The 57,671-nt window shown below is 44.7% G+C and carries 50 protein-coding genes and 1 pseudogene (2 of these 51 running past the window's edge); 29 read left to right on the forward strand and 22 right to left on the reverse strand.

Annotated features, from left to right (window positions below):
* The 3 genes from R7Z78_RS01775 to R7Z78_RS01785 all read left to right on the forward strand — a co-directional run.
* Nucleotides 1-692, forward strand: partial view of a DMT family transporter gene (locus R7Z78_RS01775; protein ID WP_085569343.1) — the 3' portion only. It extends 214 nt beyond the left edge of the window; only the last 692 of its 906 coding nucleotides appear in the window; its start codon lies off the left edge, out of view; its stop codon occupies nucleotides 690-692.
* A 145-nt stretch (nucleotides 693-837) separates the two neighbouring features.
* Entirely contained in the window at nucleotides 838-1,323 is a 486-nt protein-coding gene (locus tag R7Z78_RS01780; protein ID WP_005375279.1) for an acyl-CoA thioesterase, read from the forward strand.
* A gap of 171 nt (nucleotides 1,324-1,494) precedes the next feature.
* Nucleotides 1,495-1,740, forward strand: coding sequence for a hypothetical protein (locus tag R7Z78_RS01785; RefSeq protein WP_005375277.1), 246 nt, complete (start codon nucleotides 1,495-1,497; stop codon nucleotides 1,738-1,740).
* Between the two features lie 367 nt (nucleotides 1,741-2,107).
* Here the strand turns inward: R7Z78_RS01785 and malG are convergent, their stop codons facing one another.
* The 3 genes from malG to malE form a co-directional block, all read right to left on the reverse strand.
* Nucleotides 2,108-2,998 (reverse strand): maltose ABC transporter permease MalG, encoded by an 891-nt coding sequence (gene malG, locus R7Z78_RS01790; protein WP_005375275.1) that lies wholly within the window; start codon nucleotides 2,996-2,998, stop codon nucleotides 2,108-2,110.
* 12 nt (nucleotides 2,999-3,010) lie between these two features.
* Nucleotides 3,011-4,585: a maltose ABC transporter permease MalF gene (malF, locus tag R7Z78_RS01795; RefSeq protein WP_005375273.1), complete on the reverse strand. Its 1,575-nt coding sequence runs from the start codon at nucleotides 4,583-4,585 to the stop codon at nucleotides 3,011-3,013.
* 79 nt (nucleotides 4,586-4,664) lie between these two features.
* Entirely contained in the window at nucleotides 4,665-5,843 is a 1,179-nt protein-coding gene (gene malE / locus R7Z78_RS01800; protein ID WP_005375272.1) for a maltose/maltodextrin ABC transporter substrate-binding protein MalE, read from the reverse strand.
* 672 nt (nucleotides 5,844-6,515) lie between these two features.
* Here malE and malK point away from each other — a divergent pair.
* The 17 genes from malK (at nucleotide 6,516) to R7Z78_RS01885 (ending at nucleotide 24,653) form a co-directional block, all read left to right on the forward strand.
* The gene (gene malK, locus R7Z78_RS01805) at nucleotides 6,516-7,634 is read left to right on the forward strand and encodes a maltose/maltodextrin ABC transporter ATP-binding protein MalK (RefSeq protein ID WP_005375271.1); all 1,119 of its coding nucleotides are present in this window, start codon (nucleotides 6,516-6,518) and stop codon (nucleotides 7,632-7,634) included.
* 422 nt (nucleotides 7,635-8,056) lie between these two features.
* Nucleotides 8,057-9,457, forward strand: a complete 1,401-nt coding sequence (locus tag R7Z78_RS01810; protein WP_033906767.1) for an undecaprenyl-phosphate glucose phosphotransferase — start codon at nucleotides 8,057-8,059, stop codon at nucleotides 9,455-9,457.
* 10 nt (nucleotides 9,458-9,467) lie between these two features.
* Nucleotides 9,468-10,673: an outer membrane beta-barrel protein gene (locus R7Z78_RS01815; protein ID WP_104976458.1), complete on the forward strand. Its 1,206-nt coding sequence runs from the start codon at nucleotides 9,468-9,470 to the stop codon at nucleotides 10,671-10,673.
* Between the two features lie 12 nt (nucleotides 10,674-10,685).
* Nucleotides 10,686-11,219: a polysaccharide biosynthesis/export family protein gene (locus R7Z78_RS01820; RefSeq protein ID WP_005375265.1), complete on the forward strand. Its 534-nt coding sequence runs from the start codon at nucleotides 10,686-10,688 to the stop codon at nucleotides 11,217-11,219.
* A gap of 15 nt (nucleotides 11,220-11,234) precedes the next feature.
* Nucleotides 11,235-13,415, forward strand: coding sequence for a GumC family protein (locus tag R7Z78_RS01825; RefSeq protein ID WP_169644575.1), 2,181 nt, complete (start codon nucleotides 11,235-11,237; stop codon nucleotides 13,413-13,415).
* On the forward strand, nucleotides 13,393-14,202 hold the full coding sequence (locus R7Z78_RS01830; protein WP_064369664.1) for a putative capsular polysaccharide synthesis family protein: 810 nt from the start codon (nucleotides 13,393-13,395) through the stop codon (nucleotides 14,200-14,202). Before R7Z78_RS01825 ends, R7Z78_RS01830 begins: the two co-directional genes overlap by 23 nt.
* A 2-nt stretch (nucleotides 14,203-14,204) precedes the next feature.
* Nucleotides 14,205-15,257, forward strand: a complete 1,053-nt coding sequence (locus R7Z78_RS01835; RefSeq protein ID WP_005375260.1) for a glycosyltransferase — start codon at nucleotides 14,205-14,207, stop codon at nucleotides 15,255-15,257.
* Entirely contained in the window at nucleotides 15,223-16,470 is a 1,248-nt protein-coding gene (locus R7Z78_RS01840) for an O-antigen ligase family protein (RefSeq protein WP_005375259.1), read from the forward strand. Before R7Z78_RS01835 ends, R7Z78_RS01840 begins: the two co-directional genes overlap by 35 nt.
* Nucleotides 16,471-16,490: 20 nt before the next feature.
* Nucleotides 16,491-17,324, forward strand: a complete 834-nt coding sequence (locus R7Z78_RS01845; RefSeq protein ID WP_104976456.1) for a putative capsular polysaccharide synthesis family protein — start codon at nucleotides 16,491-16,493, stop codon at nucleotides 17,322-17,324.
* Nucleotides 17,321-18,352, forward strand: coding sequence for a glycosyltransferase family 4 protein (locus tag R7Z78_RS01850; RefSeq protein WP_053303830.1), 1,032 nt, complete (start codon nucleotides 17,321-17,323; stop codon nucleotides 18,350-18,352). Before R7Z78_RS01845 ends, R7Z78_RS01850 begins: the two co-directional genes overlap by 4 nt.
* Before the next feature lie 8 nt (nucleotides 18,353-18,360).
* Nucleotides 18,361-19,668 carry an oligosaccharide flippase family protein gene (locus R7Z78_RS01855; protein ID WP_021707644.1) on the forward strand — a complete coding sequence of 436 codons (1,308 nt, stop codon included), beginning with the start codon at nucleotides 18,361-18,363 and terminating at the stop codon, nucleotides 19,666-19,668.
* Between the two features lie 2 nt (nucleotides 19,669-19,670).
* On the forward strand, nucleotides 19,671-20,066 hold the full coding sequence (locus R7Z78_RS01860; RefSeq protein ID WP_104976455.1) for a VanZ family protein: 396 nt from the start codon (nucleotides 19,671-19,673) through the stop codon (nucleotides 20,064-20,066).
* A 67-nt stretch (nucleotides 20,067-20,133) separates the two neighbouring features.
* Nucleotides 20,134-20,454: a N(4)-acetylcytidine aminohydrolase gene (yqfB, locus tag R7Z78_RS01865; protein ID WP_104976454.1), complete on the forward strand. Its 321-nt coding sequence runs from the start codon at nucleotides 20,134-20,136 to the stop codon at nucleotides 20,452-20,454.
* A gap of 50 nt (nucleotides 20,455-20,504) precedes the next feature.
* A complete protein-coding gene (locus R7Z78_RS01870) occupies nucleotides 20,505-21,104 on the forward strand; it encodes a TetR/AcrR family transcriptional regulator (RefSeq protein WP_005385858.1) in 600 nt (199 codons plus the stop codon).
* 151 nt (nucleotides 21,105-21,255) lie between these two features.
* Nucleotides 21,256-22,290 carry an NADP-dependent oxidoreductase gene (locus tag R7Z78_RS01875; RefSeq protein WP_104976453.1) on the forward strand — a complete coding sequence of 345 codons (1,035 nt, stop codon included), beginning with the start codon at nucleotides 21,256-21,258 and terminating at the stop codon, nucleotides 22,288-22,290.
* Between the two features lie 14 nt (nucleotides 22,291-22,304).
* Nucleotides 22,305-22,922 carry a glutathione S-transferase family protein gene (locus R7Z78_RS01880; RefSeq protein WP_005375238.1) on the forward strand — a complete coding sequence of 206 codons (618 nt, stop codon included), beginning with the start codon at nucleotides 22,305-22,307 and terminating at the stop codon, nucleotides 22,920-22,922.
* 291 nt (nucleotides 22,923-23,213) lie between these two features.
* Entirely contained in the window at nucleotides 23,214-24,653 is a 1,440-nt protein-coding gene (locus R7Z78_RS01885; protein ID WP_017821260.1) for a catalase, read from the forward strand.
* Nucleotides 24,654-24,848: 195 nt separating this feature from the next.
* On the opposite strand, the gene R7Z78_RS01890 is transcribed toward R7Z78_RS01885, so the two are convergent.
* The 4 genes from R7Z78_RS01890 to norV all read right to left on the reverse strand — a co-directional run bounded on the left by R7Z78_RS01890 (nucleotide 24,849) and on the right by norV (nucleotide 28,952).
* Entirely contained in the window at nucleotides 24,849-25,727 is an 879-nt protein-coding gene (locus R7Z78_RS01890; protein ID WP_017821261.1) for an NAD(P)-dependent oxidoreductase, read from the reverse strand.
* A gap of 184 nt (nucleotides 25,728-25,911) precedes the next feature.
* On the reverse strand, nucleotides 25,912-26,250 hold the full coding sequence (locus R7Z78_RS01895) for a DUF1971 domain-containing protein (protein ID WP_005375231.1): 339 nt from the start codon (nucleotides 26,248-26,250) through the stop codon (nucleotides 25,912-25,914).
* Nucleotides 26,251-26,292: 42 nt separating this feature from the next.
* Complete coding sequence (gene norW, locus R7Z78_RS01900) at nucleotides 26,293-27,441, reverse strand: NADH:flavorubredoxin reductase NorW (RefSeq protein WP_104976452.1); 1,149 nt, start codon at nucleotides 27,439-27,441, stop codon at nucleotides 26,293-26,295.
* Between the two features lie 8 nt (nucleotides 27,442-27,449).
* The gene (gene norV / locus R7Z78_RS01905; RefSeq protein ID WP_104976451.1) at nucleotides 27,450-28,952 is read right to left on the reverse strand and encodes an anaerobic nitric oxide reductase flavorubredoxin; all 1,503 of its coding nucleotides are present in this window, start codon (nucleotides 28,950-28,952) and stop codon (nucleotides 27,450-27,452) included.
* 190 nt (nucleotides 28,953-29,142) lie between these two features.
* Here norV and norR point away from each other — a divergent pair, with 190 nt between their 5' ends.
* The 4 genes from norR to azu all read left to right on the forward strand — a co-directional run bounded on the left by norR (nucleotide 29,143) and on the right by azu (nucleotide 33,298).
* Nucleotides 29,143-30,675 carry a nitric oxide reductase transcriptional regulator NorR gene (gene norR / locus R7Z78_RS01910; protein ID WP_017821264.1) on the forward strand — a complete coding sequence of 511 codons (1,533 nt, stop codon included), beginning with the start codon at nucleotides 29,143-29,145 and terminating at the stop codon, nucleotides 30,673-30,675.
* Between the two features lie 398 nt (nucleotides 30,676-31,073).
* The gene (locus R7Z78_RS01915) at nucleotides 31,074-31,592 is read left to right on the forward strand and encodes a hypothetical protein (protein ID WP_005375218.1); all 519 of its coding nucleotides are present in this window, start codon (nucleotides 31,074-31,076) and stop codon (nucleotides 31,590-31,592) included.
* A gap of 267 nt (nucleotides 31,593-31,859) precedes the next feature.
* Nucleotides 31,860-32,510, forward strand: a complete 651-nt coding sequence (locus R7Z78_RS01920) for an HAD family hydrolase (RefSeq protein ID WP_017821265.1) — start codon at nucleotides 31,860-31,862, stop codon at nucleotides 32,508-32,510.
* Between the two features lie 335 nt (nucleotides 32,511-32,845).
* A complete protein-coding gene (gene azu / locus R7Z78_RS01925; RefSeq protein WP_005375211.1) occupies nucleotides 32,846-33,298 on the forward strand; it encodes an azurin in 453 nt (150 codons plus the stop codon).
* A 225-nt stretch (nucleotides 33,299-33,523) separates the two neighbouring features.
* Here the strand turns inward: azu and R7Z78_RS01930 are convergent, their stop codons facing one another.
* The 6 genes and pseudogenes from R7Z78_RS01930 to R7Z78_RS01955 all read right to left on the reverse strand — a co-directional run bounded on the left by R7Z78_RS01930 (nucleotide 33,524) and on the right by R7Z78_RS01955 (nucleotide 39,401).
* Nucleotides 33,524-33,874, reverse strand: a complete 351-nt coding sequence (locus R7Z78_RS01930; RefSeq protein WP_005375208.1) for an ethanolamine utilization protein EutQ — start codon at nucleotides 33,872-33,874, stop codon at nucleotides 33,524-33,526.
* Nucleotides 33,871-35,187, reverse strand: coding sequence for an NAD(P)/FAD-dependent oxidoreductase (locus R7Z78_RS01935; RefSeq protein ID WP_017821266.1), 1,317 nt, complete (start codon nucleotides 35,185-35,187; stop codon nucleotides 33,871-33,873). The genes R7Z78_RS01930 and R7Z78_RS01935 overlap by 4 nt, the downstream gene beginning before the upstream one ends.
* Nucleotides 35,188-35,199: 12 nt before the next feature.
* Nucleotides 35,200-36,483, reverse strand: a complete 1,284-nt coding sequence (locus R7Z78_RS01940) for an NAD(P)/FAD-dependent oxidoreductase (protein WP_225452563.1) — start codon at nucleotides 36,481-36,483, stop codon at nucleotides 35,200-35,202.
* Nucleotides 36,472-36,633 (reverse strand): annotated as a pseudogene (locus R7Z78_RS01945) (rubredoxin); the annotation flags it as partial. The pseudogene R7Z78_RS01945 and the gene R7Z78_RS01940, both read right to left, overlap by 12 nt.
* A 142-nt stretch (nucleotides 36,634-36,775) precedes the next feature.
* A complete protein-coding gene (locus tag R7Z78_RS01950) occupies nucleotides 36,776-38,212 on the reverse strand; it encodes an aldehyde dehydrogenase family protein (RefSeq protein ID WP_005385881.1) in 1,437 nt (478 codons plus the stop codon).
* 1 nt (nucleotide 38,213) lies between these two features.
* Nucleotides 38,214-39,401, reverse strand: a complete 1,188-nt coding sequence (locus R7Z78_RS01955) for an aromatic ring-hydroxylating oxygenase subunit alpha (RefSeq protein ID WP_005385883.1) — start codon at nucleotides 39,399-39,401, stop codon at nucleotides 38,214-38,216.
* 319 nt (nucleotides 39,402-39,720) lie between these two features.
* Between R7Z78_RS01955 and R7Z78_RS01960 the strand changes: the two genes are divergently transcribed.
* Complete coding sequence (locus tag R7Z78_RS01960) at nucleotides 39,721-41,457, forward strand: BCCT family transporter (RefSeq protein WP_031781003.1); 1,737 nt, start codon at nucleotides 39,721-39,723, stop codon at nucleotides 41,455-41,457.
* A 94-nt stretch (nucleotides 41,458-41,551) separates the two neighbouring features.
* Here the strand turns inward: R7Z78_RS01960 and R7Z78_RS01965 are convergent, their stop codons facing one another.
* The 6 genes from R7Z78_RS01965 to R7Z78_RS01990 all read right to left on the reverse strand — a co-directional run bounded on the left by R7Z78_RS01965 (nucleotide 41,552) and on the right by R7Z78_RS01990 (nucleotide 48,717).
* Nucleotides 41,552-42,478 carry a LysR substrate-binding domain-containing protein gene (locus R7Z78_RS01965; RefSeq protein ID WP_005385892.1) on the reverse strand — a complete coding sequence of 309 codons (927 nt, stop codon included), beginning with the start codon at nucleotides 42,476-42,478 and terminating at the stop codon, nucleotides 41,552-41,554.
* 247 nt (nucleotides 42,479-42,725) lie between these two features.
* The gene (locus R7Z78_RS01970; RefSeq protein ID WP_005385895.1) at nucleotides 42,726-44,090 is read right to left on the reverse strand and encodes a TrkH family potassium uptake protein; all 1,365 of its coding nucleotides are present in this window, start codon (nucleotides 44,088-44,090) and stop codon (nucleotides 42,726-42,728) included.
* A gap of 1 nt (nucleotide 44,091) precedes the next feature.
* Nucleotides 44,092-44,745: a potassium channel family protein gene (locus tag R7Z78_RS01975; RefSeq protein ID WP_031781004.1), complete on the reverse strand. Its 654-nt coding sequence runs from the start codon at nucleotides 44,743-44,745 to the stop codon at nucleotides 44,092-44,094.
* A gap of 151 nt (nucleotides 44,746-44,896) precedes the next feature.
* Nucleotides 44,897-45,595, reverse strand: a complete 699-nt coding sequence (locus R7Z78_RS01980; RefSeq protein WP_054576620.1) for a response regulator transcription factor — start codon at nucleotides 45,593-45,595, stop codon at nucleotides 44,897-44,899.
* Nucleotides 45,592-46,626 carry a DUF4118 domain-containing protein gene (locus tag R7Z78_RS01985; RefSeq protein WP_054576626.1) on the reverse strand — a complete coding sequence of 345 codons (1,035 nt, stop codon included), beginning with the start codon at nucleotides 46,624-46,626 and terminating at the stop codon, nucleotides 45,592-45,594. The genes R7Z78_RS01980 and R7Z78_RS01985 overlap by 4 nt, the downstream gene beginning before the upstream one ends.
* Nucleotides 46,627-46,863: 237 nt before the next feature.
* Entirely contained in the window at nucleotides 46,864-48,717 is a 1,854-nt protein-coding gene (locus tag R7Z78_RS01990; RefSeq protein ID WP_042521744.1) for an ABC transporter ATP-binding protein, read from the reverse strand.
* A 145-nt stretch (nucleotides 48,718-48,862) separates the two neighbouring features.
* Here R7Z78_RS01990 and R7Z78_RS01995 point away from each other — a divergent pair, with 145 nt between their 5' ends.
* The 4 genes from R7Z78_RS01995 to fhuB are packed head-to-tail and all read left to right on the forward strand — an operon-like array spanning nucleotide 48,863 to nucleotide 54,686.
* On the forward strand, nucleotides 48,863-50,965 hold the full coding sequence (locus tag R7Z78_RS01995; protein WP_169644577.1) for a TonB-dependent siderophore receptor: 2,103 nt from the start codon (nucleotides 48,863-48,865) through the stop codon (nucleotides 50,963-50,965).
* 51 nt (nucleotides 50,966-51,016) lie between these two features.
* On the forward strand, nucleotides 51,017-51,802 hold the full coding sequence (locus tag R7Z78_RS02000) for an ABC transporter ATP-binding protein (protein ID WP_017635311.1): 786 nt from the start codon (nucleotides 51,017-51,019) through the stop codon (nucleotides 51,800-51,802).
* Nucleotides 51,793-52,722, forward strand: coding sequence for an iron-siderophore ABC transporter substrate-binding protein (locus tag R7Z78_RS02005; protein WP_005375173.1), 930 nt, complete (start codon nucleotides 51,793-51,795; stop codon nucleotides 52,720-52,722). The genes R7Z78_RS02000 and R7Z78_RS02005 overlap by 10 nt, the downstream gene beginning before the upstream one ends.
* Nucleotides 52,719-54,686: a Fe(3+)-hydroxamate ABC transporter permease FhuB gene (gene fhuB / locus R7Z78_RS02010; protein ID WP_047103935.1), complete on the forward strand. Its 1,968-nt coding sequence runs from the start codon at nucleotides 52,719-52,721 to the stop codon at nucleotides 54,684-54,686. Before R7Z78_RS02005 ends, fhuB begins: the two co-directional genes overlap by 4 nt.
* A 95-nt stretch (nucleotides 54,687-54,781) precedes the next feature.
* Here fhuB and R7Z78_RS02015 read toward each other — a convergent pair whose 3' ends face one another.
* The 3 genes from R7Z78_RS02015 to R7Z78_RS02025 form a co-directional block, all read right to left on the reverse strand.
* Entirely contained in the window at nucleotides 54,782-55,630 is an 849-nt protein-coding gene (locus R7Z78_RS02015; protein ID WP_005375171.1) for a mechanosensitive ion channel family protein, read from the reverse strand.
* A 95-nt stretch (nucleotides 55,631-55,725) separates the two neighbouring features.
* A complete protein-coding gene (locus R7Z78_RS02020) occupies nucleotides 55,726-57,066 on the reverse strand; it encodes an HlyD family type I secretion periplasmic adaptor subunit (RefSeq protein WP_005375170.1) in 1,341 nt (446 codons plus the stop codon).
* Nucleotides 57,041-57,671, reverse strand: partial view of a type I secretion system permease/ATPase gene (locus R7Z78_RS02025; protein ID WP_005375169.1) — the 3' end only. It continues 1,088 nt past the right edge of the window; 631 of the gene's 1,719 nt are visible here — the last part of the coding sequence; its start codon lies off the right edge, out of view; the stop codon is at nucleotides 57,041-57,043. Before R7Z78_RS02025 ends, R7Z78_RS02020 begins: the two co-directional genes overlap by 26 nt.

Raw genomic sequence — 57,671 nt, forward strand, 5'->3', positions numbered from 1 at the left:
TTGGTATGGTTCTCAACCAGTCACTTGGATACTATGCCGGTTTAACAACAACGGCCTCTAATATGGCCCTGATCACCTCTTTAGTTCCTTTGATCAGTGTGTTTTTAAGTGTCCCATTGCTCGGTAAATCTATATCAATGTTAAGTATCGTCGGTGGTGTCATTTCGCTCGGCGGCTTAGCATTTATGCTTGGTCACGGTGATATCACTTACTTTTTACATCAAGACTTAACGCAAGGTGACAGCTTAATGCTCGTTGCTGCCATGGTATACGCGGCTTATTGTGTTCTGCTAAAACGCTGGAAAATGCCATTCAGTAGTTTGACTCTGGTTTACATGCAGGGCTTCTTTTCTGTTTTGATGCTCACACCACTTTGGCTCTCTAGTGAGCAACTGTTACCAAGCCAAGACGCGCTACCATTAATCGCTTATGCTGGTATTGCTGCTTCCATTTTCGCGCCGCTGATGTGGGTCAAAGCGATTGATTCAATTGGTGCTGATTCAAGTGCTATGTTCATGAACCTAATGCCTGTGGTTTCCGTCATACTTGCTTCAACACTAATTGGTGAGAAAATTTACACTTACCACATTATTGGTGGGTTGTTAGTCATCTCTGGCGTTATCTTGTCGCAAATAAAAGTAAGACAGAGAAAACCATTGTCCAATTCTGAGATTGCCTCTACCGCCAATTAACATCTACACCCCAAGCCACAGAACTACGCTGTGGCTTGTCACTTCCAGCGTTCGAATAAAAGTTAATATTTTGTTTCATTCGCTATTCCCGAAAATTCATCTTGCTGCTAAATTGGGAAAACAATAACCCATCAAGGAAAGACAGATGAGCAGTGGTCAAAGAGACATTACCCTTCGCTTTTTAGCAGAACCCAGCGACGTAAATTTTGGCGGAAAAGTGCACGGCGGCGCCGTAATGAAATGGATCGACTTGGCAGCATACGCCTGCTCTGCAGCGTGGAGTGGTAAATATTGCATTACCGCATATGCTGGCGGCATTCGGTTTGTTGCGCCGATTCATGTCGGCAACTTAGTCGAAGTTAGCGCGAAAGTCATTTATACCGGACGAAGCTCAATGCACATTGCGATTGACGTGCAAGCTAGTGATCCAAAGCAAATGAAAAACAGACTCACCACTCACTGTATCGTTATCATGGTTGCTGTAGATGAAAACGGAAAACCAACCGATGTACCGAAATGGATTCCAGAGTCAGATGAAGACAAAGCCTTAGAGCAATCCGCTATCCGTCTTATGAACATGCGTAAAGAGATTGGGGAAGAAATGGAAGCACACGTTAAATATCTCAAGTAACTGGCATCCGTTAAGAACGCTATTAAGTACCTCAACGTTACCTAGACCCAGAGTGTGGAGCAACATCATGGTTTTGCCATTTGTTTCACGCTCGCCCTTCTCTGTCATAAATCCTTCACCTAGCTTTGCTTAAATCCATCCATTATTTTAGAGTTGGATAGAGTTTGGATCTTGAGACTAAAAGAAACGACCTTAAGTGAAGAGACGTTGACCAATTTAAAAGCGGTCGAGTACCAGTGGGTGAGAACCATGTACGTCGAGGGGTATAACGAAACAGAAATTAATCATTACATTCAAACTTGCTTTGGCGGTGACGTTACCTTTGCTAATCTATTTCGTCGCGTCGCACTGCAGCAAGAAAGTTTGTACACGCTGCTTCAATACGTTGGATGCGCACCTTCCAGCCGAGAGTTTTAATCTCTTCCTTCCCTACCTCAATTTAGCTTTTTACTAAGCTCTAGTTATTTATGTGAAGTGCTACGCAGGGCATTATTCAAGCCCTGTGTAATCCATTGCAAAGCCGCTAATCTCTATCTACTTATTGCACAATTGCCTTTAACAGGCATAAAAAAACCTGAGTCTAAACTCAGGTTATGGTTACAAAAACTGTTAGTGATTGAATCGTAAGGAACTAAGCTAACAGCCAGCTATGCGTAACGCCAATAAAAGCCAAGATATTACTGATCGGCGGCCAAACCAAAATTGTAATATCCGCGCTAAGTATAAGGGCGACCATGTGGTCGCCCTTTTCTAGTTATTCTTATCAATCTCAGACCACAAGAGATTATCCTTTCACACCACCAGCGGTTAGACCACCAACCAACCAGCGCTGCGCAAGTAAGAATACGGCAGTGATTGGCACTGCTGAAAGTACAGCAGCTGCGGCAAAGTCACCCCACAAGTAGTTTTGTGGATATAGGTATTGCTGCATACCCACTGCAAGTGTGTATGAGTCTACATCAGAAAGCAGTAGTGATGCTACAGGAACTTCACCAATTACCATGATGAACGACAAGATGAAGACTACCGCTAGGATTGGCACAGACAGTGGCAGCAATACCAAACGGAATGCTTGCCATGGTGTAGCACCATCAAGAGCCGCTGCTTCTTCTAGAGACGAGTCAATACTTTCGAAGTAGCCTTTAATGGTCCAAACGTGCAGTGCGATACCGCCTAAGTAAGCGAAGATCAGACCGCCATGCGTGTTCAGACCAAGGAAAGGAATGTACTGACCCAGTTTGTCGAACAACGCGTACAGAGCAACCAGTGCCAACACCGCAGGGAACATCTGGAAGATCATCATCGCTTTAAGAATGGTGTTCTTACCTTTGAACTTCATACGAGCAAACGCGTAAGCCGATGTGGTTGATAGCGCCACGATTAGGATTGCAGAAATACCACCCACTTTTACCGAGTTCCACAACCATGTCATTACTGGGAATGGTGGCGGTGTAACTGTACCGTCTGGATTAGTCACCGAGAAACCTAATGCCAATTTCCAGTGATCAAGTGTTGGGTTGTCTGGGATCAGGCTACCCGTTGCAAAGTTACCTTCACGGAATGAAATCGCGATGATCATCAGTAAAGGGAAAATAATCAGTGCCAAGAATGCCCACATTGCAATATGAGTAGCCCAAACACGATACTTTAATGACTTACCTTGTACCATTGCCATTGTAATTTCTCCTTAGTCCTGAGCTACTTTAGTTACACGTAGGTTGATAAGTGCCAATGCGCCAACCAATAGGAAGATAAGCGTTGCTACCGCACTTGCTAGACCGAAGTCTTGACCACCAGCACCTTCGAATGCGATTCGGTAGGTGTAACTTACTAGCAGGTCGGTGTAACCCGCAGGCTCTGATGTACCAATCATGTTTGGACCACCGCCAGTCAACAACTGGATAAGTACGAAGTTGTTGAAGTTAAATGCAAAACTCGCGATCAACAATGGTGTTAACGGCTTCAACATCATTGGTAGTGTGATACGTGTGAAGTTCGTGACAAAGTTCGCACCATCAATTGCTGATGCTTCATATAAATCGTCTGGAATCGCTTTTAGTAAGCCCATACACAAAATCATCATGTAAGGGAAACCAAGCCAAGTGTTAACAATTAAGATCATGGTTTTCGCCATGAACGGATCAGAGAACCAAGCCGGGCTAATGCCGAATAAGCCTTCCAACAACATGTTGATCTCACCAAAGCTTTGGTTAAACAAACCTTTAAAGATCAAGATAGAAATAAACGCCGGAACTGCATAAGGCAGGATTAGCAACAAACGGTAAACTGAGCGACCTTTAAGTGCTTCCCACTGAACCACACTGGCAAGGACAAGACCAATAACAAGCGTAAATAATACGGTTAGCGCAGAGAAAACAATGGTCCAGATAAAGATACTGATAAACGGCTCTTTGATACCATCATCTTTCCAAACACGCTCAAAGTTGTGGGTACCAATGTTCACCACGAAACCTGGTGACACTGTGCTACCAACAAATTGACCGTTTTCATCGACAGGCTGGTAGTAACCTACTTCCATATTTGGACGTAGCGTTTCTTCAGTCCGGTTGTTGTAAAGCGTTTCACCATCTTCTTGTAATGTGTACAAAGGTACAACTGCAGCAAATTTGCGCAGCCCACTCATGCGGATATCATCACCACTTGGCAAATGTAAATCGACACTGCTCAACGCACTGCGGTTCTTAACAATCGCCTTGATTGATTCTTTTTCACCCGTTACTTCTTCAATTGGTGAAAGATCAAACTCCGATGCTGAAAGGTTATCAAGCTGAAAAGTCGGGCTTGCAAGTAGCTCACCATCTTTTTCAACCACAAGTTGATGGCCTTGCTCCGTTTTATACAAAGTGAACGGGTAGCTATCACCACTTTGGTAAGTTCGGTCCAAAAGTACGTTCTGAGCGCGATCAAAAGAGAGTTGGTTTTTCGCGCTATAGTTGGTAAACGCCAAACCTATGGTGTACGCCAAAGGAAAAAGAATGAAAAGGATCATCCCTGCTATACCAGGGTAGATGTAACGGTGTGCGTACGTCTTTTTACTACCAAAGATGAACAACGCTAAAGCGGTAAGAATGAGCGTAAGTAGTGCAAACGCAATCTCACCGCGAGAATACATAAGGATTGTTGCGTAGCCATTGATGATGCCGACTGTGCCTAAAAGTGACCATTTCATGAACACTTTTTTGCTGCTCGGAAGGCTGGCTTCTGGTGCTGTCATAGCATTTGTACCTTGAACTGACTGCATAGGGAACCTGCTAGCGAATATAGAATAAATATAGAAAAGTAAGGAGGAGTTGCCTCCTCCTTAAAAAGGTCTTACTTAATTATTTAGTCATTTGTTTTTCTGCATCTGCAAGAGCTGCATCGACAGTTTGACGACCATCAACTACGTTGATGATTGCGTTCTTAGCCGCACCCCAGAATGCGTTCATTTGAGGGATATTTGGCATGATTTCGCCGTTCATCGCATTGTCCATTGTTGCTGCGATACGAGTATCTGAATCTAGCTCACGTTGGAACGAGTTAAGTGCTACCGCACCTAGAGGCTTATCGTTGTTAACCATACGTAGGCCATCGTTTGTTAGTAGGTAGTTCTCAATGAACTCAACTGCTAGATCTTTGTTTGGAGACGCAGTGCTGATACCAGCCGTTAGAACACCAACGAATGGCTTAGAAGATTGACCTTGGAACTTAGGTAGCGTAGTCACGCCGTAGTTAACGCCAGACTTCTCAATGTTGCCCCAAGACCATGGACCGTTGATCGTCATCGCTGTTTTGCCTTGGTTGAACGCAGACTCAGACACTGAGTAATCCATATCCGCAGAGATTACGCCTTTGTCAACTAAGCCTTTTACGAAGCTCATTGCGTCTTTAACGCCTTCTTTCGCGATACCTGCGTCTTTAACATCGTAACCTTCAGAAGTGTATTTAAACGCGTAGCCGCCATCAGCAGCCATTAGTGGCCAAGTGAAGTACGGTTCTTTTAGGTTCCACATGATTGCAGACTTGCCGTCTTTTTTAAGTTTTGCATCTAATGCTGCAACCTCTTCCCAAGACTTTGGTGGGTTTGGAACTAGGTCTTTGTTGTAGATTAGAGATAGAGACTCAACCGCAACTGGATAGCCGATCAATTTGCCGTCGTAACGTACTGCATCCCAAGCGAAATCAACGATACCTTCTTGAATATTCTTAGAAGGTTTAATTTCTGCTAGCAGGCCAGCTTCTGCGTAACCACCGAAACGGTCGTGAGCCCAGAATACGATATCAGGACCGTCGCCAGTCGCTGCAGTTTGAGGGAATTTGTCTTGAAGGCCATCTGGGTGAGCCACAGTCACTTTAATGCCTGTGTCTTCTTCAAATTTCTTACCAACTTCAGCAAGGCCGTTGTAGCCTTTATCACCGTTGATCCAGATAGTAAGTTGTCCTTCTTCGATGGCAGCATTAGCACCAAAAGAACCCAAAGCAACAAGAGTACCTAGTGCTACAGCGCTTAACTTTTTCATGTTCGTATCCTTTTTATATTTTTGATGTAGGGCTAGTCCATTGAGGTTCAGCCGTATTTCGACATATATCATCTGAAATAATCCAATATGTCTCATCCTCCTAATCCCTACGCCCTTACAATTATGACGTATTTTCGTGATCTAAATCGCCAAGGGTAAGAGACTCAAATCACAAAATGGACAGTTCCTGTGATCGGTTTCAACTTTAGGTGGTGCAATAATGTGATTTCCGACCAACTGCTTTCTTCCTCCTCCTTTTTTACTCCTCCCTTTCTACTCCCCCTACAATTATTTCTATTAGGAGGATGTCGCACTACGCACAATCTTAGAAACTGCAGTCATCCAAGAGTGGATGGTAAGAACCCTTTCCCAGCAGTGCCTACGTATTAGGAAAAAGATTTGCTGGTTTTGCATTGCCAGACGAGTGGAATGTCATTATTAGTGTTGTTTGTGGTAATTATTTCACGGGGGAGACAATACGAATAATGTGGGGGAGAGAAACTCGTACTTGGCTATGATGGGTAGCACTTCTATTCAGGACATTTTATTGAAGTGCTACCCTACTTTTCTTACCAACCGCAAGAACTTACCGATTCCTACTGTTACTGCTCGCTAGATAATTCATATAATGATGAGCGGTGAATAATAAAAAATTGATCGAGGACGAGCTACATGGCGAGTGTCACGTTAAAAAATGTTTGTAAAGCGTATGGCGACGTACTGATTTCTAAGAACGTAGACCTAACAATCAACGAAGGTGAATTTGTTGTTTTCGTAGGTCCATCAGGTTGTGGTAAATCTACCCTTTTACGTTGTATTGCCGGTCTTGAAGACATTACTTCAGGTGATTTGTATATTGGTGACCAGCGCATGAATGACGTCGAACCATCCAAACGTGGTGTTGGTATGGTATTCCAGTCTTACGCTCTTTACCCGCACCTTAACTTATATGACAACATGTCATTTGGCTTGAAACTAGCAAAAGCAGACAAAGCAGAAATCGACAAGCGTGTTGAACAAGCAGCAGAAATCCTACAACTAGGCCACTTGCTTGAGCGCCAACCAAAAGCACTTTCTGGTGGACAGCGTCAACGTGTGGCGATTGGCCGAACATTGGTATCGCAGCCAAATGTATTCCTTCTAGACGAGCCACTATCAAACTTGGATGCGGCACTGCGTGTAAACATGCGTGCACAAATTACTAAGCTACAACGCCAACTTGGTTGTACCATGATCTACGTAACGCACGATCAGGTAGAAGCGATGACAATGGCAGATAAAATCGTTGTACTAGACGGCGGTTATGTATCGCAAGTTGGTAAGCCGCTTGAGCTTTACCATTACCCACAAAACCGCTTTGTAGCTGGCTTTATCGGTTCTCCGAAAATGAACTTCATGAGCGTATTCATTGATGAAGTAGAAGCAGAGCGCGTCAAAGTTCAACTATCTAACGGCGTATCTTTCTGGATTCCGGTGGATGGTACAACCGTTAACCGCGGCGACCGAATGTCTTTAGGCATTCGCCCTGAGCACCTATTATCCGCTTCTGAAGCTGATGCAAGTATTCACGGTGAAGTGATGATTGTTGAGAAGCTAGGTAACGAAACTCAAGTATACCTAAACCTAGAAGGTGCGGACGCCGACGTTATTTTCCGTCAGCCTGACACGCTTGCAGTCGACACTGGCGATAAAATCGAGATCGGTATTCCAGCTCATCGTTGTCACCTGTTCCACAGTGATGGTCGCGCATGCCGCCGCCTATACAAAGAAAACGGCGTAGAAGTCGAATAATTCATTCGCCCTTACTCAAAAAAATCCCTCTCAAGTGAGAGGGATTTTTTTATCTTAATAAATATCAGCAATTCGATACTAAATCATTAATCGTGAACGAATCAAATCACCCGTTTCTTCTACCCTCACATAAACCATTGTCTTTGTACTGATACTTCATTTTTAATACTTTTCCTCATTCCTCATAAGTAAGTACCAGCTTTTTCCTAACCCGCCAAACTTAGCCAAAGGGCTAAATATCATTCTTATTTCCACTTACCTCAACAAAGCAAATTTTTACACTTATCAACGAAATTACACGTGACAAAAAACTCAGCAGCATTCCACAGAATGCTCTGTGCACTAACTACTAATAACGTTCACGACACGGCAATTGGGGAAGACACCCAAGGGCGGTAGCGTGTCAGAAGGGAAACTGAGTCATGAAACAAAAAGGACTTATCCGCTCTCATGAGATGGAGTTCGCTTTTTTATATCGCATCTCAGATCTTGCTGTCATCGTCTCTTTTATGCTGCTTTTAGTGTTCAAAGACATGAATACTGCGATGGGGAAAGATTACGTCATATTGGCTTTCGTTGGAGGCATCTCCTTTCTATTTATGGCAGAAAGCGGCAATCTGTATCGCTCTTGGCGAACCAGTTCGTTTAAAGAGCAGATGTTTATTGTCTGTGTTGCTTGGGCGGTGACTTCTGCACTTATCTTTATTGTGCTGTATTTTTCTGAAGTCCATACCTTATTTGATAACACAATTTTAGCGCTGTGGTTTGCGATTACGCCCGCTCTGCTCTTAGCATGGCGAGTAACATTCCGTACCGGATTAGCCTATTTGAGAAAAAAAGGATTCAACACTCGCACTGCGATCATCATCGGCCAAACTCCTCACGGCATTACCCTAGCTAACGAAATTCAAAACCACACAGAACACGGCGTGCTTTTTGATGGCTTTTACGACGAACGATCTTCCGACAGATTGCCAAATTCTGATTATCCTATTAAAGGAGCTGTTGACCACGCCCTTGAGCGAGCTAAAAAAGGGGAAGTAGATTACGTCTATATCGCGATGCCAATGCACGCAAAAGAGCGCATTGCGTCACTTCTTAACCAATTCTCAGATACCACCGCAAATACGTATCTGATTCCCGACTTCTTCACTTATAACCTTTTACATTCTCGTTGGGCGCAGATCGGCCAAGTTCAAACACTAAGTGTCTTTGATACACCTTTTGCTGGAATTTCTTCTTGGGTAAAACGGTTTGAAGACATCTTGTTTTCGAGCATTATTTTGGTCTTAATCGCCCCTATTCTATTCGTCATTGCGATTGGCATTAAGGCAACTTCTAAAGGCCCTGTCATCTTTAAACAACATCGTTACGGTCTTGATGGACGCAAGATTGAAGTCTGGAAGTTCCGTTCAATGACAACCATGGATCAAGGTTCCAACGTGAAACAGGCGACAAAGAACGATCCTCGTATTACGCCTTTTGGCGGATTTCTACGTCGCACCTCTTTGGACGAACTACCTCAATTTATCAATGTACTGCAAGGGACCATGTCTATTGTCGGCCCACGCCCTCATGCCGTGGCACACAATGAAGAATACCGTCAGATCGTGGATCGCTACATGCTACGTCACAAAGTAAAACCAGGCATTACTGGCTGGGCACAGATTAATGGTTATCGCGGCGAAACCGACACCTTAGAAAAAATGGAAAAGAGAGTCGAGTTTGATTTGGATTACATCCACCATTGGTCGGTTTGGATGGACATCAAAATCATCTTTATGACCGTTTTCAAAGGCTTCACTGGTGCTAACGCTTACTAAGGTTGAGATTATGAAGAAACTGACAATGGCAATAGCATTGAGTCTGTTTTCTACTGACTTGCTCGCAGAACCGATGGCTTACCAAACCGAGTCTGGTATAGAGTTGATTCCCCTCGTAAAAACTTTCTACGAGGGAGATGACAACATCAATAAAGCGGAAAAATCCGGCAATGTAGAATCGGTCAATATTTGGGGTATAGAACCAAGCTTACTAGCACGTATAGAACGGAATCGCTATCGCGCAGATATTTTATATAAGTTAAAAGCGGGCTTTTCATCTGACGATCGCAACGACTTCGACGACCACACTTTTCAGTTTTCCAACTTTTTCGAATTTAATCATCGTCATCGTTTAGTGGTTGATTACCGTTTTCGCGCCCAGCATGAAGTTCGAGGAGAAGATATTACCGAAGGTAATGGTAGCGCAATCGACTCACCAATAGAGTTCAACCGTAACGATGTAAAAACCAATTATGTCTTTGGATCTAACGGTGCCAAAGGCAGACTAGAATTCGGTTTAGGCTATAGTGATAAAACCTATCAAAACTATCGTGACGGCTTGCCTGGGCGCCCAAACGCTAAAACTAAATACAACGATTTTCGAGCTCCCAATGCACATTTGGAGTTCTATTTAAGAGCGACGCCAAGAACCTATTGGTTAGTCGGAACAAACCAAATCGTAACCGATTATCAACACCGAAATTCTGCGCAGCCATCGAAAGATAACAACACCAGTTTCTATTACACCGGTGCCGAATGGGAAGTTACAGGAAAAACCAAAGGCATCGCTCGACTCGGTTATCAAATCAAAGATTTTGACAGCGCTCAACGAGAGACATTTAAAGGCTTTAGTTGGGATATCGGCTTTGAATGGTTGCCTCAAGAACAAACTCTAGTCAGCGTGAAAACCACTCAAGCGGCGGTTAACCCCGATCAAGATGGCGATTACAACCTACAAACTCGTTACCGACTGAACCTGAAGCACGATTGGAATAGTTACCTTGCAACTCGCTTAGGTGCTGTTTATCAACAAGATGATTACACGGGAATCTCCAGAAACGACGATCGGTACACTCTATCTTTTGGTATCGATTATCAGATCAAACGTTGGATACAGCTGCAAGCCGATTGGCAATACCAAGATAAAAACTCTAGCCGATCGGATTATAGCTTCGAGCAAAATATTTGGACTTTAAGCGCACAGTTTTCTCTGTAAAAAGGATTATTAATGAAGGCATTCATCAAATTCATGAGTGTAGCGTTGTTGCTATTTAGCACTTTGGTCAACGCTGACTCAAACGAGGAAGATTACTTACTCGATACTGGCGATACCATTTCCGTGCAGGTCTATGGTGAAGAAGATCTTACGATTAAAAATATTCTAATAACGTCAGATGGCTACTTTGATTACCCCTACCTTGGCCGAATTAAAGCAATCAAAAAAACACCAAAACAACTCAAGTACGAAATAGAAACGGGCTTAAAAGGCGATTATCTCATCAATCCAAAAGTGATGGTCACCATCAATAACTTTCGTCTGTTTTACGTTAATGGCGAAGTCAGGAAACCTGGTGGATTTGAGTACCGTCCAGGGTTAACCATAGAGAAGGCCATCGCTCTAGCAGGTGGCTTGACCGACAGAGCCTCACGCAAAGGCATTAACCTCACCAAGCATAAAACAGGTCAAACGATGGAAGGGGTCAGTATGCACCGCAACGTTGAACCTGGTGACATTGTATTTATTGACCAGAGCTTCTTTTAAGTGACAGGGAATCAAATGAACGGGACTCATCCAAATAATCTCCAGATGAACAAAGTAGAACTGATTCGTTTTGGCCATCACTTCAAAGCGATTAAAAAGAATTGGCTAAGCATCGCAGCATTCACGCTTCTGTTCTCATTAACTTGTACTTGGTATATCTACTCCAAAGCATCGATATACCAAGCTACAGCTACGCTACTCATCCAAGAGGAGCAAAAAAGCGCCCTTTCAATCGAGGAAGTATATGGCGTCGACACGACAAAAAAAGAGTACTTTCAAACGCAAATCGCCATTTTAAAATCGAATCATATTGCAGATAAGGTCATTAGAGAGCTGAACCTCACCCCATTACCTGAATTCACAAGCTCAGGGGGGTTAAATAAAAAAATCGACCAAATAAAGTCGATTCCTTTTGTTCAAGACCTACTGAATGTGGCACCAAGCCCAAAAGAAACCGCCCAGTTTTCAGAGTCCTATTATCAGGCACTTCAAGCTTTCAGAAGTAAACTCGATATTGAGCCAGTACGTAACACCCAATTAGTCAGAATTCGCTTTCGTTCTACCGATCCTAAGCTTGCGACGACAATCGCCAACGCGGTCGGCCAAGCCTACATTGACGCAAATTTTGAAGCCAAATTGGTCGTTACACAAAATGCGGCTACTTGGTTGACAAATAACTCTCAAAAATTGGAGGAGCGATTACGTAACTCGGAGCAAGCGCTGCAAGAATTCTTGTTAAAAGAAGGGTTGATCGATATAAACGGTATTGATGAAATTTACGCAAATGAGCTAGAAGAACTCACTCGCAAGCTGAATATCGCTGTTAATAAGCGTATTGAAGCGCAGACGTTAATCCAACTGTTACAACGTAAATCTTCGCAAAGTTTAGACAGCTTGTTGTCAATTGATGAATTCGCTAATCAAGCGCAAATCCGCGATCTAAAATTGTCGGAAGCACAGGCAGCCAAAAATCTCTCTGAACTGGCACAGCGCTACGGACCTAAGCATGATCGAATGATTCAGGCGAAAGCGCAGCTTGCTGAAATTCAATCTAGAACCCAGCAACTCATCCGTGACATTTCCTTCAGTAAGCAACAAGACCTTCTTGCTGCAAAAGCGCAAGAGGACATGCTTCGCGCAGAACTCGATAACAAAAAGTCAGACTTCCAATCGTTAGGGTCACAAAAAGCGCGTTACGAACAGTTAAAACGCGAGGTTGAATCCAATAAGGCACTCTATGAAGCGTTCTTAAATCGTGAGAAAGAGACCAACGCCACCAGCGACTACAAGAATGTCACTGCTCGCTTTACTGATAAAGCCATCATTCCTCTATTCCCGGTGGCACCACAACGAATCAAACTGGTACTAATTGCCACCTTTTTTGGCTTTGCCATTGCTTGCGCTCTAGTCATCATCTTAGAAACGATGCGAGAAGTTATCCGAAGCACAGCCGATGTGCAGGAAAAACTTGGTGTTACGTGTTTAGGTGTGATTCCTATGGTCAAAAAACGCAATTTGCGTAAAAACGGCGTCAGTTATACCGCGTATTTAGATGATGAAGAAAAGCTATTTAGTGAAGCTTGCCGCTCCGTCAGAACCTCGCTTCTGCTCAGATTAACCAACACGAAGCAAAAGATATTGCCCTTTACCTCTGCTATTCCAGAAGAAGGAAAAACATCGACCAGTATCAATATGGCGGTGTCGTTTTCAAAAATGGAAAAGGTGTTGATCATCGACTGCGATTTACGTCGACCTTCCATCGCAAAGCGATTCGGTATTGCTGAATCAAGCCCTGGCTTAACGCATATCCTGACGATGGATACGCCAATCAAAGATTGTGTTACACATATAAAAGAAGCCAACTTAGATGTATTACCGGCGGGCCTAATTCCGCCAAACCCACAGGAATTATTAGCTTCTGATCGCTTTAAAAAGTTGCTCGAACATTTTCAAAATAAGTATGACCGGATCATTATCGATACACCTCCACTACTGTCAGTGAGTGACGCACTTATTCTTGGTCAATATGCCAATGGTCTGATTACCGTCATTCGCTCAGAATCAACAAAATCATCACTGGTTAACCTTGCGTTATCTAAACAAATACAACACTCAGTTCCATCTCTTGGCGTCTTAATCACACAAGCCAAGGCCAAGGAAGGAGAGACGCTCTATGTCCAGAAATACGCCTACTAACGTAAACCTATCTTGGTACCAAACGTTGAAAAGCCAAGAACAGCCGGTATTGATCTATCAAATGGGCAAAGTAGGTTCGAGTGCATTAGAGCATTCCATTCCTAACTCGATTCACTTGCACGACCTTATGACCGTCGATGCGCAAAAACAAATATCCCCCGTTAGAGCGCAATTGCATAAGCCTCAGATCAATGCGTTAAAGCGACGACTAAAGCGTATAACGATGAGCCATATGTTAAAGCGCAAGAAAAAAGTTCGAATTATCTCGCTGGTGCGAGAACCGATCGGACGAAATGTCTCAATGTTCTTTCAAGCACTTCCTTTTTGGATGGCGGACAAATATCTAAAGGATGACAGCGCAATACGTACCGAACGACCGCAATTACTCCAAGAAGCATTTGATAAGCACATGAATCATCAATATGCGCTGCAGTGGTTTGACAACGAGATCAAACAACTAACAGGGATTGATGTGTTTAACGAGTCTTTTAATCACGAAGTAGGCTATCAAACATACCATAACAATAACTTCTCACTGTTGGTCATTCGAAGTGACAAGCTAACGAAGGCTAACTCCGCAGTTGAAGACTTTTTAGGTTACCCCGTGGATGTTGTTTATGAAAATCAATCAGACAACAAATGGTACTCGCCACTAATGAAAGAATTCAAAACGCAATTTCAACCTACACCCGAGTACGTTGAAGAAATGCTGAATTCTAAATTGACGAAGCACTTTTTCTCAAATACAGAAATCACCGACCTTAAACAGCAATATCTGACCAATTAATCATGAAAACCAAGATTCTACATATTATCAATGATCTTTCTCAGAACGGCGGTGCTCAGAAGTTCTTAGTCGACCTTGTTTTAGAACATAAGCCTGAATACGAAATCAAAATTTTGGTCTTGTGTGATGAAAATGATTACTTACCAATGCTATCCGCCCAAGGCATAGAGTGTTTTAACTGGCGCACATTGCCATTGAGTGAGAAATTCTCTTTGCTGCGTTGGCCGGATGTCGTTCACGGGCACCTCTACCCTTCCATTTACCTAGCGCTATTGGCGGTAGGTAAAAAACGAATCCAGACTGAGCACTGTTCTTATAACCGTCGACGTGACTATCCGCTGTTTAAGTTCATGGAATACGTCTTATATTGGGGCCACGACTTGACAGTCAGTATTAGTGAAAAAGTACAAGATGAACTGGTGAAGTTCATGCCTCGCTATCAACATAAATATCACGTGGTGCACAATGGCGTTGATTTAAAAAGGTTTTCTATGACGCCAAGATTCGCCAGCCACCTAATCGACAAACCAGTTATCAAGATTGGAATGGTGGGCCGACTTCACCAACATAAAGACCATGAAACGCTTATCCAAGCACTTATCCATTTACCAAGACGATACGAACTCCACCTTGCGGGAGATGGAGAAAAAAAATCGTCACTGCAAGCATTGGCAACAAAAATCAACGTCGCGCAACGTGTTCACTTTCATGGCGTAGTTTCTGACGTTCCAGCCTTTTTGAACGACATGGATATTTACGTGCAATCGTCGCACGTCGAAGGCTTTGGTTTGGCGGCGGTTGAGGCAATGGCAGCAGGCTTACCCGTACTATCGTCGGACGTACCTGGTTTGGATGACGTCACCGGACGTGCCGAATATTTATTTCAAGTTGGTAACGCCACTGAACTGAGCCAAAAAGTGCTCCAGCTATGTGAAAGTGTTGAGCGGTACGACGCTGCAAGTCAATACTCAGTCAATAGGGCCTCTCTCTACACCATCGATAAATTTCGTGAAGGTTACTATGGAATCTACCAGCAGCTTTGCGCCAACAAATAGTTCCGCGCCATCGAGCCATCGCGCCTCATTGCTTGCAGCATGCCTATTAGCATTGTTCTTTATTCCAATGAAGTTTCGTGCTGGAGGAATAGCGCTAGCCCCATCTGACATCGCAAGCCTTTTGTCTATTGGTTTTACTGCATTAGTGGTATTGGAAGGAAAAGCTGAAAAACTCATGCATCCCTGTATGGGGTTCCTCGTATTGTTCACTGGGTATGTGTTCATAAATGGTCTGCTAAATCGCGTCCCTTTAATGCCGCTAGTTATAGAAACTGTGCAATGGTTAGCGATTTTGTGCCTACTGAGCCTAATGTACGCCTATGGCGTGTTTGATGACGAACGGGTAATGGTATATTTCACGTATCTGTTGTTTTTCATCTGTACGCTCGTTGCCTTATGGCACTTTGCTCAGGGCTATCAAAGCGGGTTTAAGTTACTCGGGGTAAGTAAATACGGGTTCGGTGTACTGTGCTCACTACTGTACCTTTATCGAGATAAAATTCGCGCTTTCCACCTTTTGATGCTCGTAGCTTTAGTATTACTGGTGTTGTCACAAGAAAGAAAAGCGCTACTTGGTTTTTGTCTGCTTTTCTTCTTTGACCAACTGCTCGTAAAAAACTTAATGAGAAAATCGCTCAGCGAAACGTACACGTGGACAATTTTATTAGCCTTGAGCTTCATTGTGTTTACTGCCGTCACAACCACACTCTACGTTGGGTTTGAAACGCTAGCAGACACATTGGAAATAACCCAAGAAGACGTCTTATTTGCCAACCAAAGTGAAGCGCGCTGGGTATCGAATCTTCATAGAAAACTTTTACTTGCCAATGGGCTAGATATTTTACTTCAACACCCAGTGTTAGGTGTCGGCGCGAAAATGTTACCCAACTTTATGATCAGTTACTTTAACTATGATGAGCTGGCGATCTACACCCACAACTTTGTGTTAGATACCGCAATTGAATACGGATTGCTTGGTATCGGTCTGCTGTTTGGTGGTTATTTTCTTTTTATTCGCTTTTGCTTCCGCAGCCTTAATGAAAACAGAAAAAGCCTATTACTTGCGATATACGCCCTCATCATGGTGTTTTTCGTTGCGGTAAACACCACCATAATTTTAATACTCTTGTTACCCGTCATGATCAGCATGAGCAACGACTCAAGGGCCATTGCTCATACTTTTCCGGTAAACCATCACCACGAATATGAATAATCAAGGATAGGATAGGATAGATGAAGTATTCAATCTCTCGACAATTTGAAAAGAACCGAGAACTCCAAGCTGATAATTTTGTTTTAGTTTACCAAATGGGCAAAGTTGGCTCCTCATCAATTGAGCACACGCTAGGGGAGAAAAATATCCCGAGCTATCACATCCACACCTTTGATGATCACGAAGAATTTCACATGTATCACAATAAAAAAGACGTGAGTAAATTCTTCGACTTCCGAAACCGCGCACTCTATCGCTTAGTGCTCAAGCAGCGAAAACGTATCTTACAAAAACGCGAGCAGATTAAAATCGTTACTCTGGTCCGCGATCCAATCGCAACTGTCTTTTCTCGCTTCTTTCAAGATCTCCATTTGCAATTTATTGAAGGCAAAAAGAACGATGCAATTCACCGAGATATGGAAGTCACGTATCAGCACCTCGAGCATTGTTTTGATAACTATATCAATCTCAACTATTTTGCGGACTGGTTCGACAACGAGTTAAAGCGTAATTTCAATATCGATGTGATGCGCCAAGAGCTGGACAACACTCAACCTTTCTTCACATTCCAGAACGATCAGGCCAACGTCATGCTAATCAAATGCGAACAGCTCAGTACTCTTGATAAAGAAATCGGTGAGTTTCTTGAGTTGCAAGACTTCATGCTGAAAAACAGCAACGAAGCAAAAAACAAGTGGTACTCCAATATCCACCAACACTTTAAGAATCACTACGACTTCTCAAAACTGTTCTATATGTATGATCTTCCCTTGTATCGCCACGTTTATTCAGAGCAAGAGCGTGATGCTTTTAGACACAAATGGATGCAAACACCAGGGACAAAATCATCATGAAGAAAGTGCTCCATGTTACAGAAGCATTTGGAGGTGGCGTTCAAACTGCTCTCTATAGTTATGTTCACTCATCCAGAGACGAGCCTTATCAACATTTCTTGCTAGCCAGAGCCCGAGAAAACGACTTGACCAATGAGAACAACCACCACATTTTCGTACAGACAAAGTGGGTAGAAGGCGGCTTGCTTCAATTTATTCGCGATGCAAACCACATGATTGCATCACTTGCTCCCGACGTCGTGCATTTGCACTCGAGTAAAGCGGGATTTCTCGGCCGATTTCTAAAGCTTGGCAAGGCACGCTTGGTTTACACACCGCACTGTTATGCCTTCGAACGTGAAGATATCTCAGAGCTTGCACGCCAGATCTATAAAGCACTAGAGAAAGTAAAACTGAGCAAAATTGATGTGGTTGCAGGCTGTAGCCAACGAGAGTGTGACCTAGCCATTAGCATTGGTGCGAAACGTGCCGAACTGCTCAACAACTACGTGTCTTATCAAAGTGAAGATCGTATAGAGCGAAACAAGCAAGAAGCGCTGAAGCTCGTTGTACTTGGTCGTGTCGCGCCCCAAAAAGATCCTCAGTTTCTTATCAGCACATTGCAGTTCCTTAATCGGTATGCGCTTAACCGCCCGATAGAGATCACATGGATAGGTGGCGGTGACCACGTACTCGAACAGAAATTACGCACTGAAAATGTGGATGTAACGGGCATGCTGCCTCGCGATGAGGTAGTTGAAAAGCTCAAGGGTTCAGACCTTTATCTACATACTGCAGCATGGGAAGGGATGCCGTTAACCATTCTAGAAGCATCCAAGTTACATCTTCCTATGGTTATTCGGACCATCGGCGCAACCAAAGATCTCAACTACCCGTTTTTAGCGCTCACACCTGAAGAAATGGCCAAGCAGATCGCGCATTGTGTCAATCATTATGAAGAGATTGATTTTCGCCAATATACAGCAGAATTAAACGATGCCTTCAGTGAAGAAAAACAGCGCCTCGCACTCAATAAACTTTACGGTTAAATGCCCCTATGTTTCACACTGTTCAACAAAAATTACTGTTGATGCCCAGCGGTAAAAAAAGCTTGTTATCTACTGGATTAAAAACCGCAATCACGCGTGTGTTGAGTGCGCTATTTGCTTTTTTACTGACTCTGATTGTATCGAAGACCAGTGACGCTTCGACGGCCGGTCAATTTTTCTTTTTATTCAACCTAGTCTCGCTACTAGCTATCGTTTCTCAGCTAGGTTTTGATGTCTCGTTAGTTCGTTACAATGCGATCGCTTTTAATAACAAAGAGAAGCTTGAACAAAGCCAAAACTATAAAACCGCACTTTATCGAAGTATGGCATTTTGCTTGCTCGCCATAGGCGTTTTGTTAGCAGGGTTTAATCTGTTTCCAGAACAGCTAAACCAGACTCAATCACCAATGTATGCGATTACTTTATGCTTGCTTTGCATACCTTTCTTGGTGCTTGCGCAAACCAACAGTCGGGTGCTTCAAGCATGTAGAAAAGTAGTATCATCTCTGTTTGCGTTGCAGCTTGGGGTAAGCATGTTGATGGTCATTTTTGTCTTTGCCCTAGACTATATCGGTCAACAAAATATCAACAATCTAATGACCGCACTGCTTTTAGCGAGCATAGGTGTCGCGGTCATATCTAGTGCCAATTGGCTTGGCTCAGATCAATATCAAACATCGGCTTTCGTACCAAACAAAAAAATGGTCTCTTCTGCCAAGCAAGTCTGGGTTGGCAGTATCTTCACGAATGTTCTTCAATGGGGAAGCCTTGTTATTACGGGCTTTTTTATCTCAACAGCGGAACTCGGTTTGTTAGCCGCAGCCCAACGTACATCACTACTGATTGGCTTCGTGCTGATTACCATTAACTTTGTGGTCGCCCCGATGTTTGCCTCTCTCTACAAAGAGCGTCAAATGCGTAAACTGCAGAACCTGAGCCGCTTGGCGTGCCGAGCCAATGTTGGTTTAGCGATTGTACCCGTAATTATTTGCACCCTCTTCCCCGAGTTTGTAATGCAGTTTTTTGGTGAGGAGTTTCTCGCCGCGGCGCCACTATTAGTCGTCCTTTCTCTGGGGCAGTTAGTCAATGTTGCGACTGGTTCAGTAGGTTTTTTATTATTAATGAGTGGTCATGAGAGAACCATGAAATACATTACAATTTCCTCCGGTACGGTGTCCATCTGCCTACTTGTTACGCTTTGCCAAATGTTTGGGGTGATTGGTGCAGCGTGGGCAATGGCAATTGGCATGGCTATCCAGAATTTAGCTGCACTGTACTTTGTAAAACGTTACTTAGGCTTCTTTCCAATAGGTTAATTATGGCTTTAATACTGGCACGCACGAGTTTTGTTTTAGTCCTGATGTTAACCGCTTCACTTTCTTTGTGGAAAAGCTCTGACCTACACCATACCGCTTACCTGCAAATGGAAACCTACTTAGGCGGATCGAGTACGCTTCACTTTACTTTCAGTTTATTGATCGGCTTTTTATCGGTCTTCACGTTCCCTTCTCTGGTGAGCTCGAATAAAACCGACTTTTTTGGGATTCGTCTTTTGCTACTGCTGCTAGCTATCGTTTCAATGGAAGAAATAAGCCAACTTTTTATTCCAAATCGATCATTTAGTTTTGATGATCTCAGCACCAACTGGATAGGCGTTATCTCAGGTTACTTTAGTGCCAAGTTAATTCGCTTCATCCGCGCTCGATCGTTCTAGTAATACAGGAATCTCTGAGGGATTTGGGTATATAATTACGCCAAACAACCAGACTAACGAGTACATCATGCCATCTCATCCAACCAAGATTACTTTTTTTGAATTCTTAACTCCGTTGATCACGTCAGGCAAAAAGACGATAACGATTCGAGATGAATCAGAAAGCCATTACGTTCCCAATACAGAAGTCGAAGTTTTTACCTTAGAAACGGATCGTAAAGTCTGCGATATCAAGATACGTTCTGTAGAACCACTTCACTTTGAAGACATTAATGAGTTTCATGCAGAACAAGAAGCCATCGAACTACCAAAACTCAAGCAGTTAATTCGAGAAATCTACCCAAATACCGACACGCTATTTGTTATTGAGTATGAGCTGGTTAAATAACCCACAACAAAGGCTAGACGACTGGTCTAATTCATTCTATAGTACACTTCATGAACGCAAAGACGAATGACACACGCCAACATATTCTCGACGTCGGATACGAGTTGATCGTAAACCGAGGGTTCACGAGTGTTGGTCTTTCAGAGCTATTAAAAAAGGCCGCAGTGCCAAAAGGCTCGTTTTATCATTACTTCAAGTCCAAAGAACAATTTGGTGAAGCGATGATTCAAGACTACTTTACTAAGTATTTTGAGCGTTTAAACGCACGCTTTACCAATACTGAACTGAGTGGCTACCAACGCCTAATGAGCTATTTCGAAGAAATGGTCAAAGTAGAAGACGACGTGTGTAATGCGAACAAATGTTTATTGGTTAAGTTAAGTGCAGAAGTCTCCGATCTCTCAGAGTCAATGCGCTTGGCATTACGCCAAGGAGCAGACAAAACCATTCAAGCGATAGCGGATTGCATTGACATCGGAATTCAAGATGGCTCAATCCCCAATGGTGACAGTGCGTTATTAGCAAGGCAGATATACTACCTTTGGAATGGCGCTAGCTTGCTGAACAAACTTTATCAAGATCAGGCAGCATTGACGCAAAGTCTGACCTATACTCAACACTTACTGCAGAATACGCGCACTTGCCCATAACGGGCGGCGTGGAAGCAGAATGAACACCCTACACACGTTTCACTGTCAGAAAAAGCGTCAGTGTTAACACAGTAAACCTTCCCGCTTTACATAAGCGGGATATTTTGAAACAAATACTAGACGACCGGTCTAATCAACAAGTGAGATAGATATGACTAACGCAACAAATCGCAGAATCGTACTCGCGTCACGTCCCCATGGTGCACCGACACAAGAAAACTTTCGTTTAGAAGAGGTAACGAAACCGACTCCGAAAGAGGGTGAAATGCTATTGAGAACGGTTTATTTATCTCTAGATCCATACATGCGTGGTCGCATGAGTGATGCCGAATCATACGCTGACCCTGTTGCAATTGATGACGTAATGGTCGGTGGTACAGTTTGTCAGGTAGAAACATCAAACCACCCAGATTACGAAGTAGGTGAATGGGTTCTTGCCTACACTGTTGGCTGGCAAGACTACGCTATCTCAACTGGTGAGATGGTCATTAAACTTGGTAAAGAACCGCAAAATCCTTCTTACGCGCTAGGCGTTGCAGGAATGCCTGGCTTTACCGCGTACATGGGTTTACTCGACATTGGTCAGCCAAAACCAGGGGAAACCATCGTGGTAGCAGCTGCTACGGGGCCTGTAGGCGCAACAGTTGGTCAAATTGGTAAAATCAAAGGTTGCCGAGTTGTTGGTATAGCAGGCGGAGAAGAAAAATGCCGTTACGCTAAAGAGGTGCTTGGCTTCGATGAGTGTATTGATCACAAAGCTGAAGACTTTGCAGAACAACTGAGAAATGCCTGTGACAAAGGTATCGATGTTTACTTCGAAAACGTAGGTGGCAAAGTATTCGAGGCTGTAATGCCACTTCTGAATACAAACGCGCGTATCCCACTTTGTGGTTTGATTTCTCAGTACAACGCGACAGAGCTGCCTGAAGGTACCGACCACCTTCCATTACTAATGGGTAAGCTCCTGACCAAACGAATCAAGGTGCAAGGCTTCATCATTTTTGATGATTACGGACATCGTTACGGTGAATTTGCGCAAGATATTAATCAATGGTTGGCAGAAGGAAAGATCCAATACCGCGAACATCTAGTACAAGGACTGGATAATGCGCCAGAAGCATTCATCGGTCTGTTGGAAGGTAAGAATTTCGGCAAACTTGTAGTACAGATTAACGACCCATTATAAAAAGGGATATGTAAATGATTAAACTTCACCACCTCAATCAGTCTCGTTCAAAGCGCATCATTTGGTTACTTGAAGAGCTAGATGTAAATTACGAAATTGTACCCTATGTCCGTGATTCCGTGACCTTCATGGCACCGCCAGAACTAAAAAGTGTTCACCCGTTAGGAAAGTCACCTGTTCTTGAAGATAACGGCGAGATTATCATTGAGTCAGGTGCAATGACCGAATATTTGATTGAGAAATACAGTGACGGAGCCTTTGCTCCTGAGCGCGGTACAAAAGCACACACAGAATATTTGCAATGGATGCACTTTGCAGAAAGCTCTGCAATTTTACCTATGCTGCTAAAAATCTTCGTAAGCAAAGAGCCAAATGAAACTCAGTTTTTATCAGGCTATGCCGACAAGGAAGCAATGAATGTACTAGGCTACTTCGAGCAATCCTTAGAAGGCAAAACTTACCTAGTAGAAGAGCGTCTGACTGGCGCTGACATCATGATGTCTTTCATTGTCGAATTGGTTCAAAAGTTTGGTTTAGTTAATCACTTCCCTAATATTGAACGTTATGGGAAACAGCTCGCGACACACCCAGCATTTGCAAAAGCTGAACAACTTGAAGTGAAGTACTCTTAATTACTTCCCCCCTTTCGCCCCTTTGATGACACGTAAAACTTCATTGAAGGGGCGATATTACTAGCATCGCAGACACGCTAACTGGATAGCGCTCCCCCCCAGTCAATCGCTTTCGAGAACGCCGATTGTTATGTCAATCAAGCTAATGTAGTAAATTTCTGATTCTAATATAGTTTCGACCATAGTCACCATCTATTGAATTGATAAGCAATATCAGTTTTCTCCTCCAGCTTTTCCGTAATAACCTCCTCTACAGTTTCTAAGGTATTGAACCCTGGAGGGGGAAGAAAAATGACAAACAAGAAATTGACTACAGCAGCAGGTTGCCCTGTCGCACATAACCAAAACGTTATGACTGCAGGTCCTCGTGGCCCTCAACTATTACAAGACGTTTGGTTCCTTGAAAAATTGGCACACTTTGACCGCGAAGTGATCCCTGAGCGTCGTATGCACGCAAAAGGTTCTGGTGCTTACGGTACGTTCACAGTAACGCACGACATCACAAAATACACTCGCGCTAAAATCTTCTCTGACATCGGCAAAAAAACAGAACTATTTGCTCGCTTCACTACCGTAGCTGGTGAGCGCGGTGCAGCAGACGCAGAACGCGACATCCGTGGTTTCGCACTTAAATTCTACACTGAAGAAGGTAACTGGGACTTGGTTGGTAACAACACACCAGTATTCTTCCTACGTGACCCACTAAAATTCCCAGACCTAAACCACGCAGTAAAACGCGACCCTCGCACTAACATGCGTAGCTCTACCAACAACTGGGATTTCTGGACATCACTACCAGAAGCATTCCACCAAGTGACTATCGTAATGAGTGACCGTGGTATCCCAGCGTCTTACCGTCATATGCATGGTTTTGGTAGCCACACATTCAGCTTCATCAACGCAGAAAACGAGCGTTACTGGGTGAAATTCCACTTCAAAACTCAGCAAGGCATCAAAAACCTAACTGACCAAGAAGCAGAAGCGATCGTAGGTAAAGACCGCGAAAGCCATCACCGTGACCTTTACGAAGCGATTGAGCGTCAAGACTTCCCTAAATGGAAGATGTACGTACAGATCATGCCTGAGTTAGAAGCGGATGAAGTCAACTTCAACCCATTCGACCTAACACGTGTATGGTCTCAAAAAGACTACCCACTGATCCCAGTTGGTGAGTTCGAACTGAACCGTAACCCAGAAAACTTCTACGCAGAAGTTGAGCAATCAGCGTTTAACCCAGCAGCAGTTGTACCTGGTATCGGCTTCTCTCCAGATAAAATGCTACAAGGTCGTCTGTTCGCTTACGGCGATGCTCAGCGTTACCGTCTAGGTGTGAACCATCATCAAATCCCAGTGAACGCACCTCGTTGCCCTGTTCACAGCTACCACCGAGATGGCGCAATGCGCGTTGATGGCAACTTTGGTTCAACACTGGGTTACGAGCCAAACTACAAACAAGAATGGGCAGAGCAACCAGATTACTCTGAGCCACCTCTACGCATCAATGGCAACGCTGATCACTACGATCATCGTGTAGACGAAGACTACTTCAGCCAAGCGGGTGACCTATTCCGTCTGATGAGCGAAGAGCAACGTCAAACTCTGTTCGATAACACAGCTCGCGCAATGGACGGTGTGCCAGAGTTCATCCAACAGCGCCACGTTCAACACGCATACCAAGCGGACGAAGCGTACGGCAAAGGTCTTGAAATTGCACTAGGCTTAAACAAGTAAGCGAACGCTGCAATCATTACACTGTGTGATTTAAAGACGAAAAAAAGGAGGTGCTCTACAGCACCTCCTGATTTCAAATCACTAATCCTTAATCACAAGTCACAAACCATGCTCAAGGTGATTCATTATGATTAACTTAGATTTCTTTAAGCTCTTTGATACCAAAGAACTGTTTATCTATTACTGATTCATCAACTACTGATTTTTAGCTACCGCTTTGATCAGTACTGATGTATCCATGCGACCTAAACCATCACGTTGAAGGTCTGCGTATTGCTCATCCACTTTCTTAGTCAGTGGAAGTTCTAGACCCACTCGCTCAGCTTCTTGCAGACAGAAACCTAAGTCTTTGCGCATCCAATCAATAGCGAAGCCAAAATCGAACTTGTCTTCAGCCATCGTATTTGCGCGGTTTTCCATCTGCCAAGAACCTGCAGCGCCATGCTTAAGTGTTTCTACAACTTGAGCAATGTCCAAGCCTGATTTTTGTGCTAGCAACAAAGCTTCACTCAGACCTTGTAAAACGCCTCCAATACAGATTTGGTTTACCATCTTACAGCGTTGACCCTGACCGTTTTCACCCAGTAGCGTCATCTGCTTCGCGTACACATCCATCGCCGGAGACACACGGTCAAAAATGCTTTGTTCACCACCACACATGATGGTTAGAACACCATTTTCTGCGCCCGCTTGACCACCAGAAACTGGCGCATCAATAAAGTGATTACCGTACTTAACACACGCTTCAGCCAGCTCAACCGCTAGGTCTGCAGAAGTGGTCGTGTGATCGACTAGCACTGCGTCCGCTTTCAAGCCGACCAGAATGCCCTCTTCACCGTAAACAACGCTACGAACGTCATCATCATTACCCACACAGGTAAAAACGATGTCACAGCCTTCCGCCGCTTCACGTGGTGTTTCACAAGCTACGCCTTGGTATTCTTCAGCCCATTTGTCGGCTTTCGCTTTTGTGCGGTTGTATACTTTGGTTTCAAAGCCCGCTTTACTTAGGTAACCAGCCATTGGGTATCCCATCACACCCAGACCAATAAATGCTACTCGTTGTTTTTCCATTGCACGCTTCCCTTAGTTCACCTGACTGAAATGTTTCGTAACATGCTACTAAAGAATTGAAATCATTACTCGTGATTTCTCTTTCCTCGGTCTCGATGATCCTGCATTGCAGTCCGTTTATTGCGCCTTCTACACCCCTTTACTTGACGATTAGCGTAACAGTCAAAGCACTTACATAGGTTCACTACTGCTTAGCATGGAACATCGCTTGCCCACTCTTGTCCTTGTTCGACCAGAAATTGATGTTGAACTGAGCATCATCGCTCATCTCAATGCGGTGCCAGTACTGCGGTGGACTTGTAGCAAACTGGCCTGCATTAATCACCACCACTACTTCTGCTTCTGTGGCATTTTCATCAGCAAAGCCGTAGTAAGTCACTTGCCCTTCCATGACGCAAAGCTGTCCAAACACTCCCTCAGCGGTATTGTGATGAGTCAGTAGCGCTGGTGGCACATTGTCTTTAGTGAAGAAAGGCGTTGAACGTTGAACAGTCCAGTCTTTAGGAATTCTTAGATGCGACATAATGATACCCTCTCTAATTACAATTCTTTTCGTTAAAATCGGTTAAGCCTGAGCGGCTTGAGACAACTCTCGAAGCAATGGAAATGCTTGCGTAACTTGTTCTCCCGTCACGACGAAGCCCATGAGTCGGCTATTTTCATCTTCTGCTTTCGCGGCAATGCCAGTTTGAGAAATCTGCACGCTCCAGTTCGTCACCGAACTAAAATCGCCTGCCAATTGAATTGGGTAGCTCGGCGTTTTGACCTTTACCATCATAGGCGGTAGTTTCAACTCTGCTTCTTGCCCCAGTAGTTGTTTGCCCAAAGCATTGGCACTTAGCACGATCGGTTGGAGGTACGGCATCATTCGACCTTGGATCTCAGCACAATCGCCTAATGCGAACACATTGGCTGCTGATGTCTGTAATCGAGCGTCCACCTCGATGCCTTTATTGACACTCAACCCACAAGCCTTCGCTAACCAAGTGTTAGCACGTAAACCCGCAGCTGAAATCACTACATCGGCTTCGATTGCTTTACCTTTGCTCAAGCTTGCCACCAGCGAATCATCCGAGTGATTGATCGCGACAACTCCAGTCTCTAAGGCAAGTTGAATACCTTGCTGCTTAAGTTGATTCTCCAGCGGCAATGCAACAAATTCAGGAATCAAGTTAGCGAGCAAACGGGGATTTGGCTCAACCACCGTAACGGCTTTACCACTGGTTGCGAGATCCATGGCGATCTCGACGCCGATCAAACCACCACCCATTACTAGAATTCGTTCCGCGCGGCTAATTTGCTCTTCCGCTAATTGATATTCTTGTAGCGAGTTCAGCGTTATCACCTCAGGTGCTGCATCGCCAGATATTGGCGGCACAAAGGCTTTCGCGCCTGTCGCAAACACCAGTTTGGAGTAAGAATAGGTTTGGCCGTTGGCTACCACTTGCTGGGCTTGCACGTCGACATGCTCAATCATGGTATGGGCGAACAGTTCGATGTTGTGTTCCTGTGCGAACGCCTCACCACTTTTAACCACTAAGTCTTGGGCGGTTTGCTTGTTGCTGAATACATGACTCAAATCAGGCTTGTTGTATTCCGCGCCGTCATCAGCAGTAAACACTTGCAGCGGAATATGTGCGTCCATTCGACGCACTGTTTTCACCAATTGGTAAGCCGCAAAGCCGCTACCAATAATCACAATAGGTGCTTGCATATTCCCTCCTAACCGTTGTATTCAACGAAAACGTCTTTACCTAAATGGCATTCTGGGCACAAGAAGTAATCTGGCACTTCCGACCAAGCTGTACCCGGTTCAACACCTTGGTTAGGCTCGCCTTTAGCTGGGTCGTATACCCAATTACAAACCGTACAAACCATGCATTGACAATCTGCGGGATGCGCCTCAGTACTAGGGTTGCTAGGAGCAGCATCGACTACCGCTTGTGTTGTCACTGGCGCAACGGGTTGTGATTGAACTTGTGGTACAGATGCAGTAATCGCAGGAGAAATAACAGGACTTGTCAGGTCATGCTTTGCCCACAATTTTGCGATGTTCTGACCATGTTCGCGACATTCACGCATCGCTTTACCATCTGGTCGCCATTTGGTTTTCAAGCTCACTGCGGTTTCAAAACCTGCGTCAGTCAATCGAGCATGGATACGATCCACCGCGCCACCATTCCACCCGTAGCTACCGAATGCAGCGGCCTTTTTCGCTTTAAAGCGCAGACCGGTAATTTCTTCTAGCATGCCAGCGATCTTCGGCATCATGACGTTATTCATGGTAGACGAACCAACCAAGATGCCTTTTGAGCGGAATACATTGGCGAGAATTTCATTCTTATCATGCTTAGAGACATTAAAGACTTTGACCGCCACACTAGGGTCGACATCGTGAATGCCTTGCGCGATTGCATCGGCCATCATTCGGGTGTTGTTTGACATAGAATCGTAGAAAATCGTAATGCGATCTTCTTGATAATTGTCTGCCCACGCTAAGTATTGCTCGATGATTTGAACCGGATTATCGCGCCATACAATACCGTGTGACGTTGCGATCATGTCAACAGGCAAATTAAAGCTCAGCACTTCTTTGATTTTAGCGGTTACCAAGCTGCTGAATGGCGTTAGGATGTTTGAGTAGTAACGCAAACACTGTTCCATCAACTCATTTTGATCCACTTCATCATTGAACAAACGTTCATCGCAGTAGTGCTGACCAAATGCGTCGTTACTGAATAACACTGCATCGCCAGTTAGGTAAGTCATCATGCTGTCTGGCCAATGCAGCATCGGCGCTTCCACGAACACCAATTGCTTACCGTTGCCAACATCAATGCTGTCGCCTGTTTTTACGGTTTTGAAGTTCCACTCAGGATGGTGGTGATGACCCACAATCGAATCAATCGCCGCTTCTGTACAGTAAATTGGCGTGTTCGGAATCTTCTCCATCAATGCCGACAATGCACCTGAGTGATCTTCTTCTGCATGGTTTACCACGATAAAGTCGATAGACTTAAGGTCGATTTCCATCTCTAAATTTTGGATGAATTGTTGACTGAATCGATGATCGACCGTATCAATCAATACGGTTTTCTCTTCACGAATTAGATAACTGTTGTAGCTGGTACCTTTTGTCATTTTGTATTCTGTACCGTGGAAGTCTTGAACTTCCCAATCGCGTTGACCTACCCAGTGGATGTTGTTTTTTACGTGAATTGTCATAATTACTACCTTGAATGACGGGATAAACAAAAATAATTTCTTCTTGTATTGCACTGGGCATGCCAACTTTTTATTACTATATGTTTCAATATCTTAATTAAAATCCAACTTTGATAAGTGTCATTTGGACACAGTTGAAAATTGTCATTAAGACACTACAATAGTCATATTGACACAATCGGTATTGGCTATGACTTCTTTAATCGCGCAATGGCTACACATCACGCAAGACCTTAACTCGGCGCTCACTCAACAAGCTCGCTTTGACACGTTATTAACCACGATTCGAGAGGTATTGAAGTGTGACTCTTCTGCCCTTCTTTTGTATGAAGACCAGCACTTTAAACCTTTAGCGATCAATGGATTGGCGAAAGAGGTCCTTGGACGCCGTTTCTCCATTGAGCAGCACCCAAGATTAGAAGCCATTGCCCGAGCAGGCGATATCGTGCGCTTTCCCTCCGACAGCGACTTACCTGATCCATACGATGGCTTGATTCCAAACCACGATGACAAACTGCATGTCCATTCTTGCATTGGTTTGCCTTTGCTGATCGACGATCAACTGATTGGTGCTATTACGATTGACGCCTTCGACCCCAACCAATTTGATGGGCTACGCAACCAAGAGTTACGTTTTGTCAGCGCGTTGGCAGCAGGTGGCCTACACACTGCACTCCTACTAGAACAACTAGAGACACAAGCGAGCCTGCCACGTGATTCTTACGCCGAGAAGCGCACCTTAAGTAATGAAATCATTGGCAACTCTCAGGGTATGAAGAATCTTCAAGAGCAGATTGATGCAGTCGCCGATACGGAATTGTCTGTGCTGGTGATGGGAGAAACGGGCGTAGGTAAAGAGTTGGTTGCTAGCGCTATTCACCATCGTTCTAGCCGCTCTAGCAATACTTTGGTTTACCTCAACTGTGCGGCGCTGCCGGAGTCAGTCGCGGAAAGCGAGTTGTTCGGCCATATCAAAGGCGCATTCACAGGCGCAATCAGTAATCGTAAGGGTAAGTTCGAACAAGCCGACGGCGGCACACTGTTTTTGGATGAAGTCGGCGAACTGTCGTTAGAGCTGCAAGCCAAGTTACTTCGAGCTCTACAATACGGCGACATTCAACGTGTGGGTGATGACCGTCATATTCGAGTCAACACACGCATTGTCGCCGCCACTAACCGCATATTGCATGAAGAAGTGACTGCTGGTCGCTTCCGAGCCGACTTGTATCATCGTTTAAGTGTCTTCCCGCTTCATGTTCCACCTCTTCGTGAACGTGAAGACGATGTGGTATTACTCGCAGGCTTTTTCGCCGAACGCTTAAGAAGCAAATTGGGATTAAACAGCATTCGTTTGTCTCCTGCTTTGGTGCTGGCACTTAAAGACTATTCATGGCCAGGCAACGTGCGAGAGCTTGAACATGTCATTAAACGTGCTGGTGTTTTGGCAAAGGCGCGTACTCACGCCATGGACATTGAGTTAGTTGAGCAAGATTTTGATATTCGAACGCCGAATCAGAACATCAAGAACGTTGAAAAAACGGAACAAAAATCTCGGCTTGAGCTACCAGAAGGCGGATTAAAGCCTGCCACAGACGCCTTCCAAAAAGCGATGATTGTTCGAGCTCTGGAAAAAAACCAAGGCAACTGGGCAGCAACGGCACGTCAGCTTGAATTAGATAACGGCAATTTGCACCGATTAGCAAAACGGCTGGGGATAAAATAGACACTAACGAATATCACCTAATATGGCATATTCATCGCCAAATAAAGAGCCGATGCCCAACCGCTCACTCAGCCCACTATAAGTAGTGAGCTGAGTGCTCAGATAGAATAGCCACCTAAGTTTGACGGTATTTTCTTCTAAATTTTATTGTCTTGAACCACCTCACAGATTTAATAACCCTTAACAATAAACACAATAATAGTTAAGGTATTTTTATGAGCCAGATCTAATAAAATTAAATATATAGTATTTATTTTAAGAATCTAAACTTTCAAAGTTCATCATAATAAATACAACCTCTATGTATACACTTTACCTTCAAAAAACATCAAAATATAATCCCTTCGATAAAAACACTTAAATGAATTTAACTGTATAAAAGTGAGGAGAATAAAAATATGGGATATGGGGCGACAGTATATTCATTAGATACTGAAAAGGTTTTTAACGTACTAAAGAATGAGCGTAATCCAGAGCTAGAAAAAGCCATCATGGAAAGGTGTCAAGACTCCTTTAAAGTGATTAATGAAATGCTGGAAAGTAGTGGCGAAAGCATCCGAGCTGAAGAGCTTCTTATGCAAATGTTGTCTGAAGAGATAAAATACAGTCACTTGGGTTACGCCTATGCTTACTTGCTTGAAGCTATATGTAAGATAACTGGTTATTACTTATCCAATAACTCTTGGTATCCTTGCGATGTAAACGATTTCTGCGATATTCCATTCACTAATACCGATTATCCTATAAAATTCCCATTCCCTGACGATTTCCCTGTTGTTTTTATGATAAAAAATCAAGATATTCACCAAGATAACGTTGACTTCGGAGGCTTATCAGAGCAACAAATATCTGAAGTCAAGAGCTGGTACACTCATGCAGTCGTAAACAATCGTGATTTGGTATTATTTTATTATTAATTTTAACTATTAATAAATTATCCAATAGTTAAAATAACAATAGAATATTAATAAAACTCTAGCTTATATTAAGATAGAGTTTTATCTATTTAACTGAATTTTATAATTTTAAAAACATTATATTTCACACCTAATTTATAGACTCTGTGTATAGTGTGTTCAGAGGCAATGTGAACTCATAGGATCAAAATCAAGTTCTAATTTTTAGAAGAAAAACCGATCTGCTTGTGTCAAAATGCGCCATCCCAACCAAAAAGTCTTAATGTAATGAACTACCAAGCTGCTATTTTTGATATGGATGGTTTGCTCCTTGATACTGAGCGCGTCTGTATGCATATTTTCCAAGAAGCATGTGAAGCCCAGAACCTACCCTTCTATAAAGATGTTTACCTTTCAATCATTGGTCGCAATGCAGCGGGCATTGAAGTGATTTTTCGTAAAGCTTATGGGGATGATCTTGACCGCTTACACCAAGAGTGGCGCGACCGTTACGACGCTGTGGTTAAGCACCAAGCGATACCGGTAAAAGAAGGGGTGATTGAGCTGCTTGAGTGGTTGAAAGGCCAAGGATTGCCAATTGCAGTCGCCACTTCTACAGCAAAAGAAGTGGCACAGAAGAAGTTGGAATTAGCGGGCCTAAGCAAGTATTTCGACAACTTAACGACGGGCTGTGAAGTGTCACACGGCAAACCTGATCCAGAGATCTACCTGCTTGCAGCAAGTCGTCTAAGCGTAGATCCAATCAAATGTCTCGCCTTTGAAGATTCAAATAATGGCGTGCGTGCTGCGGTAGCAGCGAACATGATCACTTATCAAATCCCTGATTTGGTTGAGCCTTGTGACGAAATAAAGCAATTAGGCCATACTGTCGCACCTTCACTGCATGATGTGTTGCACACGTTAAAGCAAACTCGCTAGGTTTACTTGTCGTCTGTTCTATAGAAGCTCAGCAATTTAGCTGAGCTTCTTTCTCGAAACCTCTCCAATACCTTAAAACCAAACGATTCTTCCACCCGTTTAGCGAGATTAATTTCACCTTAACTCTGGTTCATCACGATTTTTGATTTAACTCACGCAATCGCATGAAATAAGGTATTTGAGTGATCAAATAGCGGAACTGACCAGTACAAGCTTGCAACAAAACGTCAATATACCGATTGAAGCACGTTTTTGGAGTGAAAATTGGCTGATAATGAGAACTATTGGATAAGATCAATCCAAGTCAGCCTAAAATACAAAATGGAGAGTGTTATATGTCTTTACGTTTATTAGCAACAACCTTCGCATTAGTCGGAATGAGCTTTGGTGCCCAAGCCAGTGCCGAGTGTGAAGTGTCATTAGATGCTAACGATATGATGCAGTTTTCTACTAAAACATTGAGCGTACCAGCCACTTGTAAAGAGGTAAAACTGACGCTGAATCACACAGGTAAGATGCCAGCGCAATCGATGGGTCACAACGTGGTCATCTCTGACACAGCCAACCTACAAGCAGTCGGTACTGATGGCATGGCAGCTGGAGCAGAAAATAACTACGTAAAACCAAACGATGATCGCGTCTACGCTCACACAAAAGTAATTGGTGGCGGTGAAAGCACCAGCATTACGTTCAGTACTGAGAAAATGAAAGCCGGCGGTGACTATTCATTCTTCTGTTCGTTCCCGGGTCACTGGGCAATCATGCAGGGTAAATTTGAGCTAAAATAAAAGATTTAGCCAAGCCAAAAGAAGACTCATTATAGGGAAGCCAAGGCTTCCCTTTTTGATAGATAAAATAGCAATTGAGAAGGTCTAACACGTCTGGAAACGTGACCAAGAAACATAGCAAGTAAGAAACCCTTGCTCCATTGAGATTAAGTTCTTTTACGAAAACTCATGGGTAAAAATCGGATTTTTATTTTGCCTTTCCGTAACACTACTAAATGATAAAAGTCATTCAATACCATGTAACTCTTTCCAGTTTCCTGGATGAACCACATAGCCGAACAGAGCATGCCCACCATAAACCAATTCAGTTCCTTCCGGTATCCACAGCATCTGACCTGGGTGCACAAAATGTGTTTCACCATTTGCGGTCAGCTCGAAACAGCCTTCAATCACGAAAATAACTTCATCATAAAGCACTGTCCAAGCCACTTTAGCGCCTTCCCATTTAGCAAAGCCTACGCCAATGTTTGGTGAAATTTCTGGGCTTAACGCCCTGGCAACATACGCCATTCCCGGCGTATCACCACGAACATTGAAATCTAGACTTTTACTATCAACAAGTTTGACTTGCTTCATAATTCACTCCGGCTTTGCCATTTTGCTAATTGGATACGCGTTTTTACTCCCAAACCTAAAAAAGGCTCTGGCGGATTCAAACAAGGCATTCCTGTCACTTGCTGTATGTCATCCAATGATTTAGATGTCGCACCAACGACATAGTCAGCTAACAGTGTTCCAGAAATGGTTCCCCACGCAGCACCAACACCATTGTCACAAGCGCTGGCATAAACACCTTCATCTAATTGACCGAAAAAGTTAGTAAAGTTACGAGAGATGGCATACACCCCACCCCATGTGTGAGTAAATGGTACGTCGGCCAGCTCGGGATAACGCGCCAGAAAGACCTGACGATGATCTTCGCGAATTTGTTCTCTGGCTTTATCGTTCATGCTTGAGCCATATTTCGGCACGTGTTTGTAAGTATTGCGGATCAAAATACGTCGATCGGCGGTCATACGTAACGTCGTTCCCGCATGATCAGCTGGAGTTAACCCCCAATTCAGCTCACCTCCGTATCGTTGCATTTCTGCGTCGGTCAATGGACGCGTCCAGCTTGCAAACGTCATCACTGGAAGTAGTCTGTTTTTAAGATAACCAAACTCCCGAGTAAAAATGCTGGTCCCAAGCAGCAGTTCAGGGGTTTCAACAGAGCCACTATCTCCATGTAATACCCAGCAACCGTTTTCTTTACTGAGCTTGCGGATTGGCGAGTTCTCTAACACCTCGACGTTCTCTGGAAGGCTTTCCCCTAGTCCACGCACCAAAGCAGCAGGTTGCATTAAATAACCACCTGGCGTGTAAATTGCGCGGCTGTAGTAGTTGGTTCCCAAGACTTTCGCCAGCTCACTGCCATTAACATGGAAGTATGGTTCGCTAAGGTCTTTCATTAGGTGTTCAAAGTGATCGAGATATGCTTCACCGCGCGCCCCTACGGCTCCTTGATATTTGCCCTTTGCTGACCACTGACAAGAAATACTGTGCTTCGACACTAAAGTGTCTAGCTGAGCAATCGCAGAACGGTTGAGCGACAATAACTTTTGTTTGTGCTCAGGGTCGGGATGCTCAAGTGAAAACTTATGAGGCAAATCGATAACAAAGCCCGAATTTCTTCCTGAAGCCCCTTGGCCGATACGTTGCGCATCAATCAGTATAATTCGTGCATTAGGCATAAGTTCAGCTAAACGTCTTGCCATAGCTAGGCCTGCGAAACCGGCACCTAACACGGCATAGTCAGCACTTTGTTTACCTTTTAACGCCGATTTTTCTGGAATACTTGGCAACGCATGGTACCAACCACACGTCACGTCATCATTGGGTAAATGAATCATCTTTTTTCTCCGCTACGCTGCTGACAGTTTCAATGACAATTGATCTAGCCAAGGGCCGCGTAATGACTGTACTTTTCTTCCTAGCAACGCAAAACCGAGCATTGCTCCTTCTGGTGAATAAAACGCAGCGGTCAATTCATCTGCTTGGTTCTCAATGTACCATTGTCCCTGTTCTTCAGCGGCTACCGGGAAAATCGTGAGTGGAAGAATCGGCGTTTTTACAATCACTGGAGTTGGTGTTAACGAGATAGGGGCGACATCGCCTAGCAAGCTTTTCGCTACAGAAGGGATCATTTGATTAATCGGCGCAATATAGGGCTGCCACCCGTGATCAGTTTCAACACAATCACCTAGCGAGTAAATATTCTCATCACTCGTCTGGCCGAATTGATTCACTTTAATGCCCCGGCCTACTTCAAGCCCCGCGCGCTCAGCCAGAGAAACATTTGGCTTGAGTCCAACCGCGCTTAGCACTAGGTCTGCTTCAATCTGCTTGCCACTGTTTAGATGCAAAACCGCGCTTGATTCGGACCTTGGCTCGATTCTGGCGATACTGTCTTGTAGAGCCCATTGCACGCCTCGATCGGCAAGTGCGCTTTGTAATGATTCACCCAACTGTTGCGGGATCAAACGCTCCATTGGCCATTGACCCAACCCGATAACTGTTACTTCATAACCGCTTTCGATCAGATCATTTGCGAACTCACAGCCAATTAAGCCATCACCTAGGATCGCGATGCGCTTTTTGTCTTGCAGCTCCGCTCTGAATCGGCGGTAATCAACTAAGTCGTTCACACTCATAACCCAAGAGCGATCGCCCTCAATTGGGATTTCAATCGGTGATGCACCTGTTGCCAGTACCAAGCGGCTGTAGGCGTATTTACCGATGGAGGTATGTAACGTTGAATTGGCACGATCGATCTGTTCAACACGGGTATGCGGGTAAACTCGGATATTGAGACGGCTTTCCCACTCCAACGCGCTCTCACTTTGTAGCGCGTCGCCGTCTTTATTCATGACCAGTGCATTAGACAATGCTGGTTTGCTGTACAAAGCGCCATCATCAGCGGTAAAGACAGTGATCGGAACCGTCTCAGATTGCGCTCTAAGTGCCGCCGCCAACTGGTAACCACTGTGGCCACTACCGATGATAACGATAGGGTCATTTGAGAATACAGGTTGAGTAACTTCAGATGGAAGAGGCTGAGCAGTATTTGGCTGAACAGACGCTTCTACCGACGCCGAAGACACCGCTGCAACCTCTTCTAGTGGCGCATCGTCGGTGATTTCGATCATTTCAAAATCGGCCTTACCCACTAAACAGTCAGGACATAACCAGTCATCCGGTACATCTTCCCATGCTGTTCCTGGTGCAATACCATCGGATGGCCAACCTTGTGCTTCATCATAGATTAAGCCGCAAATAATACAGAGCCACTTTCTCATCACTTATACTCCAACTACCTTGTTCAGAATTTCCGTGTTTACAAACCGCTGTCAGATTTGTTGTGATTCCATCAACCTCGCCCTAGCTTGTGGTCTGAAATCCAAGCCGGTACGAGGTGATGAAAATACAGTTACACGGTAGCTATACGTTGCTGTCTTGCTGCAAACGAATGGCAATATTGCGTGTCTGGACGTAGCTATAAATCGCTTCTTGTCCTTTTTCTCGCCCAAACCCGGACAAGCCCACGCCACCAAATGGTGTTTCGATGCCACCAGCAAACCATTCATTGATGAACACTTGTCCACCACGCAGTTGCTGTGCCACACGCAATGTTTGGTTTAGGCTTTCACCAAAGACACCAGCGACTAGGCCAAAATCGGTGCCATTCGCGATTTCAACGGCCTCTTGCTCGGTTTCAAACGGCGTAATTACCAGTACAGGACCAAACACTTCTTCTTGAGCAATACGCATATCTGGTGAGGCTTCAATCACCGTCGGTGCCACAAAGTAACCCGACAAATCAGGGGCGTAGCCACCCGTTAGGATGTTCGCGCCGTCGGCTTTTGCTTGTTCTATCATTTCAAGCACGCGCGCTTGTTGATCAGCCGATACCAACGGTGTTATATCCGGCTGGCTTTCACCTTGACCAATGGTTAGGTCTTGCGCCATTTTCACTACCGCCGCTTTTACTTCTTCATAACGCTCTTTTTGAATTAGCAAACGAGACATTGCCGAACAAACTTGACCAGCGTTAAAGAAAATACCGACTTGAACGCTTTGTAAAAGCGTTTCGAGACTCACATCTTTCAGTGCGATAGCGGCCGATTTACCACCCAGCTCCATCACAGATGGTGTGGCGCGTTGCGCTGAATCTTTCAGTATGCGTTGGCCGGTCGGCACAGAACCTGTAAAGACAATTTGATCAACGTCTTGATGCTGCACCAAGTGGCTGCCAACTACGGAGCCTTTGCCACATAGCAAGTTAATCGCGCCTTTTGGGAAGCCCGCTTTTTCAATCGCTTTAATCAACAACGTCATAGCGAGTGGGGAAATCTCTGGCGATTTGATCACCACTGCGTTACCAGCAGCTAATGCAGGTGCTAATGAGCGTGCACAAATAGAAACTGGGAAATTCCACGGCACAATCTGCACTGACACACCAAACGGCACATATTGGGTGAAATCGACATAATCTTTACCCAACGGAATTGACGTGCCTTCCAGCTTGTCGGCCATGCCAGCGTAGTATTCGAAGTAACGTGCCGATTCTAAAAACTCATCTTTGGCATCTTGCAAAGATTTCCCATTTTCACGGCAGGCAACTAGCCCACCTTCATCAACCATTTCACGAATAGCCGCGGCGGCTTTTAACATCCACTCGGTTCTGACGGCTGGACGAACGTCCGAAAGAACGCCTTGATTGACTACTCGACGTGCCGCTGCCATTGCGCGATCTGCATCGGTGATAGTGGCTTCTGCAACCGTCGCATACGCTTCGGCTGTGCCAGGGTTCATGACGGTCAGCGCTTGCTCTGAATCGCACCACTCACCATCAATATAATTAAGGTAATGCATCATATTACTGCTCCAGTGCTGCTTTCACTTGCTTTGCCAACCAGGTTTGAAAGAAATGCGTCGGAACATCCATTTCTGGTGAGAACACACCACCACCAAAGCCAGGTGAGTAACGACCTTCCTGCATGCCCTCGACCGCTCCAATATCTTCGCCGAATACGACTCGCCATGACTCAACGGTAGCAGTACGGCACGCAGCGAACTCATCTTTCGTTGCTTCATCACCCACATAGAAAACACGTAGGTGCTCAACACTTTTATTCGCAGTGATTGGTTCAATCATCATTGCAAAGGCATGATCGGCTTGAATACCAAGCAACACGTTTGGAAAGAGTGCAACGTATTCTGCATGACGCAGTTTATCTTCTGGCCAGCTTGGAAATTTAGGTAAGTGTGTTCCTGCTGTATCAGAGAGGTTGTACGCGAGACTACCTTGACCAGCAAAGCGCTCTGCAAACATGATGTTGTAGTGATCCTCTAGGCGAGAATAACTGTTCAAACTCGGGTGCACCCAAGGTAAGTGGTAAGCCTCACAGTAGTTTTCTACGGCAAGCTTCCAGTTACTTTTTACTTCGATCTCTAAGTTGCCACCCATGTTCACGCGGCGAAGAAGACCTAACCCATCTTCACCTAAGAACTGCTGCCAACGTTGCTCTAGCGGCGCGATATGCTCTTCAAAGCTTTCTGCATTGCCCGATAAGTTGACGAATACCATGTCCATCCAAACGGCTGAACGAAGTGGCTTAAGGCCATGTTTTTCACACTTAAATCGGTCATCTTTGTGTTTTGCGATACCACCAATGTGTGGTGTGCCTTTTAGATTGCCGTCAAGATCGTACGTCCATGAATGGTAAGGACAACGAATCATGCCTTGAACTTCGCCTGCCTCATGCACCAGCTTCATACCACGATGACTACATACGTTGTGGAAAACTTGGACTTCACCTTGACGATTTCTCATCATGAGTAGTGGAAGATTCATGAAATCAAGTGGCATTACATAACCATTTTTAAGCAGGTCTGATGCAAAACCAATACATACCCAAGTGTTACCAAACACCTGATCACGCTCAAAAGTAAAATACTCTTCGCTGGTGTAGGCCTGATTCGGCATTCCTGTTGCTTCACTGATTGGGTTCAGTACATTATCAACAAGTTCAACAGGAATAATGGTTTGGTTGACATTGCTCATATTCTTATCTCCGAGAGTCGAGTTGCATCCAGTGCGTACAACATCGTGTTGTGTTAATGGAGATGATTTTGATTAACAACCCGGCAACAAACAAACGACTTTTTCGCCGGGCTTGGATGAGTTTTTGTCATTCATGCATTGATCTCGAACAAAAAAATAACCTTTTAATTAACAATGATCTTCTTGTCATGATTAATACTCATTAACCGATGAGTATTAATCAGTTGAAACACAAAAGCCCTCTCTCTACTCTCTTTCAAAAATTAACAATAACGCAACAAACAATAACGCTAAAACAAACGCACTGTGAGGGATGCCTATGAGAGCAACATCTGGGATATTGAAAGGACTCAATCCGACTGTGACAATCGCATCAAAGATCGTCGTTATCGGTTTTGTACTTTTCTGCGCCATTCTCGCCAATCAAGCGGGCCAATACTTCGAAACGATTTCCGGCATTTTGCTACAGAATATGAAGTGGTTTTACATCGGACTTGTTTCACTCGTTGTCGGTTTTCTTCTTTACCTTATGGTTAGTCGATATGGGCATATTCGTTTGAGTAAAGATGACGAAAAACCAGAGTTTAGTTATTTGTCTTGGGTATCCATGCTTTTTTCCGGAGGCATGGGGATAGGCTTGATTTTCTGGTCGGTCGCCGAACCGATGTGGCATTACGCTGACAACCCATTTACTCAAGGCCTGACCAATGAAGCCGCAACAACATCAATGAAACTGACATTCTTTCACTGGGGTCTACATCCTTGGTCTGTCTTTATCATTGTTGCACTCGCATTAGCTTACTTTTCCTACCGTAAAGATCTGCCTTTTACCCTACGCTCTATCTTGTACCCTTTGATTGGCGATCGTATTTATGGGCCTATCGGACACACGGTTGATATCCTAACAGTCGCGGTGACTGCTTTCGGCATCTCTCAAACCTTAGGGATGGGAGTTATCCAAATAAACTCTGGTTTGAATCAAGCCTTTGGTCTAGACATTAGTTTGGGGATTCAACTCTTTATTATCGTTTCCCTTTGTACTTGTGCGGTTGCGTCGGTGCTATCTGGTGTAGGAAAAGGTATTCGCCGTTTATCAGAATGGAACATGCTGCTTTCACTCGCACTCGTGCTAGTCGTACTTTACATTGGTCCAACTCGCTATATCTTAAATACGCTACTCGAAAGTACGGGGCTTTATGCACAAAACATTGTCGGTATGAGCTTATGGAGCGATGCACAGAATGACTCTGGCTGGCAAAACTGGTGGACGGCTTATTACTGGCCTTGGTGGATGACTTGGGCACCTTTCGTTGGCATGTTTGTGGCTCGTATCTCTAAAGGACGCACAATACGTGAACTTATCGGCGGTGCTCTCATCGTACCCACGCTGATCACGTTCTTATGGATTTCAGTATTTGGTGGTGCAGCGTTGAAGGTAGAGCAAGACGCTCGTGTTGCTCATCAAGAGCAAGTCACTGCGGCACAAGAAGCCAAACAAACACCACTTGCGGATTTTTCTGGCGGCCCGATTCTTGAAGCGACTAAAGCCGATACGACACGCGCTTTGTTTACGCTATTCGACAATCTAGATACAGGTATGTTTGGTAAACTACTTAGCGTACTTGCGTGTCTATTGCTCGGTACTTATTTCATTACCTCCGCAGACTCGGGTACCTTGGTTCTATGTACCCTCGATGCCGCTGGGCACAGTGAGCCTCCTACCTCTATACGCGTATTGTGGGGGATCATGATCGCAGCCATTGCGGGAGTACTTCTATACGCTGGAGGGTTAAAAGCAATGCAAACGGCCTCCATTATTGCCGGTTTCCCTATCGCCATTTTTATCGCGGTGATGAGCTTAACGCTGTTTCATAGTATTCGACGTGAACCTAAGCCATGGGCAATGCTGCCTGAGCATGTTCACCCAGAGCAAGAGAAACTTGATGGTCCTGTTGAACCGCTTGTTGAAAGCAAAACAGTGGCTTCCGAGCCTATCGCTTCAAGATCCTCACAAAAAAGTGATTCCACACTCAATCAGGGACCAGTACTAAGTTAGTGCGTCGTTTCATCAATCAATTAAAACAAAGCGGGAACTGGTACTCCCGCTTTTTTAACATGACCAAACTCTGTTATTTTCTCTGCTTATTGATTTAGGCTAAACCTCGATCACCCACCTCATCTGGCAACTGTTGCAAAAGCCACTCTCTAAAACGCTTGACGCTTGCTGGGATTAAACCTCTATTTTTAGGTTCAAGCATAGAGAAATTGGAAGGTGTTGAAAGCACGTGTTCGACTGGCCTAACTAAAGCACCGCTTTGTAAATAGTCGTCCACTAATGATCCCCAGGCTAACGCGATTCCCTGACCATTAATTGCCGCTTGTAACAGCATTGGATAGTTATTGATGTTCATGCGATTACGAGGCGAAATATTTGGCAATCCTACACTCGCAAACCACTGCTCCCAATTCACCCAATCTCTTTGAGACTCCTCCAGATAGAGTAACGTTTTATTGAAGATTTCTTCTGGCTCACTAGGCTGGCCGATTTTCTCTAAATAAAGCGGGCTACACACAGGGAATACTTCTTCTGAAAATAGCGTTGTCACATCCATTTCCGCAGGTGGAGTGCGACAATAAAACAAGGCGAGATCGCAATCTAATCGGCGTAAGTCCAACACATTATCTGAGGCCAATATTCTTATATCGATGTCATCATGTTCATTTTGAAATTGAGCAACCTTAGGCAACAACCACAAGGCTGCCATTGCATTTGTCGTCGCAACCGTGATCTTTTGTTCGCCCTGCCACTTCTTCACTTCACCCGTGATTTGAGCAATATCGAGCAAAGATTGGCTGACAGCTTGATAATATTGAAGACCTGTAGGCGTTAAATTAATGCTTCGATTGGCTCGCGTGAACATAGCCTTGCCTAAGTATTCTTCTAATTGTCTAATTTGGCGACTGATAGCACCTTGGGTCACGTTTAGCTCGTCAGCGGCTAACGTAAAACTCAAGTGCCGCGCCGACGCTTCAAACGCAACGAGGCTATTTAAAGGTGGGAGGGGTTTGATTTTCATGTATCTTCCAGTAAGGCAGTATTGTAATTATTTTTATTCCCGGCAATCTTATGTTGCACGTGGATAATGCCATTCTGGACAACACCTCAAAAACGACAATTTATAAATGATAAAAAATAGAGATGAATCATAAATTGTTGTGAGAGAGACTGCCGTATACAGTTTCGTGGCTACAACAAGCACAAAAAGAGGAGCAGTTACTCCTCTTTTGCCTAGCCTTTTGCTCACTTTGTACGAGTTAGCCCATTTACCCTATTGCCAGTTTAGTACTCGCGTAACGCGCTTTTTTCTTTCTTGGACTGGCTAAGAAGTACGCTAATGTAAGAGGCCCTAATCGTCCCATAAACATCATGAAGATGATCACTAACTCACCTGGTTCGGACAAACTGCCCGTTAAGCCTCGCGATAACCCAACCGTACCCAGTGCCGAGACCGCTTCGAACATAATATCTAACATAGACGCTTTCTCTGTCAGTAACAGCGTGAATATGGCAAACCAAGTCACCCCCACCGAGATCAGAGTCAGCGCCAATGCCTTGCTGATGGTCTCTTTGGGAATCTCGCGTTGAAAGGCATAGGTTGCTTCATCGCGACGCAAATAGCTGTAAGCTGCCAAGACCAATACCATAAATGTCACAACTTTAATGCCACTTGCCGTACTCAATGATCCACCGCCGATAAACATCAACACCAGAATGATCGCCGTTGTGGCATCTTCCAACTGATCGATAGCTAAAGTGTTGAACCCTGCCGTTCTTGGCGTCACCGCTTGAAACCACGATGCCCACCATTTCCCTGCTTCGCTCAAAGGGCCAAGCGTATTGGGGTTCTCATATTCAATCAGGTAAATGGCGATAAGTGCCACCACGTTAATGCTCACCGTGCCTAAGATCATCATTCGACTGTAAACGGTGAGTCGGTGCCAACGGCGATTGCGTTTTAAGTCAATCCAAACCGAGAAGCCTAAACCACCAATAATGAACAAACTGGTAATGGTGAAGTTAACGATCGGGTCGTCCACGTAAGGCATTAAGCTATCGGCACTCAACGCAAAACCTGCATTGTTAAACGCACTGATGGTGTAGAAGAAACCATGGAACAAACTGGTTTTCCAGCCCAGCTCTTCACTCCAATAAACGCTCAAAATAGTGAAACCAATAAGTTCAACGAGCAGAGCGAACATCAATACAGATTTAGCAGTGGCAATGAGTGTCGATGAGTCAGTTTGGTTGAACGCCTCTCTCGCGACGGCTCGCTCCAAAAAGCCAATTTTTCCGCCCAGAGCCAGCAAGGTCACGATGGCAAACGTCATCAAACCTAAGCCACCACATTGAATCAGGAAAGCAATAACCACTTGCCCAAAAGGCGTAAACGCCGTGCCCGTGTCTACCACAACTAATCCCGTCACCGTAATGGCCGATGTTGCTGTAAACAGGCTTTGAATCCAAGTGATGGGCTCTGTGGTGGCAATCGGCAGTTTGAGTAAAACCGTGCCGAGCATGATCAAGCACGCAAAACTGAGGCTAAGTATTAATGGCGGTGCGCCCAACAATTTTTTGCCCGCTTTGGGTTTTCGCTCGATTGGAATAATAGAGGGATGCCACAAAACCATGTTACACCAACCTTGGAGCGACGTATTTCAGCTCAGCGCGACTACCACAAAGCAACAGCGTGTCGAACTCATTAAGCACAAACTCATGATTGATATTGGTGTAGACGGCTTCTTCGCGCTTCACCAAGATAGGCTGAATGTTGTAACTGCCTCGGCTGATCAACTTAGAAAGCGGCGTATCGTGCAGATTGGATTTAACGTGGATTTCCACCACATACAAACCATGACCCATTTCCAAATAGTTGTTCACCATCGGATAGTTGAGTGCCTGCGCGACTCTTACGCCCATCTCCTCTTCCGGATGAATAATGCGTTGTACACCAAGCTTAGACACGATGGTGTGGTGTGCTTTGGTGCTCGCTTTGACCCAAATAGATTTCACACCCAGATTTTTCAGCGCCAGCGTACACAACAAACTGGCTTGCATGTCTTCGCCAATCGCCACCAACACCACATCACTGTTCGCTAGCGCTAACTCTCTGAGTGCACCTTCGTCTGTTGCGTCACATATGACCGCTTGCGTTAACTCTTCGACGTATTTTTCGACGATTTTAGGGTCGCTATCCACCCCCGTTACGGTGTGTCCAAGATGAATAAGTTCTAAGCTGGCGGCAACGCCAAATCGCCCTAGACCAATTACTGTAAAGTGAGCCATATCAATACCTAACTGTGTTTTATGTATAGAAAATGCTAATGCGTTAAGGGTTAGACTGGTTTTCCGTCACGGAAAATAGGCAACACGAATCCTGTTCGAGTGCCGATAACCAACACTAAACCTTGGCATTAACGTTGATTAAATTTGGAATTTAGTAGTGCTTGGACGTCTCAAGCACTAAACGATAACCCAGCCCTGGCTCGGTTTTTAATAGCCGCTGTTCGTCAGCACTATCGTTCAGTTTTTTGCGTAGTTGACTCACTAACACGCGTAAGTAGTGAGTGTCTTCGACATGACTTTTTCCCCAAATCACCGCTAGCAAATGAGTTTGCTCAATGAGTTTTCCCGGCTTGAGAATCAACTGTTCAATGAAAGAAAACTCTTTCTTGGTGAGTGGAATTTCCCTCTGATCCAACCAAAATTGGTGAGTACTTTTGATGATTTTGACTCGGCCAGCCACCAGCTCATCAGCGACGGTTTGCTCATCCACCAAATCTCGAACCAGCACTTTGATGCGCGCGATGAGCTCTTTTACGCCAAAAGGCTTGCTCAAGTAATCATTCGCGCCCGCTTCTAAAAGGCGGATTTTTTCCTCTTCTTGATCGCGAGCTGTCAGCACTAGCACTGGCGTTTTATACGTCTGACGAAGCGTAGTGAGAAACTCCGCCCCATCGCCGTCGGGCAAGCCTAAATCTAGCAGAATTACGTGCGGCGAATACGCTTCGAAACACGCTTTGGCTTCTGCAATGGTACTCGCGCCAATGTAATCAAACCCTTCAGCAGACAGCGAAATTCGAATAAAGGTATGAATGCGAGGCTCATCGTCCACAACTAAAACTTTGTAACTCACGCCTGCTCTGCTCCTTGATTGAGTGGAAGTCGAATGCGGATCAGCGTCCCTTCTGATACTGGCATAGATTGAATATATCCATGGTGTGCGGTGATGATACCTTTGGCAACCGCGAGTCCCATTCCGGTGCCTGAATCGGCCGATTTGTTGTTCACACCGGAATAGAAAAGGTTGAATATTTTTTCCGCATCTTCAGCTTTGATGCCAATCCCCATGTCCCGAACATCAATCACGCACGACGAACCCTGCTTAGAAAGTGAAACCTCGACAGATTCATTCTCTGGTGAAAATCGCATGGCATTATCCAGCACATTAAAAATCGCTTGTTCGATGAGCGAACGACTTACTGACAAATAGCCAACGGCATCATCCATATTCATGGATACTTTCTCGGTGTAATTCGGCAAACGAGAAACCGCATCCCGCACAATATTCGCAATAGGCTCATCTTTTTTGGTAATTTTTAATGTGCCGTGTTGGAGCTTAGTCGCCTGTAAGAGGTTCTCTATATATTGATGCAAGCGGTGGCTTTCTGAAGTCGCACTGTCGAGCAATTCTTTGCGCTCTAAGTCATTGAGCTTGGGCATGTACTCGTTGAGTGTGGTCAGTGTTCCAATAATGGTTGCCAACGGCGTGCGTAGGTCATGGGACACCGATAGCAGGATGCTGTTTTGCAGCTTGGTTTGTTTTAATTCTCCCTGCTGGCGACGATAAAGATCCGCAAAGGTGCTGGTGATAAATGCCACCACCATAAACACGACTAAATTAAAAATGTCTTCCGGACGAAACATCTGCAAAGAGTAACGAGGCGTCGTGAAAAAGAAGTTGAAGCTCAACGCTTCGATCACCGCCGCCGCATAAGCGAATCGCGAGTTGCATTGAAACGCCACTACCACGACTGCTAACTGTAAAATCAGCAGGACTGCGGCTGTAGAGCCAAACAGTTGGTCTAACAGCCATGAGACCACAACCGCGCCAACAATCACGGTAGTAGAAAAGAGAAAGGTGTTATCTCGCCATTGAACAAACATAAAATACATCAACCAAAATTCGATGTAGAAAACTTTAGCAAAAGCCCATTCGGAGTTCGCGTAAAAAAAGCGTAAAAAATTCAATAACGACAGTGAGTTATAAACATAATCATCATTAAGTTGGCCTAACTCAATGAATAATCACAAGTTAACGTTGCCCATTAACGCCTACTTACTCGGTATAAACGACAGACACAAAAAAGAGGAGCATTTGCTCCTCTTTCGTGTAGCGTCATATTAGATGACTTGCAGTTGAGCATCACCTTGCTCAGACAAAAAACCGCCGGTTTGATGCTTCCACAACTGAGCGTAAACACCACCCAATTGCAGCAGCTCGTAATGCGAGCCTTGCTCAATGATTTTGCCGTCATCCATTACAATCAAACGATCCATCGCGGCAATCGTTGATAAACGGTGAGCAATCGCAATCACTGTTTTTCCTTCCATCAGAACTTCAAGGTTTTCTTGAATTGCCGATTCTACTTCTGAATCAAGTGCAGACGTTGCTTCATCCATGATCAAAATTGGCGCGTTTTTCAGCAGAACGCGAGCAATCGCCACACGTTGACGCTGACCACCAGACAGCTTCACACCGCGTTCACCCACTTCAACGTCATAACCAACGTTACCTTGCTCGTCTCGTAGAGATTGAATGAAATCATGAGCATGTGCTTTCTCAGCAGCTGCGATAACGGCATCCATTGAAGCATCTGGATCACCGTAAAGAATGTTCTCTTTAATTGAGCGATGTAGCAAAGAGGTGTCTTGCGTGATCATACCGATGTGTTGGCGAAGCGACTCTTGTTCAACTTGAGAAATGTCCTGTCCATCAATACAAATCTTACCGCTATTTACGTCGTAAAAGCGCAGCAACAAGTTGACCAACGTGGATTTACCTGCCCCAGAGCGACCGACAATGCCGACTTTTTCGCCCGGTTTGATAGTCAGATTCAAGTTCTCAAATACTGCCTTCTCATCACTGTAGTTAAAACCTACGTGATCAAAGCAGATCTCACCTTGAGAGATTTGCAAAGGCTTAGCATTTGGTACGTCTTTCACTTCAACATCGTTTGAAATCGTATTAATACCGTCTACTACTGTACCGATGTTTTCAAACAGTGCGCTAACTTCCCACATGATCCACTTCGACATACCTTGTACGCGCAACGCAATACTGATGGCAATCGCAATAGCACCAATTGTTACAGCGTGATCTAGCCATAGATAAACCGAAATGGCACTAATAGACATCAGCAGCAAATAGTTGATGGCATCCACACTAAACAGTAAACAAGTCACCATGCGCATTTGGCGGTAAACCGTCACCAAAAATTGCTTCATGCTGCTTTCTGCGTATTCCAACTCTCGTTGCGAGTGCGCGAATAGCTTTACGGTAGATATGTTGGTGTAAGAATCGACAATGCGCCCAGTCATTACAGAACGAGCATCCGCTTGCTCCGTCGCTACTTGTTTCATTTTAGGGATAAAGTAGAACTGGATAACCGCGTACATTCCTATCCAAATCACAATAGGCAACATTAGCAAACCATCAGCTTCGCCCATCATCCAGAGCATCGAAAGAAAATAAACGCTGATATAAACCAGTACATCCACCAGCTTCATGACCGTTTCTCGTACCGCTAACGCACTTTGCATCACTTTGGTCGCAACTCGGCCTGCAAAGTCACGCTGGAAAAATCCAACCGCTTGTTTTAGCAAGTAACGGTGAATCAACCAACGGATAGACATCGGGTAGTTACCCAATAACGTTTGGTGCATCACCATTGAGTGGACAAAACCGAGAGCTGGCATCACAACCGCCACTAAGAACAGCATCATTAGCATGCGATCACCCTGGTCTTGCCAGAATGTTGCGCGATCTTGATTAGAGAGAATATCGACGAGCTCGCCCATATAACGCAACAGCGTCACCTCAGTAATGGCAATAAGCGCACTGAACACAGCCATAACGAGTAAAGGGGCTTCAAAGCCACGAGTGTAAAAACGACAAAAGCCAAATAGCGTCTTCGGTGGCTTTTCGGTTTCCATCTGGGGAAAGGGTTGGGTCAGCTTTTCAAACCAATTGAACATAACAATGACTTTAGGTACCGCGAATGAATTTGCGAACGTTTTACTATCTTTTGATACAAAAGTCAGTAAAATACCGAAACAAAAGCTCAAATGATAATAATTACAATTAAGCTTAGCGTTAATCATAATTATCGGGAATAGATTTATGCAAAAGAATAACTCACTGACCATCGCTATCCGCAACGCGTTGGTTTGTGCTTTAGCACCTACAGCAGTGGTTGCATTCACAGCACAAGCTCAAGAAGACGTCGTACAAGATGACGTGATTGCCATGGAGACCATAACGGTCACCGCGCAAGCACTTAAAGTAGAAACCCCTGCAGCAGAAACGCCGCGCAGCGTATCTATCATTTCTGAAGATGAACTTCGTGTTCGTGCACCGAAAAAGCTAGATGAAGCATTACGCTACACGTCTGGTGTAACCGCTCAGCCTTATGGCGCAGACAACGACACTGATTGGTTCAAAGTTCGTGGATTTGATGCAGCGACTTACCTAAACGGCAACCGCCTATTCCGCGATGGTTACTACACATGGTTGGTCGAACCTTACGGCCTAGAAAGTGTAGAAGTCGTTAAAGGTCCATCGGCTATTCTGTTTGGTGAATCGGCACCAGGCGGTATCGTGAATGCTGTTCAGAAAAAACCAACGTTTACGCCTCAAGGCGAAGTAAAAGTCGAAGTTGGCAACAATCAACACCAATCCGTAGGTTTTGACATTGCTAACGAAGCAAACGACGCAGGCACTGTGCGCTATCGTTTGGTTGGCTTGATGACAAGCCAAGATGGTGAACTGGACGGCACAAATAACGAGCGTTTCTACCTAGCGCCAAGTGTCGAGTTCGACATTTCTGACCGTACAATGCTGACCGTTTTGGCAACTTACCTTCATGATGACGGTGTACCAACTAACCCATTCTTCCCGGCAGCAGGTACTCTGATTGGTTCTAACTTTGGCAAAATCGATCCTTCGACTAACCTTGGTCAGCCAAACTACGATAAATACGAACGCACGCAGTTTTCTCTAGGTTACTTACTAGAGCACGACATCAATGACATGTGGTCACTCTCGCAAAACCTCAATTACGGTTCGAATGAGTTGTACTTGCGCAGCTCTTACGCGTTCTCAAACAACGATCCAGCGAAAGAAGAGTTAACGCAAGGCATCGTATTCCGTGACGGAAAAAACCAGAGCATCACGTTCGATAACAATGCTGTCGGCAACTGGATGACAGACAACGCAGAGCACACAGTGCTTATCGGTATGGATCTGCAATTCCACAAAACCGATGGCGACGAGCAAGACAACTATGCATTTGGCACTATCAACCCGTGGAACCCAGTTTACGGCAACTTCACCCCTCTTGATCCTGCCAACAACGTGAAACGTGAGATTGAGAAATCTCAAGCAAGTCTCTATTCACAATACCAATTGAAACTGCATGAACAGTGGATTGGTAACATAGGTGCTCGTTACGACTGGGTGAAAACAGAAAACTCTGGCAAAGGCGCTACCGTTGATCAAAGTGAATCTCGTGATGATGGTCAGCTCTCTCTAAGTGCGGGTGTGATGTACCTTGCAAACAATGGCCTGTCACCTTACGCAAACTACTCTCAGTCGTTTGAAGTGATCAGCACTATTGATGCGGCAACCAATGAACTTTACAAACCGCTGGAAGGCGAGCAAGTAGAAGTGGGTGTAAAGTATGAGCCAAGCTTTATGGATGGCTTTATCAACCTTGCATGGTTCGACATCACGCAAAAGAACGCGTTGGTCACTAACCCATCAACATGGATTGCGACACAAACAGGTGAAGTGACATCTCAAGGTATTGAGCTAGAAAGCACGGCGCAGCTAACCGACGATCTAAAACTGATGGCAAGCTACACCTACACTAAAGCGAAAACAGATGAGAGCTTTGGCCAAGGTAAAAAACAAGCCGCACTTATTCCTGAGCATCAAGCGTCTGCATGGGTAGACTACAGCGCCTACAGCCTGATTCCAGGCCTCAATATCGGTACTGGTGTGCGCTACGTAGGTGAGTCAAAAGATAACCCTAAGAGCTCGAACCTAACGGTTCCTTCTGTCACTCTTTGGGATGCGTCAGTCACTTACGACATCACTTCACAGTGGCAAGCACAGCTAAACGTGAACAACATCCTAGATAAAGAGTTTGTTTCAGGTTGCGATTACTGGTGTTACTACGGCCAGTCTCGCTCTGTTATGCTAAACGCAAACTACCGCTGGTAATTGTACTTCTACTCCCCTCTATTGAGGGGAGTTTTCTCCTAAGAGCCATCCATGTTTCAACTGTCTAATATTGAGATCGTGCGAGGTGGACGTCAGATCCTCGGCATCGAACAACTTAACATCCCAACAAATGAGCTAACGGTCGTTTTAGGCCATAACGGTTCAGGTAAGTCGACACTGGTGAACCTGCTTTCTGGTCAAATGCCACCAGATAAAGGCACGGTAACACTAAACGATACTTCCCTTTCATCACTCAAAACCAAAGAGTTGGCAAAACAGATCGCCTATTTGCCACAAAAGCTGCCCTCTTCGGCTGGTTTAACGGTAGAAGAGCTAGTGCGCTTAGGTCGCTTTCCGTGGCGTGGGGCACTTGGTCGTTGGAAAGCTGAAGACAAACAGATCATCACGCAGGCTATGGAACGAACAGGGGTTACACCTTTTGCTCAAGCTTTGGCGGATGACTTATCGGGCGGCGAGCGCCAACGTGCTTGGGTGTCTATGCTACTGGCTCAACAATCGCCAATTTTAATTCTCGATGAGCCAACCTCGGCGCTCGATGTTCACCATCAGTTTCAACTAATGGCGCTGCTGGCAGAACTGAATCGAACCGAGAATGTAGGCATTATCGTGATCCTGCACGATCTGAACTTAGCACTGCGCTACGCCACCCACATTGTTGCGCTCAAAAAAGGTAAGATTGCCTTTGAAGGCAACGCCGACATGTTGTTAGACGAGGCACGCCTTTCTAAACTATATGAGTCACCAATTAAGCTGATTGAACACCCAAGCCCGGCTAACACATTAGCGAGCCAAAAGGTGGCTGTTGTATGCGCATAATAGCTCGTTTACGTACTGTGGTTACACAATCTGCTTTTCTCCTCGCATTTTTTATGACCAATGCACATGCAGTCATCACCGTTACCGATGAATATGGCGAGCATAGTTTTGAGCAAGCGCCTCAACGCGTTGTAGCCTTAAACTGGGACATCTTAGAACAAGTTTTGGCGCTAAACGTAGAACCAATCGCAGCCCCAAATTTACCAGGCTACCGCCAATGGGTCGTCAATCCAACTGCACCAGAGTCAATTGAAGATATTGGAACCCGAGCAGAACCCAACTTAGAAAAAATAGCCAGTTTGAAACCAGATGTCATCCTTGCTGCGTCTCCACAGCAAGACTTGATTCCGTTACTCAAACAAATTGCTCCGGTAATCTATTTACCTAATTTTTCTGAAAATGAGGCCGCAGCTGAAACGGCCATTCGTCACTTTCGTACGCTCAGCAAGCTATTCAATAAAGAGGCACTTGCTGAACAGAAACTGGCAGAATTAGATGCTTCATTTGCGCAGATGCGCCAGCGAATTCGCCACTATTACTCTGCTCCACTCAGCGTTCTTGTGATGCGATTTTCAACCCCGAATACTGTATTACTTGCAACCGAAAACTCCACCACTGACTACGTGGTTAGAAAACTGGGATTACAGGCTCCAATTAAAGAGGACCCACGTGCGTGGGGAGTAAAGCAAGATCGAATCAATCGGCTTCAGAGCCTTCAAAACAGCTACGTTCTCTACGTACAACCTTTCCCAGAAGAACGAAAACTGAAAGAGTCGCCACTTTGGCAAGCGATGCCGTTTGTGAAAAAGCAGCGGGTAAATTCAGTCAGAGCAGTGTGGGCGTATGGCGGTGCCATGTCTTTGCAATACACCGCTGAAGCGATTACCGACAGTCTAATAGAGTTGGCACCAGAACAATGAGAACGAAACATTATATTGGTTATCTGGCGCTGATTACGTTACTTAGCGTCTTTAGCCTACAAATTGATACTAATTTATCACTTTTCGAACAATGGCAATTATTAACAAAACCAGAGGTAGCAACCGAGTTTCGTGACGTATTCTTTACGCAAGCGCAGCTTCCTAGGTTAAGTATGACCCTGCTTGTTGGTGCCATGCTTGGTCTCACCGGCAGCTTAATGCAGCAATTAACGCAGAATAACCTCACCTCGCCGTTGACTCTTGGCACCTCTTCTGGTGCTTGGCTTGCATTAGTCGTGGTAAACATTTGGTTCGTCGATTGGGTAGCCGATTACTCTGCATTAGCCGCAATGGTGGGGGCTTTAGTGGCGTTTGGCCTGATCGTATCAATTGCAGGCGTGCGTAATATGACAGGTTTGCCGTTGGTCGTTTCGGGGATGGTTATCAATATCTTGCTTGGTTCTATCGCCACAGCCATTATTATTTTAAACGCCCAGTTCGCACAGAATATTTTTATGTGGGGAGCCGGAGACCTTTCTCAATACAGCTGGGATTGGTTTGAGTGGTTATTGCCTCGCTGCGCTATCGCAATCGTAATTTTGATCGTCGCACCACGTATTCTGACCTTAATGAAACTAGGACAAGAAGGCGCAGCAGCCCGAGGCTTAGCGGTATTACCCGCGTTTGGTGCGTTAATGGTGATGGGTATTTGGCTAGTATCTGCCTCAATCACCGCAGTTGGCATTATCAGCTTCATCGGATTACTGACACCCAATATTGCCAGAGCGATGGGGGCAAGAACACCGCGCGACGAATTGATCAGCAGCATGCTTTTGGGCGCAATGCTACTAATCATCACAGACTCTGCCGCTATCTCGCTGAGCTTATGGTTAGAGGAAACCATTCCTAGCGGCGTAGCGGCTGCAGCTATTGGCGCTCCCGCTTTAATTTGGTTTACTCGTAAAAAGCTGACGGCAACCGATCAACTTAACCTTTCAATGAGCCAAGGAAAAACGGCGCTTTCTAAACGCGCGGTATGCAGCATTGCGCTATTCAGTCTGGTTGGGATTCTAGCTTACTCATTCGTTACCCATGGTATAAACGGAATTCAATGGTCTGTGCCAGGTGAGTTCCAATGGCAATTGCGTTGGCCGCGAATGTTAACCGCACTTTCTGTCGGTATTGCGCTATCCGTTGCCGGAATCATTTTGCAACGCATTGTTTATAACCCTCTGGCAAGTCCCGATATTCTCGGTGTGTCTTCCGGAGCCACGTTTGCCATTATTACGACAGGAGTCATCGCTGGGTCGCTTCTCTCCGCATTTAGCTGGGGTATCGCTTTTTTCGGAAGTATGTCCGTATTGATGTTATTGCTGATTATCGGTAAACGAAGCCATTTTAATCCATCTAACTTCGTGTTGTCCGGAATCGCACTAACGGCACTACTAGAAGCTCTTGTTCAATTTTCGCTAGCTCAAGGTTCTGGTGACAGTTACAAAATTTTATTGTGGTTAACTGGTTCAATTTATCGAGTCACAGCCGACACCGCACTGATGTTATGTTTGGCCATAATAGTTCTGCTTGCCGCTGTATTCTCGATTTCTCGTTGGCTAACACTAATTTCCATCGGGCGACAATTCTCAAATGCACGAGGGCTTAACCCTACCGTAGCCAATACGCTTATGCTCACCATCGTTGCTTTGTTATGCGCCTTTTCTACGGCTACAGTTGGTCCAATATCTTTTGTTGGCTTGGTCGCTCCCCATATGGCGATGATGTTAGGAGCAAGAAAAGTGAAAGAGCAACTGTGTGTCGGTGCCTTAATTGGCGCAACCCTAATGTTGTGGGCAGATTGGCTAGGACAAATCGCTATTTATCCAAGTCAGGTCGCAGCTGGCACGTTGGTCGCTATTATAGGCAGCACTTACTTCCTATTTTTAATGCTGAAGAGTAAATTCAGCTAAGTTGGGAATATTGTTACAGCCTAAAAATACGCTAAGAAAAACAAACCCCGCTATTTTGATAGCGGGGTTTGAAATTAAAGGCGAAGTACGATGCTCTATTCTTCTCGCACTACAGGAAAACGTTGCTCATAAAGTTCCATAAAGTCCTTACGAATTAAGTGCTCTAAGTGGTTCGCTTTATCGGTTGGGCAGAAAATCATCACGTGCAGAATTTGTTCACCATTAATGTTGCTAGAAATATGCATATGTGGCTCAGAACCAGGAAGGTCAACACCGGCATGTTTTTCAATCATCGCATTGTAACGATGTGCAACATCAGCAAAGTAACTGCAATGTTCTTCAATTTTATCAGTTAAAATCGGTAGCAGTGGATACAAATTGACGAAGTCTTTCACCACTACAGAAAAGTTGTGATAAACGTACCGCTTCATGAAGTTGAGGTTCTTTACTGGATAGGTAAAGAACATACTATTAGGCAATGTCGCTGTTTTGCCGGTGTAATGATATTGCCCATGATGCAGGTCGATCTCTTGAATCACCGTCGCCATCATATTGTGCTCAATCACTTCACCGCATAACTTCCCGACCTCAATCCAGTCCCCAACGCGAAAAGAACGTGAACTTGCTCTTTGAATCGAACCCGTAAAACACAAAATGATTTCTTTGGATGCCACTACAATGGCAACGGCAATCGCCGTTACACTCAGAGCAAACTCGTTAATTTCTGATTGCCATAAAATAAATAAAATCAGTAATGTAACAGCAAAGGTGCCATTTTTAGTTCTGGACATCCAACTACGCTGATCTTCTGAGAGAAAAGCGTGATCACCACGAATCATCGATAAAATTGCACGACGAATTAACCACATAATCGCAAAGATCAGTGCGGTAAAAATCAATTTATGAGTGAGAAGAAAATCGACAACTAACTGCACTTTCTCCATTCCACGGCTCCCTCGAATAAAAATACGGCCCAGTAACAGCTAACGATAACAAATTATTTTGTCTGTTGTCCGTGCTCACTCAAGTCTTTTTGAAATTACTCCTCTCTGAAGGCGCGATTCATGCTTTCTGTAATTGGCTTTATTAGGTAGCTCAATGGCGTTCGTGGCTCAGATAAAATAAGCACTTCGGCATTCATGCCTGAGGTTAAACGATGTTTTGTCACATCTTCCGGTGAAATTGCAATTCTAGCGAGATAAAAATCTTCTTGGTTTTCTTGCGAGAGCTTATCGGCAGAAATCGTCAGCACAGTACCGTCTAAAGGTGCCAACGTCCGTGCATTCAGAGCGGTCAGACGAACATGCGCTTGCTGGCCTGGATTCACTAAATCAATATCCTGAGGATTAACACGAGCCTCGACTAACAACTTATCGTCTTGCGGGACCAGTTCTAGTAACGTTTCACCCGAGCCAATCACACCTTTTTCGGTAAACACTTGCATGTTGACTACGCGACCAGAAATAGGTGCGTTGATCGTTGTTCTTGCGACAATATCTTGAGCGGAGCGATATTCTTCCCGAATTGCGACAATTTCCGTTTTGGTATTTCGTAGTTCCTCGACAATCTCATTCAGCCTTTCAAGCTTCAACTCTTCAATTTGCGCTAGGTTCTCATCTAACCTTTTTCTAACGGTGAGCGACTGCCTATCTAACTGGCTTAAGGTACTTCTCACCTCCGCTGCTAAGCGCTTGAGTTGAAGTAAAGTAGATTTTCCCGAGAAACCTTTTTGCACCAAGGCTTGGTTGCTGTCTATTTCTTCAGCAATAAAGTTGAGCCGTTCCGTCTCAATCACTTTGGTTTGCTGAAGGTTTTCAAGCTCTAAATTTGCTCCAGAAATACTCTGCTCAATGATACTCAGTTTACTATCAAAGAATCGCTTTCTCGCTTCAAAGATCTTGTTTTGAACCAGTTGTGCTTCTTGTACGATATCGACACGGGGAATGCTTTCAAGATCATCAGACCATACAATCGTTGGAAGCTCATCAAGCTCCGCACTTAAACGGTTTTCCTTTGCTAGAGTATGGATAAAACGACCACTTAACGAGTCCAACTTAGCCATAGCTTGACGCTTAGAAAGTTGAATTAATAACTGACCTTTTTCGACTAAATCCCCTTCCTGTACATATAGCTTTTCAATAATACCGCCTTCTAAATGCTGAATTTCTTGTCGCTTAGTGAGAACTGACAAATCACCATAAGCAATCGCTGCACTTTCTAATTTGGCTGTTGCAGCCCAGTAGCCAAGGCCTCCAAGAAAAACACTTAAGGTCACCACACCGAGTAAAATTGGTTTTCGAAAGTTTAGTCTCGCTTTGGGGCTAAAACGATATACGATCTCGGTAGAACTCTGATTAACGGTTGGCAGTTGATTGCTCATTTCTTACCCTTGGGATATCTGTTCTTTCTTCGCCCATCAAACGTTTTAATACTTCATCTTTAGCGCCGTATAACTTGACTCGGCCGTCAGCCAAATACAAGAGCCTATCCATTTGTCGTAACGTGCTCGGATTGTGAGCAATGACGATAATCGTTGTACTCTGTGCTTTTAAATGGGCAATCAAACGTTGATACGCAGCCTCTCCCTCACCGTCGAGGTTGGCATTCGCTTCATCGAAAATCACAATAGATGGGTCGCCATAAACGGCTCTTGCAAGAGCGATTCTCTGCCTTTCCCCCCCAGATAAACCGCGGCCATTTTCACCAATAATGCAATCATAGCCTTTGTTTTTCTTGAGTATTAATTCATGACATCCTGCTAGTTGCGCCGCCTTGATAACTTTAACCGGATCTTCTTCTTTAAAGCGCGCGATGTTCTCTCGAATTGTGCCAGGAAATAACTCCACCTCTTGAGCGAGATACCCAAAATGCACGCCGCGATCTTCAGATGCCCATACGGAGACTTCCATTCCATCAAGAGTCACTTTACCCGCTAATGGCTTAACCGTACCTAATAACAGCCGAGCAAACGTCGATTTACCCGTA

The organism is Vibrio sp. 1167, from assembly GCF_033340375.1.
GTDB classification, from domain to species: domain Bacteria; phylum Pseudomonadota; class Gammaproteobacteria; order Enterobacterales; family Vibrionaceae; genus Vibrio; species Vibrio alginolyticus.

What these genes read in the sequence shown, in the direction of transcription:
- R7Z78_RS01895 (WP_005375231.1), bottom strand. Translation starts at nt 26,250, where the DNA reads ATGTCGCATCTAAGAATTCCTAAAGACTGGACTGTTCAACGTTCAACG.
- R7Z78_RS01825 (WP_169644575.1), top strand. Translation starts at nt 11,235, where the DNA reads ATGAACGGGACTCATCCAAATAATCTCCAGATGAACAAAGTAGAACTG.
- R7Z78_RS01920 (WP_017821265.1), top strand. Translation starts at nt 31,860, where the DNA reads ATGAACTACCAAGCTGCTATTTTTGATATGGATGGTTTGCTCCTTGAT.
- R7Z78_RS01960 (WP_031781003.1), top strand. Translation starts at nt 39,721, where the DNA reads ATGAGAGCAACATCTGGGATATTGAAAGGACTCAATCCGACTGTGACA.
- R7Z78_RS01845 (WP_104976456.1), top strand. Translation starts at nt 16,491, where the DNA reads ATGAAGTATTCAATCTCTCGACAATTTGAAAAGAACCGAGAACTCCAA.
- azu (WP_005375211.1), top strand. Translation starts at nt 32,846, where the DNA reads ATGTCTTTACGTTTATTAGCAACAACCTTCGCATTAGTCGGAATGAGC.
- R7Z78_RS01975 (WP_031781004.1), bottom strand. Translation starts at nt 44,745, where the DNA reads ATGGCTCACTTTACAGTAATTGGTCTAGGGCGATTTGGCGTTGCCGCC.
- R7Z78_RS01820 (WP_005375265.1), top strand. Translation starts at nt 10,686, where the DNA reads ATGAAGGCATTCATCAAATTCATGAGTGTAGCGTTGTTGCTATTTAGC.
- R7Z78_RS01855 (WP_021707644.1), top strand. Translation starts at nt 18,361, where the DNA reads ATGTTTCACACTGTTCAACAAAAATTACTGTTGATGCCCAGCGGTAAA.
- R7Z78_RS01970 (WP_005385895.1), bottom strand. Translation starts at nt 44,090, where the DNA reads ATGGTTTTGTGGCATCCCTCTATTATTCCAATCGAGCGAAAACCCAAA.
- R7Z78_RS01930 (WP_005375208.1), bottom strand. Translation starts at nt 33,874, where the DNA reads ATGAAGCAAGTCAAACTTGTTGATAGTAAAAGTCTAGATTTCAATGTT.
- R7Z78_RS01915 (WP_005375218.1), top strand. Translation starts at nt 31,074, where the DNA reads ATGGGATATGGGGCGACAGTATATTCATTAGATACTGAAAAGGTTTTT.
- R7Z78_RS01950 (WP_005385881.1), bottom strand. Translation starts at nt 38,212, where the DNA reads ATGATGCATTACCTTAATTATATTGATGGTGAGTGGTGCGATTCAGAG.
- R7Z78_RS01780 (WP_005375279.1), top strand. Translation starts at nt 838, where the DNA reads ATGAGCAGTGGTCAAAGAGACATTACCCTTCGCTTTTTAGCAGAACCC.
- yqfB (WP_104976454.1), top strand. Translation starts at nt 20,134, where the DNA reads ATGCCATCTCATCCAACCAAGATTACTTTTTTTGAATTCTTAACTCCG.
- R7Z78_RS01890 (WP_017821261.1), bottom strand. Translation starts at nt 25,727, where the DNA reads ATGGAAAAACAACGAGTAGCATTTATTGGTCTGGGTGTGATGGGATAC.
- R7Z78_RS01940 (WP_225452563.1), bottom strand. Translation starts at nt 36,483, where the DNA reads ATGATCGAAATCACCGACGATGCGCCACTAGAAGAGGTTGCAGCGGTG.
- malE (WP_005375272.1), bottom strand. Translation starts at nt 5,843, where the DNA reads ATGAAAAAGTTAAGCGCTGTAGCACTAGGTACTCTTGTTGCTTTGGGT.
- R7Z78_RS02000 (WP_017635311.1), top strand. Translation starts at nt 51,017, where the DNA reads ATGTTTCAACTGTCTAATATTGAGATCGTGCGAGGTGGACGTCAGATC.
- malK (WP_005375271.1), top strand. Translation starts at nt 6,516, where the DNA reads ATGGCGAGTGTCACGTTAAAAAATGTTTGTAAAGCGTATGGCGACGTA.
- norW (WP_104976452.1), bottom strand. Translation starts at nt 27,441, where the DNA reads ATGCAAGCACCTATTGTGATTATTGGTAGCGGCTTTGCGGCTTACCAA.
- R7Z78_RS01830 (WP_064369664.1), top strand. Translation starts at nt 13,393, where the DNA reads ATGTCCAGAAATACGCCTACTAACGTAAACCTATCTTGGTACCAAACG.
- R7Z78_RS01860 (WP_104976455.1), top strand. Translation starts at nt 19,671, where the DNA reads ATGGCTTTAATACTGGCACGCACGAGTTTTGTTTTAGTCCTGATGTTA.
- R7Z78_RS01815 (WP_104976458.1), top strand. Translation starts at nt 9,468, where the DNA reads ATGAAGAAACTGACAATGGCAATAGCATTGAGTCTGTTTTCTACTGAC.
- R7Z78_RS01875 (WP_104976453.1), top strand. Translation starts at nt 21,256, where the DNA reads ATGACTAACGCAACAAATCGCAGAATCGTACTCGCGTCACGTCCCCAT.
- R7Z78_RS01885 (WP_017821260.1), top strand. Translation starts at nt 23,214, where the DNA reads ATGACAAACAAGAAATTGACTACAGCAGCAGGTTGCCCTGTCGCACAT.
- malF (WP_005375273.1), bottom strand. Translation starts at nt 4,585, where the DNA reads ATGCAGTCAGTTCAAGGTACAAATGCTATGACAGCACCAGAAGCCAGC.
- R7Z78_RS01995 (WP_169644577.1), top strand. Translation starts at nt 48,863, where the DNA reads ATGCAAAAGAATAACTCACTGACCATCGCTATCCGCAACGCGTTGGTT.
- malG (WP_005375275.1), bottom strand. Translation starts at nt 2,998, where the DNA reads ATGGCAATGGTACAAGGTAAGTCATTAAAGTATCGTGTTTGGGCTACT.
- fhuB (WP_047103935.1), top strand. Translation starts at nt 52,719, where the DNA reads ATGAGAACGAAACATTATATTGGTTATCTGGCGCTGATTACGTTACTT.
- norR (WP_017821264.1), top strand. Translation starts at nt 29,143, where the DNA reads ATGACTTCTTTAATCGCGCAATGGCTACACATCACGCAAGACCTTAAC.
- R7Z78_RS01850 (WP_053303830.1), top strand. Translation starts at nt 17,321, where the DNA reads ATGAAGAAAGTGCTCCATGTTACAGAAGCATTTGGAGGTGGCGTTCAA.
- R7Z78_RS02020 (WP_005375170.1), bottom strand. Translation starts at nt 57,066, where the DNA reads ATGAGCAATCAACTGCCAACCGTTAATCAGAGTTCTACCGAGATCGTA.
- R7Z78_RS02005 (WP_005375173.1), top strand. Translation starts at nt 51,793, where the DNA reads ATGCGCATAATAGCTCGTTTACGTACTGTGGTTACACAATCTGCTTTT.
- R7Z78_RS01990 (WP_042521744.1), bottom strand. Translation starts at nt 48,717, where the DNA reads ATGTTCAATTGGTTTGAAAAGCTGACCCAACCCTTTCCCCAGATGGAA.
- R7Z78_RS01840 (WP_005375259.1), top strand. Translation starts at nt 15,223, where the DNA reads ATGGAATCTACCAGCAGCTTTGCGCCAACAAATAGTTCCGCGCCATCG.
- R7Z78_RS02015 (WP_005375171.1), bottom strand. Translation starts at nt 55,630, where the DNA reads ATGGAGAAAGTGCAGTTAGTTGTCGATTTTCTTCTCACTCATAAATTG.
- R7Z78_RS01810 (WP_033906767.1), top strand. Translation starts at nt 8,057, where the DNA reads ATGAAACAAAAAGGACTTATCCGCTCTCATGAGATGGAGTTCGCTTTT.
- R7Z78_RS01835 (WP_005375260.1), top strand. Translation starts at nt 14,205, where the DNA reads ATGAAAACCAAGATTCTACATATTATCAATGATCTTTCTCAGAACGGC.
- norV (WP_104976451.1), bottom strand. Translation starts at nt 28,952, where the DNA reads ATGACAATTCACGTAAAAAACAACATCCACTGGGTAGGTCAACGCGAT.
- R7Z78_RS01985 (WP_054576626.1), bottom strand. Translation starts at nt 46,626, where the DNA reads ATGTTTGTTCAATGGCGAGATAACACCTTTCTCTTTTCTACTACCGTG.
- R7Z78_RS01955 (WP_005385883.1), bottom strand. Translation starts at nt 39,401, where the DNA reads ATGAGCAATGTCAACCAAACCATTATTCCTGTTGAACTTGTTGATAAT.
- R7Z78_RS01870 (WP_005385858.1), top strand. Translation starts at nt 20,505, where the DNA reads ATGAACGCAAAGACGAATGACACACGCCAACATATTCTCGACGTCGGA.
- R7Z78_RS01880 (WP_005375238.1), top strand. Translation starts at nt 22,305, where the DNA reads ATGATTAAACTTCACCACCTCAATCAGTCTCGTTCAAAGCGCATCATT.
- R7Z78_RS01965 (WP_005385892.1), bottom strand. Translation starts at nt 42,478, where the DNA reads ATGAAAATCAAACCCCTCCCACCTTTAAATAGCCTCGTTGCGTTTGAA.
- R7Z78_RS01935 (WP_017821266.1), bottom strand. Translation starts at nt 35,187, where the DNA reads ATGATTCATTTACCCAATGATGACGTGACGTGTGGTTGGTACCATGCG.